Raw genomic sequence first — 55,022 nt, forward strand, 5'->3', positions numbered from 1 at the left:
AGCCGGCCGCTGCGGCCGCTGCGGCCCCGGCGCTCGATCCGCCGGGATTCTGTGTAGTGTCCCAGGGATTGCGGCTGAGAGGATGAAAGCTCGAAAGCCCGGAGGACAGCATGCCGTAATCCGGGCAGGTGGTCTTGGCGAAGATCACTGCGCCATCTTCCCGCAGCCGGGCGGCGGCCGGCGCATCGGCGTCAGCCGGGATCAGTTCCATCGCCTTCGTTCCGAGCGGCACCGGTTGGCCCTTGGTGGCGATCAGCTCTTTCAGCGTCACCGGGATGCCGTCGAGGGCGCCAAGCATTTCGCCCTTCGACCAGCGCTCGGTCGAAGCTTTCGCCTGCGCGCGCGCCGATTCCGGATCGTAGAGGTAGAGTGCCGAAATCGAAGGCTCCCAAGCGGCGATATGGTCTTCCAGGGCGAGCCAATAATCGAGGGGAGAGAGGCTCTTATCGGCGAAGCGCTGCCTGAGTTCGCGGATGGTAAGGTCGGTTTCGGTCATGGCATGGTCTTTCGGGCTTTTCGTCTTGGGAGGACATCAGCGGCTCGCCTCGCGCGGGTCGAGCAAATCACGCAAACCGTCGCCGAGCATGTTGAAGCCGAAGACGGTGAGCGCGATGGCAAGACCGGGCAGGATCGCCAGCCAGGGGGCGAGCGCCAGATAGGTTTGTGCATCGGCAAGCATACGGCCCCAGGTCGGCGCCGGCGGCGCCATGCCGAGACCGAGGAAGCTGAGACCCGCTTCGGTCAGGATCGCCAGCCCCAGCTGGATGGCGCCATGGACGATGATCTGGCTCATGATATTCGGCAGCACATGGCGCAGCGAAATGGTCAGGCGCGTATTGCCGATCGCGCGCGCCGCCGTCACATAGTCGCGGCTCCAGGCCTGTAGCGAGGTCGCAAGCGTCACCCGGGCAAAGACCGGGATCATGAAGACGGCGATCGCGGTGATTGCGGTGAACCGTCCCGGCCCGAGAAAGGCGCCGAGCACCATGGCCGACAGGATCGGCGGCAGGGCAAAGATGACGTCGCAGATCCGCATCAGCAGCGCTTCGAACGGACCGCGGATCGCCGCCGCCGAAACGCCGGCGATCGAACCCAGCGTCCCGCCGATCATAACCGCGGTAATGGCGATCGACAGTGAATTCCAGCAGCCTGCCATCAGCATCGACAGCACGTCGCGGCCGAACTGGTCGGTGCCGAGCAGGCCGAAGGCAAGCGGCGGCTGCAGTTTGTGGATGATCTGCATTTTCGCCGGCGGCAGCGGCGTCCACACAAGCGACAACAGCGCCACGGCAACCAGCAGGCCGATGATGACAGCCCCTGAAATCAGGTTCATTCGCCGGCTAAGTCTAAAGGTCCGGCCGCGGCTGGTGATGGCGGTGGATACGATCGCCATCGTCAGGCCGCCTTTCTCATCCTGGGATCAATCGCCAGATAGGAGAGATCGACGACGAAATTCATCACGATGACGAGGCCTGCGAAGAACAGCACGACATCCTGCATGACGATGATGTCGCGCTGGGAAAGCGCCTGCAGGGCGAGCCGACCGAGGCCGGGCAGGTTGAAGACGTTTTCCACCAGCACCGCGCCGGCAACGAGAAAGGTGAATTGCAGCCCGATCATGGTGAGGATCGGGATCAGCGCGTTCGGCACGATATGACGCCACAGCACCGCATGACGAGAGAGCCCTTTCGCGACGGCGGTGCGGGCAAAATCCTCATGCATGGTGTCGAGCACAGCTGAGCGCGCCACCCGCGTCAGCACGCCCGCCTGTGGCATCGCCAGCGCGACGGCGGGCATAACGAGCGCCTGCAATGCCTGTAGGATACCGGCGCTCCAGCCGGGGAAGCCGCCGGCCGGCATCAGCCCGAGCATCGTCGAAAACAGGATGATCAGGAGCAGCGCCACCCAGAAGGCGGGCACGGCGATGCTGATCTGCGAAAACAATGTTGCGATGATATCGAAGAGACCGCCGCGGCGCGAAGCGGCCAGCACGCCGAGCGGCAAGGCAATCGCCACCGAAAGCGCGATCGCCATCAGCGCCAGCGGCAGCGTCACCGTTAGCCGCTCGAGAATCAAACCCGCGACCGGCACGCCATAGGTTAGGGAATTGCCGAGATTGCCGGAGATCACGCCGGTCAGCCACTGCCCGTAACGCAGCAGCAGCGGTTGGTCGAGCCCGAGATCGTGGCGCAGTGCCGCAAGCGTTTCAGGCGTTGCCGAGGTGCCAAGCATAATCGAGGCGGGATCGCCGGGCAGAAGGTCCATGACGGCGAAGATCAGCAGCGAGACGACGACGAGCGTGACGAGGAGACCGGCGAAGCGGCGGGCGAGGAGGGTGATCATATCGGATCGAGCACCGCGGCAATCGAACGCGGCACGCCCCCTCCGCCCTCACGCGGAGCCCCCGACGCGCCGGCGGCGAGTTTGGCGAGAACGCCAACTCCACTCGTCATCCCAGGCCTTGAGCCTGGGATCCATGCCACTGCTGTTGATGGATGTGGTGTGGATGCTCGGGTCAAGCCCGAGCAAGACGGAGTTTGGAGTTGGCGGGAGGAGCCAATCAGGGCGCAGATCCCCGTGTCAGAAATGCCATCCACCAGCGAAACCAGACAATCCCGGCCCAGATTGACCTCACTTGGCGAGGGAGGGAGAGAGCTGCGCGCCATATCGACCAAATGTATGTCGGATCTCTCCAAGGCCTTCACCTCATCACATCCCGCCCCTAACCTACCGCTCTCACTCGTCCCAGGACACGCCCGAGAGTACGTTGGAGGGGATCGGCTCGTTCTCCCACAGCCCTTTCAGCTTTTTGTCCCAGACGCCGAGTTTCGGCATGACGAAGAGATAGAGCGCCGGCACGTCCTCGGCGAGGATCTTCTGCGCCTCGCCGTAGATCGCATTCTGCGCGGCGGGATCGGTCGTCTCCTGCACCTTCTTCATCAGCGCGTTGAAGGCAGGGTTCTTATAATTGAAATAATAGGGATCGCGGGCATAGATGTCGATGTCGAGCGGTTCGGCATGGGCGACGATCGTCATGTCGAAGTTGCGGTCCTTCATGATGTCCTGGACCCATTTCGCCGGAAATTCCGTCGGTTCGATATTCATCGTCACGCCGATCTCGGCAAACATCGCCTGCATCACCTGGGCGCTGCGCGGCGCATAGACCATCTGCGGCGATTTGATCGTGAAGGTGAAACCGTTGGGATAGCCGGCTTCGGCGAGCAGCGCCTTCGCTTTCTCGACGTCATAGGGCAGCACATTGGTCATGTCCTGATAGCCCGGATCGTTCGGCGTGTAGTGGCTGCCGATCGGCGTGCCGAGGCCGGACCATGCGCCGTCGATCACCGTCTTGCGGTCGATCGCCATCATCAGCGCCTGGCGCACGCGTTTGTCGTCGAACGGCTTCTTGGCATTGTTCATGCCGGCAACGACCTTCAGCTCAGTATTGCCGATCCTGGTAACGAGCCTCGCATCGCCGTCGAAGGAGCTCATCAGCTCGGGCGCGGCAAATTCCGGAAAGGCGTCGAGATCGCCGGATTTCAGCGCAGCCGCCTGCGCCTGCGGATCGGCGATGAAGCGGAAGGTCACCTTGTCGAGCTTGGCGGTCGCATCCTTGTTCCAGTAATCGGTATTCCTGGCGAGTTCGACCTTGTCGCCCTTCGCCCAGCTTGCGAATTTGAAGGGACCGGTGCCGATCGGCGTCGTCTTGTCGTCGGCCGCCGTCTTCGGGGCGACCATTACCGAGGCCGGCCAGCCGAGCCAGTAGATCAGGCTGCCGGTCGGCGCCGAGAGATGCAGCACCAGCGTTTCGGCATCGGGCGTATCGATCGAGGCGATCGAAGCGAAGAAGCGCTTTTGCGGATTGACCGAATCCGCGCCGCGGGCGCGGTCGAGCGAAAACTTGGCGCTCGCGGCATCGAAGGCCTCGCCGTCATGGAATTTGACGCCGGTCTGCAGCTTGAACGTATAGGTCAGGCCATCGGCAGAAATCTCCCAGCTTTTCGCCAGCTGCGGCTGGACCTTGCCGGCTTGGTCGATCGTCACCAGCCCCTCGAATACGTTCTGCCAGGTTACCTGACCGATTGCGACGGGTGCCGCGATCGTCGGATCGAGGCCGGTCGGCTCGACGCTCATGCCGAGATTGAGGGTGGTCTTCGCCGCTTCCGCTGGCGTCATCGCCGTCATCACGAGGCCGGCCGAAAGCGCAGCACCGAGGGAAAGCCGCCTGATGAAACGCGAAGGCGCAAACGAAAGCTTGATCATCATGTCCCCTGTCTGGCCATGCTCGGTGGCGAAGGCCTTTTGCGAATAAAGTGGCATTATGCCAGTGCACACACAATGACGATTTTGTGTGCTCAGTGTAGCCGAAAAAGCTACACCTGAAATTCGCGGGCAATGCAAGCTTGGAGCGTCAGTCTTTCGTCTCGCCTCGGCGGTTCGTGCGCTCCCGCATGAACCTTTCGATGAAGTCGAGCAGTTTCGTCGCGGCAAAGGACAGCTGCCGGTCCGGCGCGACACAGAGATCGACATGGGTGCGGATGCCGGTTTTGCCGGCAAGCGGAATGGCGAGAAGCTGACCCGCTTCGATCTCGCGACGGACGGTGAGCGCCGGCAGCAGCGTCGCCGCAGCCCCGCTGAGCACGAGTTCCTTCAGCATTTCGAGCGAGCTGGTGACGAAGACGGGATCGAGGCTCAACCCCTCCTTCTCGAACAAAGTATCGAAGGCCTGGCGGAAACCAAAAGATTGGTCGGGCAACGCCAGCGCATGATCGGCGAGCTCCCGCACCGCGATCTCGGTATGCGCGGCGGCCGGATGCTGCGGCGTGACGATGAGATCATAGGCGATCTCGGAGCGCAGCCGCACCTTGGCGCCGGACATGGGAGGTGCAAACAACGTCACCGCAATATCCGCCTCGGCGCTGTTGACGGCATCGACGGCCTGCCGCGCACTGGTGATCGTCACGGTAAAACGCAGCTTCGGATATTTCAGGCTGAATTCGGCAAGCGCCGGCGCTAGCAGATTGGCGACGGTGGCGCCATTGGCATAGATGCTGACACGGCCGCGCTGCAGGCCCTTCAGGTCTTCGATCAGCTGCTGCACGTGATCGAGTTCGCGCAGCGTCCGGCCGGCGCGGGCGGCAAGCAGCTCGCCGGCTGCCGTCAGCTTGACGCCGCGGGCGCTGCGCTCGACGAGCGGCGCGCCGAAGTGATATTCGAGGTTCTCGATCTGCCGGCTGATCGCCGTCGGCGCGACATTGAGGTTCTCGGCCGCCTGGCGCATGGAATTGGTCCTGACCAGCTCGTCGAAATACATCAGCGCCCGGATCTGCATTCACGTCTCTCCGCCATTCGGCATATTCGGTCTGCCGGTTCGGACCCTATTCAATCAATGACCATTCGGATAGCGGTCGCACCAAGCCTTTTGCGCGCCTTCGACCGGCAGTGCGGTCGCCGCGTAGACGCCACGGGCGATCGCCCGCGCCATGACGATGGTGGCGAGATGGCAAAGCTCCATCAGGCTCGCCATGTCGTCTCTTCGATGCCTGGCCGTCGATGCGGCAAAGACGGTGTCGCCGTCGAGCGGCAGGTGCACCGGCAGCAGTGCCCGGGCAAACCCGTCATGGCCGGCAAGCGAAAGCCGATGCGCCTCGGCCTTGGTCAGCTGCGCGTCGGTCACGACAGCGCCGATCGTCGTCGCGGTCGTGTTCATGCCCTTGAGCCGCATCCGGTGGTCGGCCACCGCAGGCATGCCGAGTCCGCCGAATTCGCCGTCCTTTTCGAAAGGTGCGGCCCAGAAATGTGGCCCGTCGCCGATCGTTGCCGAGCCGAGCGCGTTGACCGCGACAACAGCTGCAACGCGGTGTCCGGCGCTGCTGACGGCGCTGGCCGAGCCGAGCCCACCTTTGAAGGTGGCGGTCGTCGCCCCTGTGCCGGCCCCTGTCGTGCCGAGCGCGAAGGCGCCTTTGGCCGCTGCCTTCAATGCCGCATAGCCCATGTCGCGATAGGGCGAGTGGAGCCCCCAATCCTTGTCGCCGCCGTTCAGCAGATCCATCAGGATTGCCTGCGGCACGATCGGTATGCGCACCGACCCGACGGCAAATCCGCGGCCGAGTTCGCGCAGGCCCGCCTGCACGCCGCCGGCCGCATCCAGCCCGAAGGCGGAACCGCCGGAGAGCACGAAGGCATCCACGGCATTGACGGTCATCGACGGATCGAGCAGGCCGGTGTCGCGCCCGCCAGGCGCCCCGCCGAGCACGGTACCGGAGGCGACGGCCGGTTCGTCGAAGACGATGACGGTGACGCCGGAACCGAGCGCAAGGTCGGTCGCGTGGCCGACGGAAACGCCTTCGATGTCGGTGATGAGGTTGAGAAGATCGGGCAAGGGCGGATCCTTATGCAGAAAGGCCGCCGATAGGACTGCAATTGCCCTCAAAAAACAAGACCGGCCCCATTTGGCGGGACCGGTCGGACATCGGGAAAAGCCGTGAATGTCAATCGTGGCCTCATGCCCTCAGGCATGAAGCGGCTTCGGATGACGGCGGGTCATCAGGTCATGAATGGCCAGCCGCACCTCGTCGGGCGAGCCGAAACGCTGCTCGTCGAGGTCGTGGACATGAAATTTCACGGCGATGAACTTCAGCCGGTCTTCATCGGGAATGACGATCCCGACGGGAACGCCTGCATATTCGATAACTTGCTTCTTCATAGATAGAACTCCTGCCGCGCGACATGCGCAGCCATGGCGAATTGACTTGTCTGGTACCGTTGAAAGGAGGACGAACGTCACATTCGACAGCTCGGGCGGGAGAGGGCGCCCGGACGGTCATTGCCAAGCACAAATCGCCCAGGCAGATCGGCGAGAATATCGATGTCTATCATGTCTCGTTCCTTGCGTTGGCGTTGCACTTGAGTGGTCCCGGAAGAGCCCGGGGCCGGTGATGGCTGTCTTCAATAATCCACTAACTTGGTAGAGATTAACCGATAGCCTGTCAGAAACATATTCCGAAACGTGTCAAAATATCGACGATCCGAAAAAATTCATTCCGTCGTAACCCGAACTTACAGAAAGAAACATATCAGCTCTTCGTAAAATTCGCATGACAGAATCAGAGTTTGATCGATCACCGCGGCAGACATAGGAAGCCTTGCCGTATCAGGCAATGGCCCATTTCATCAAAAATCGAAACGCCTCGAAATGACCGATTTGGTTAACGCCGGAAGCGCTGTGTCACCAGCCTTCGGCGAGCACCTTCTCCAGCATGTCGGCGAAGAAATCCGCGCTTTCGATGGCGAGGCAGAGCGGCGGTTTGATCTTCAGCACATTCTGGTGATCGCCGGTCGGCTGCATGATGACGCCGAGTTCGAGAAGCCGGTCGCAGATGGCAGCGGTCTCTTCCATCGCCGGCTCCAGCGTCGTTCTGTCGCGGACGAATTCGAGGCCGAGATAGAGCCCCATGCCGTGCACGGCGCCCGCGATCGGATGGCGGTCGATCAGCGCGGCGAGCCGCGCCTTCAGATGATCGCCGACCGTCCTGGCGTTTTCCTGCAGTTTTTCCTCGGCCATGATGTCGAGCACCGTCATGCCGGCGACGCAGCTGACGGGGCTGCCGCCGGTGGAGGAAAAGAACGCGCCTTCTTTCTCCAGCGATTGGGCGATCTCCCGCGTGGTAATGACGGCGCCGAGCGGATGGCCGTTGCCCATGCCCTTGGCGATGGTGATGATGTCGGGCACGACCCCTTGCTGCTCGAAGCCCCAGAAATAATGCCCCAGCCTGGAATAACCGACCTGCACCTCGTCGGCGATGCAGACGCCGCCGCGGGCGCGTACCTGCGCATAGATGTCCCTGAGATAACCGTCCGGCAGCGGAATACCGCCGGCATTGCCGTAGACCGATTCGCAGATGAAGCCCGCAAGCCCGTCGCCGCTGGCGTCGATCGCCTCCAGCACCGGGGTTACGGCGCTGAGATAGTGCGCTGCCGTATCGGCACCGCGGAATGCGCCGCGATAGATATTCGGCGACACCACGGCATGCACCCAGTCCGGCCGAGTGGTGAGAGCCTGCGGGTTGTCGGCGATCGAGGTGGAGACGGCATCGCTCGCTGCCGACCAGCCATGATAGGCTTCGAGCAGGCACAGCATATTGCGCGCGCCGCTATGGGCTTGCGCCAGCCGAAGCGCCAGATCGTTCGCCTCCGAACCGCTGTTGACCAGGAAGACCGCGTCGAGTCCATCCGGCGAAAGGGCGGCGAGGCGTTCGGAAAATTCCGTGATCGCGGCATAGTGAAAGCGGGAATTGGTGTTGAGCCGCAGCCATTGCGCGCTGATCGCCGCCGCGAACTTGGGATGGCCATGGCCGAGAATGGTGACGTTGTTGACCATGTCGAGATAGGCGCGGCCCTCGACATCGAACAGGTGTTCCCGCCAGCCGCGCTCGATCTGCGGCGGTGCCGCGTAATAATTCTTCTGCGGCCTTGCGAGATGCGCCTGCCGCCTGGCGCGCAGTCCTGCAGTATCAGGTTTCGGCGCATCCGCTCCGGGGCTGAGAAGGAGTGACGGCGAAGGGCAGAGCACCGACCAAGCCGTCGCCTCGCGCGGTGTGGCAAAGAGCGGCGGTTCGAGACCGGCGACACTGCAAAACTGGACACGCAGCCCGCCGAGCGACGAAGCCTCTCCGAAAACCGTGCCGAGCGGATCACCGCCGGCAACCTCGGCGCCATCCTCGACCGAGAGGTCAAGCCCATCGAGATGCAAGGTGATGCTGTCGCCGGCGAGCGTCAGATGCTGGTCCTTCCAGCCGATCCGGCCGGCAAAGGGGGCCGCAACCGCGCTGCCTGCAGCAAGGCAGATATCGATATGCAGCGCGCAGGTCGCTTGTTCCTTCGCATTTCCCAGGCTCGCGCGGGAAAGCCGATATTCGCCGTAGCGCGTTGCCGCCGTGCCGTTTTCGGTCGCGGCGCGGGCAAGCAGCCGCCAGTCCATGTCGGCATTCAACCAGTTGCCGGCGGAAAAATGCGGGCTGCGCACCCCAAGATCGACATAGGCGATCTCGGCGGGATCGATGTCGGGCAGCAACGGCAGCCATCCCGATGCTTCCGGGGCGGCGGTGTCGACGCCGGCCGCTTTGAGGATCGCCGCTTCCATGAGTTCGAAGGGAACGGACATCGCCGCATCGAAGATCGCCCACTCGTGCGCGAGATTGCCGCGGACATAGTCATTATCGGGATCGACCGAAATCTGCTGCTCGCCACTGGCGACGAGAATGACGGCGCGTGCGACGACTAATGGCCAGAGCGCCTTCAGCTCCTCCTCGGTCAACGGATAGATCGCCTGATAGGCGGTGACGGCGGGCAGGACATGAAAAGGGTCGCCATCCGTCTGATGCAGCAGCGAAGCGCAGGTGACGGCGAGGTCGCCGACCAGCCAGCCGCGGATGATGTCGCCGAAATCGATCACCCCGTCAGGGACTATGTGACCACGGGCATTGCGGTGACCGACGACATTGTCGCCGGTGACGTCGTGATGCACGGCCTGCAGCCGGAGCGATGGCGCCAACGGCTGGATGCGACGAATGGCCATCACCATGGTCTTGGCGATCCGGTCGCGCGCCGCACTGTCGGTGATCGCGGACAGCAGTTGCACCGCGACCGGTCCGGCGCGCCGGAGATCCCATTGCAGGCTGCGATCAAGACCAGGGTGGTTGAAATCGGCAAGCGCCTGGGCCAGCCTCGCGCAGAGCGCACCAAGTGCTGCGACCGAAGCCGGCGCCAGATAGGTCAGCTCCGTCAGCCCCTGGCCTTCCAGATATTCGAGCAGCCGCACCTGGTAGCCCTGCCCGCGCACGGTCAGGACGACGATCTCCCGCCCGTCATTCGTGGAGATCACGTTCGGAACGCGCGGCGCATCTTGCCTGCTTTTGAGATGATGGATCGCCGCGTTCTGCGCTTCGAGCTCGCGGGTCTCGTAGGCAGCATGGCAGATCTTCAGGACGTAGCGACCGCGATCGCTATCGACGCGGTAATTCCGATCCTGCTGGCTGCCGAGTTCGGTCAGCGTGCCGGACAGGCTGTAATGGGCAAGAAGGATCTCTTCCGCATCCGCAACGGTAACGTCGGGACGCGGCAGCGCCATGCGGTCAACCAGCACCTCGTCGGTCATGACACCCCTCCCGCAGCATGATTCGATTACCTCACGCGATAATCAAATACTTGCTGCTGGCAGGCAACGGGAGATTGTCGTTTGCCAGCAGAAGAGATGTAGCTCTTTGCCTGCGCTCAACCCATGCGTTCGGAGGCGTAGCTGCCGGGGCTTGCCGGGAAGACCACGGTGCGGTTGCCGTTGATGAAGGTGCGGTGATGGATATGGGCGTGGATGGCGCGCGCCAGCACCTGGCTTTCGACGTCGCGGCCGATCGAGACATAGTCGTCGGGCGACTGCGCATGGGTGATGCGCGCCGTGTCCTGCTCGATGATCGGGCCTTCGTCGAGATCGGCGGTGACGTAATGCGCCGTCGCCCCGATCAGCTTGACGCCGCGGCCATAGGCCTGCTTGTAGGGATTGGCGCCCTTGAAGCTCGGCAGGAAGGAATGGTGGATGTTGATGATCCGGCCGGACATTTTCTGGCACATCTCGTCCGACAGGATCTGCATGTAGCGGGCGAGCACGATCAGTTCGGTGCCGGTCTGCTCGGCCACCTCCATGATCCGGGCCTCGGCCTGCACCTTGTTGGCCTTGGTGACCGGAATATGGTGGAAGGGGATGTCGTGGTTGACCACGACCTTCTGGTAGTCGAAATGGTTGGAGACGACGCCGACGATATCGATCGGCAGCGCGCCGATCTTCCAGCGGTAGAGCAGGTCGTTGAGACAATGGCCGAAGCGCGACACCATCAGCAGCACCTTCATGCGCTTCTCGCTGTCGTGAAACTCGTAGTCCATCTCGAAGGGCGCGGCGACGGCTGTAAAACCGGCGCCGATCTCGGCACCCGAAAGCCCTTCTTCCGAAATGAAGCTGACGCGCATGAAGAACTTGCCGGTATCGAGATCGTCGAACTGCGAGCTGTCGATGATGTTGCAGCCCTTCTCCGCCAGATAGCTCGAAATCGCCGCAACGATGCCGCGCGTCGATTTGCAGGATACCGTCAATACATAGTTTCTCATGTCTCTCCCTCTTCCTTCTTCAAGGCCGCAGCCGTGCTTAGATCAAAGCCCGGGCCGCGAATAGGCCGGCGCGCTTTCATTCCTGCGACAAATTGCAAGAGAAACCATCACGCTTCTGCAAGTTCTCTCATTGCCAAGTCTGAAGCTTAGGAGAAGTTGCGCAAAAAACTGTACCGTCAGCGCCGCTTGGATGCGTATTCTCGCCTTCGGTACGGAAACAGCGCTAAAGCGCGGCAAACGAATCTGACAGAATCGATGCGCGTTAGGCCGGCGGGCGGCTCGCCACGGCCGCTTTCCGGCGCGGCGTGGTGATTTCATGGATGATCGCGCCGCCGATCGACGAGAGCACCAATGAGAGGATCACGAAGAGCACCGGCTGCTGCAGGATGCCGATCGGCAGGCGATCTGCTGCCACCCTCAAGAAGGCGAGCGTGAAGGCGTGGGTGATATAGATGCTGTAGGAGCAGTCGCCGAGATAGTTCAGCCATCCCAGGACCGGCAGCCTGGAAAAATCGATGGAGACGGCGCCGTAAATGATGAAGATCGCCGGGATTCCCCAGGCATAGAACCGGCTTTCCGGCTGCATCAGCGCCTCGTTGATGAAGAGAAACGCAAAGCCCATGGCGAGTGCCGCCCAAGCCCAGCGGTTCGGCAGAAGCATCTTCTGCCCATAGAGCCAGGCGAGCACGACACCGGCGAGAAATTCCAGGATGATCGGCTCGCCGTAGAACCGGGTCACCGTCGATTCCGGCAGCAGCCGGCAGGCCACCAGAATGACGGTAAAGACGGCAAACATCGCCGGGATGCGGCGGACTTCCGAAAGCGGCAGCAGCAGCGCGAACACGAAATAGAAGAACATCTCGTAATTCAGCGTCCAGCCCGGAACGACGACTGGAGTGATCGTGCTGGGATCGGCGGGATTGCTCCATGGCAGGAAGAACAGTGAGGCGACGAGGTGCGGCAGGTCGAACACCGTCGATTTCAGCAATGACGGGGCCACCAGCGCCACCGCGGCCGAAAACAATGTCGCCAGCCAGTAGAGCGGCACGATCCTTCTGATGCGCCGGCGGGCGAAATCGATCGGGCTCATTGCGCGACCGCTCGTCGTCAGCCACATCACGAAACCACTTAAAACGAAGAAGATATCGACGCCGGTTTCGCCATAGATGAAGGCGGTGGCGTCGACGGCCGGATTGACCTTGGCGAGCTGCAATATCGCATGGAAATAGACCACCATCAGCGCCGCGATGGCGCGCAGATATTGAAGCTGGACAAGCATCGAGCGTCTTGCTCCCTAGCATGATGCCGAAAAGTGTGGGCGGTTTTCGGACGACATCATGCTCTATTTCTTTGATTTAGAACAGGATTCAGATTTTAGGCCAATCCGGCCTAAAATCATCCTGTTCTAGGGCTCGCGCGGCGCCGGTCTCAGCCGCGCCGCTGCGGTCAACTCAATACATTTGTCGGACGACCCTGCCGGATGCGCGGGTTGTCGTGGAAACGCATATATCCGACGACGAACCACAGGAGACCGGCGATCTTCATCGAAAAGACTGCGGTTCCCCCGATCATCATATTCAGAAAAATGAAAAGAGAAAGTGAATGGGCGCAGCGCCGCTGCGCCGCCGTGCGTCCGGCGGGAAAGAGGCAGACGAACAGCCACAGGGCGATGACGCCGAAGATCGTCGCGGCATAGATCAGGTAGACATAACCGCTATCGGCGAACTCGGCGACCCGGTCGACCGAAAGTCCGAGGATGGCGAGCGGATCGAGTTCCATGATCTTCTTCATCGTCAGGTTGATGCGGCCGGTGAAATTGTCGCCGGTCGCGTTGGGTTTCAGCACGTAGACGAGGAAGCCCGCGGCGACGATCAGCGGCATCAGCGCCAGATTGAAATTCTTCGGGATCTTCGGAAAGACGAAATAGCCGACGATGCAGGCAAAGCAGAAGATCAGCATCGTGCGCGTGTCGTTCGTCACCAGGATCAGGACTGCCGTGCTGATCATCAGCAACCGGTCCCAGCGGCCAAGCCTCTCCCACATCGAAATCAGGTAGACCGCGATCACCCCGCAGAAATTGGCCAGCGACACCTGTTCGAGGAAGATCGAGGAGGAACGATGGTCTATGATGCCGAAGGAGAAGCGTTCGGGAAAGCCGAGCGCATTCTGGAAAAGGCCTGTCGTGTTGTAGCTCAGCGGCAGCAGCCCGCGCGTATTGGCGAAATAGTCGGACGGATGGACGATGCTGACATAGAACGGCACGCTGACGATCTCGAAAATCAGGAAAATCATGACGACGAGGCTTGCCCAGCGAAAGACGAGCTTCATCGTCCTTTCGTTGCTCCAGCCGCCGAGCCCGGTGAAGCAGAAGATGATCAGCACGTTGCGGAAATGATCGATGAACAGCATGCGGTTGAGGACGCTGACATAGATGGTCACCACGAGCGTGAACAGCAGGAACAGGAAGGCTGGCAGGTCGGTTTCGTAGATCCCCTTGTGCAGGATGTAGATGATGGCGCTCGCCATGATCAGGCCTTCGCTGGCAGCGACATGCGTCAACGACAGCGGCATGATGTTGTGGTTGATGAAGGCGAGAATGCCGTTGTAGAGCACCGAGAGCAGGCCGAGCCAGAGCACCAGGTAATCGGTGCGCGACGCCGCCCCGGCAGCATCGAGCCGGTTGCCGGCGGCAGTAAAAGGCGCTGCCTTCTGGTCGACGACCGCCATGGTCAATTCCCCACAGGCTTGACGGCGGAACAAGTGCCGGCATCGGCTTTTGCCGATTGGGCGAGAAGCCGCATCTGCGGCCGCGCGGGCCCCTTTCGCGGCTGGACGTTGAACGGCTCGTTCGCGGGCCACCAATCGCCCGCCGCCCAATAGGACCAGCCGAGCCAGACGTCGCCATTACCTGTCATGGTGGCATAGATTTCGGTCAGCCCGCTCATGCAGTCCTTGTCGGCGGAGGCGCCGAATTCGCCGAGAAAGCCGCGTTTGTGGTTCCGCTTCAGCCAGGCGGTGACCCCGGCGATCGCCTCGACTGCGGCATCGGCACCTTCGCAGGTCGGATGGGTTCCGGAGGAATCGGCGTCGAGATACTGGTGGACCTCATAGGCGTAGAAATCCAGCGGATCGCGCACGCCGAGCATCACAGTGCCGTTGGCGCCGCCGATCACGTCCTTCTCCCAGCTTGCCGCGCCGCTCCATGCAGTGCCGGGCACCAGGATGAGGTTGCGCGCGCCGACCGCGCGGATACTGCGGATCGCGGCATTGGCCGCATCCAGCCAGTCCGTCGCCTTGATGTCGTGCGGTTCGTTCATCAGGCCGAAGACAATGCCCTCCTGATTGGCGAATTCGACGGCGAGCCTTGCCCAGAAGTCACCGAAGGCGGCATCCGTTGCCGGCGCCGTGCCGACCTGGGTCTTGTCGTAATAACCGAAATTATGCGGGTCGAGCAGAACGGCCATGCCGCGCTTGCGGATCAGGCCGATCGTGCCTTTGATCCGCTGGAGCTCGTCCTCGTCGAGCCGCCCGCCGAGTGCGGGCTGCAGCCGTTCCCAGCGGAAGGGCAGCCGGATGATCGTCATGCCCTTTTCGGCGAAATAGCCGATCGTCTCTTCACTGGGATAGGTGTAGTTGGTGCCGTAGGTACCGCCGCGCTCGCCATATTCACCGCCGGAAAGATTGACGCCGCGGTAGCAGGGCGCCCCGGCCGCAAGGGCCGGCGACGGGACGAGAGCCGCCGCAAGCAGCAGCGCTGTCAGATGTCGTGTCGTCCTCATGGCATCCTCGCAATCGCGGAAAATCGCAACATCGGCGTCGCTGAGATTATCTTAACGGTCCGTTAGCTAAGAATTTCTAAAGTCTCGGCACCTCGGCTTCAGTCTTTCACGCTGGGCGGGACACGAGTGCGCGTATGAACCAGTATGACAGGAACAGGGTAAGCCGGCTCCCTGGCTGGCGCAGTTATGAGCCGTCTCAGACTGCGCCGGAAGGCGTACGCATGCGCAGTCCTGTCGTCCGCCCGGATGATTACGCCCGTCCGGCGCCTGAACCGACCCCGCCCCCTTTTGTGCCGCCGGCAAGCATGGCGGAAAGCCGTCAATATGAGCGTCCGGCGCCTCCGCCTCCGCCGGCAAGAGAGCCCGTCGTCGACGCGCCGTCGAACGCAGCCTCCCCACCTGCCGCACCGCTTCTCGACCTCCGCTCCAGCATCGCCGCGATCTGGAGCCGGCGGCTGGTCGTGCTGGGTCTGGCACTGCTCGGCGCCGCTGCCGGCGCTGTGGTGGCACCACGGATCGCTCAGAAATTCACCGCCGTCAGCAGCCTCTATTTCGATCCGCGCCAGATCGGCCTTGCCGATGCCGGCGCGCAATCCTCCGGACCCTCGCCGGAAATGATCTCGACTCTGATCGACAGCCAGGTGCAGATCCTGACCTCGGGCAATGTGCTGCGCCGCGTCGTCGAGACGATGAAGCTCGACCAGGATCCGGAATTCACCGGCGGCCGCACCGATAGCGCCGCCGTGATCGGCGCCCTGCAGAAAGCACTTGTGATCACCCGCCAGGCCAGCACCTATGTCGTCACGCTTGCCGCCACGACGAATGATCCGGAAAAATCCGCAAGGCTTGCCAACCAGGTCGTCACCGCCTTCACCGAGGAGGAGAACAACGCCTCGAACGGCATTTACGAAAACACCTCCTCGACGCTCGACGGACGCCTCGACGATCTGCGCCAGAAGGTGCTGGAAGCCGAGCAGGCCGTCGAAACCTTCCGCGCCGACAACGACATGGCTGCGACCGAGGGCAATCTGATTTCCGATCAGCGGCTCGTCTCGTTGAACACGATGCTGGTGACGGCACAGGAAAAGACCATCCAGGCGAAAGCGCGCGCCGATGCCGTCGCCAATCTCCGCGTCGAGGACATCGTCGCCGGCAACCAGACGGAAGGCGGCGTCACCTCGCCGCTCGTCAGCCTGCGTCAGCAATATGCCACCCAGGCGGCCGCCGTCGGCAGCCTCGAAAGCCAGATGGGCACGCGTCATCCGCGCCTGCAGGCGGCCCGCTCCTCGCTCCAGAGCATATCAGGCGAAATCAAGGGCGAATTGCAGCGGCTCGCCACCTCGGCACGGGGTGAATACGAGCAGGCAAAGGCCGCCGAAGACAGCATCGCCAAGGAACTTGCGGTGCAGAAGGCGCTGCAGGCGAGTACCTCGGACAAGCAGGTGGAATTGAACGAATTGCAGCGCAAGGCGACTGCGGCGCGCGATATCTACGAGACGGTTCTGAAACGCTCCAGCCAGACGAGCGAGGAGCAGAACCTCAGCCAGAGTAACATTCGCGTCATCTCGCCGGCCGAGCCGCCTGTTAAGGCCGATGGTCCGGGGAAGATGATCCTGCTGGTTGCCGGCATCATCGGCGGTTTTCTCGCCGGTTTCGTCGTCGGTGCCGGGTTTGCCATCCTTGCCGGCCTCTTCGGCCATCCCGTCATCAGAAGTTATTTCAGGAAGTCGCCGGCTTCGGCCGCTTGATGACGGTCTTCGGTTTTCCTACATCTGGAGAGCGCCCATAGTCGGCAGGAGAGCTCCGTGCGGCTTTTGATGATTCTGATATCGCTCGTTGCCGTGTCGAGCCTCGCCCCGGCATCCGCCTCTGCCGTCGACTGGACGAAATCCGTCGATTCCGGCGTTCAACCCCTCTATCCCTACAAGGGTCTTCCCGGCGTCAAGGCGCAGCCGGAGAAGAAGGAGGAAGAATCGTATAATTGCCGCACCGAAACCGTTCAGGTCCGCCGCCGTTATGATGAGATCTTCCGTTCGGGCGGCATGCCAACGCTGATGTATGTCTGCGAACGCGACGGCTTCATCTCGATGGACGACAAGGTGCCGCTGCGCGGCCATTATCAGCCAGTGCGCTGAGGGGATCTCCTCGGGCGGCAATGTCGTGCCGTTGTGTCAGATCCGCGTCGACGCAAGATCGATCAGCATCGCCGCCATTCGCTCGATATCGGCCTCGCTCATGTCGTGATAGCTCGACGGGTTGATCGCCCGCTTCGGAATACTCCAGGCGTTGACGTTCTCGGCCAACTCGCGGGTGCTGCCGGGCAGGGCCGAAAGCTCCTTATTAGATGTCCTGGTTGTGAAGCCAAAGGCCGCGAATGCGCGGCCTCTGCCGATGATCCCGGCGACTGGCGCGCAAAACCTCTAAAAACCGCCTCCGCCTCCACTGGCATTCTTCTTGCATTGTTACTAATATTCTAACTCTCAGGGAGAAAATGCCATGCAATGGAACACATCGGCGGATTTTGCGCCTCTTGTTCTCTTTCTCGGCGGCCGGCAAAAGTACAAGATCGTCAGGACGATCCGGGACGCAGCCGAAGTTCTGATGATGGACTGGCCGTTTGAAGATGGAGAGGAATACGTCGTGGCCGTAAAGGCCTGCGCCGATGCCATCACCGGGCAGATCGAGACGGGCGAGCTGAGGGAATTGCTCCTCAGCGCCGCCAGAGAAGCCGGCCTGGGCGTTTTGACCGTTATTCCCGACAGCGGGAAGACGACGCCCCACATGGCCGCCTGAAAAGCCGGAACCACGCCGCCATGCGTTGGTCGAAGCCGCGCTGATGCCTATCCGGATGCCGCTACAGCGAATCGCCCGATAAGGGAAACGGCCCTCGCATCCCTGGTTCGTAGACTGCGCTCTCCGCCGTTCGAGCGTCTCCCGAGTGCCGAAGGTGCATCCTTCCGCTTTACGAAGGGCGCCAAGCAGGCGCAGTTGATCCGAACAGAAGCGACTGATCCCGATAGGACGGTGCTGGATACCGATGGCCGATGGTTGCCGACAGAGGCTGGCGCCTCGCACCAAGAAAAAATCCCACTTCGGATTCCCGAAATTCCCCCGCTTCGGGATTCCGAAATTCGTGGCATTTTCAGCGGTCTCGCCGTGAGAAAATATTCAATAATTTCAATCCGGCAACCAATTTCGGGATTCCGAAGTGCTCTATAGATTATGGTGGGAGTTCCCATGATCGCGGTGCGAATGTCCTGTCGGGCTTGATGATTTCCGACAGATCAAAAGAGGGCGGTTCGCCCTCGGGTCGCGGCTTGAGTTCGCAACCGCGAGGTTTCCAGCGCCGGCGCTTCCGGCATCGGCAACATGGGACTAGGCATCTAAACTAAGCTGGAGCGAAGTGCCGTCCGCTTCGACCTTAGGCTTGCGTTTTGTTGCCGCACGGCGCGGCGGCTTGGGGGTTTTCGGTCGAGTGTCGGAGCCGATCTCGTCTGACTCGGGGCTGGGCGGTAGCAGACCGGCCGCAGGTGCGGTAACCGCTGCATCAATGATCGGCGTGAGGGATCGCATTTCAAGGGCCGGCTTGGCGGCTGACACCACGCGGGCCTGTGGAGGCTCAGGGCGGCTGTCAGCGGATGCGGCGTATCGGATCATCGGCAAGACTCCATTTTGTTCGCTTTATGTTCGCATTTGGGGATGAGGGAGTCAATGGAGGGCAGCTCTCCAGAGCGGCAGGATATGCATTCTGGAATTGAGGATTTCGGCGCGTTCTTGGGAGCTATCTAGCGGCCAAGCCCTAAGCACATCGTGATTCGCCTTTGTTACAAGGCATCAAATGCGCAACCTATCTGAAAAGGCTTAACTCCTTGATCTTGGTAGCGATCAAGAATGGAATGGTGCCCAGAAGAGGACTCGAACCTCCACACCCTTTCGGGTACCAGCACCTGAAGCTGGCGCGTCTACCAATTCCGCCATCTGGGCGACGGAGAGCGATGTAAGGGGGCGGCTCCTGACTGTCAACTGGGTTTTTGAAGTTTTCCTGACAGTTGGCGAAAAAGCAGCCGATCACATGCGGGAGAGAGCCGCAGGATAGGCATAGCGCTCCGGTTGGTGCGCCCTATATAAAGGAAATACCGAAAGGATTGCATCATGGCCGTTTCTCGCACGCTTCTGCTCGCCGGTCTTTTGGCTGTTCTCGCACCCGCCATCGCCGGGGCCGATTCGCTGAAGCTGGGCAAGCCAGGGGTCGGTCCGCTCAACACCGGCTCCACGCTTTGCGATTTTCGCGGCTGCTTCGGTTTCGGGCCGCAGCAATGGCATCGTCCGGCCTATGTCCAGCCGAATTACCGGCCGAGGGGCGCGGGGCCGACCTATTACCTGCCGGGCGCTGCCGGACGGCCGCAACTGACCTATGATCCGCCGCCGGTGCGCCGCGTGCAGCCGAAGGATCCGAACAAGCATATCGCCTGGTGCACCAACGAATACCGCTCCTACAATCCGAGGACGGATCACTTCCTCACCTATGAGGGTGTCTACAGGGTCTGCCGCTCGCCTTTTCGCTGAGGCCGCTCGCGCTGGCGCCGAGCTCTGCTCAGCTTTCGAGCGAGGCTCGGTCGACGTGGCCGAGATCGCGGCCGGGCTCGACGATGTCGCGGACCCGCTGCTTCAGCTCCTTCGGCCCGGGAAAGCCGCCGTCGCGCTTGCGCTCCCAGATGAGATCGCCGTTGACGCGGATCTCGAAATTGCCGCCGGTGCCGGGGATCAGCGCCACTTCGCCGAGGCTGTCGGAAAAAGTATACAGCAGCTCTTGCGCCATCCAGCTGGCGCGCAGCAGCCAGTTGCACTGGGTACAGTAGAGGATCGAGACACGGGCTTTTTCGGTCATGGCGATTTCCTTTCGTTTGACGAGATTTAAGCTCTGTGGTGCGCATGCGCAATCGCCCCTTACACAAGCGTCTTGCGTGCTGCCCGCCGGCATGATCTCTTCCCGTCGTCGGCCATATCAGGGAAAGTCCATGCGCGTCGCAGTCATCGAAAACATGAGGAATACCGGCCTCGGCGCGCTTGCCCAGGCCCTCGACGAGGCGGGCGCTGACATCGAGTGGTTCCGGGTGTGGCAGGATGGCATCCTGCCGCGGGATGTAGTGGGCCATGACGCGCTGGTCGTTCTCGGCGGCGAGCAGAGCGCGCTGGATGATGAGACACACGCCTATCTGCCGGAGCTCGCGCGGCTCACGCGCCGCTTCGGCGATGCCGGCAAGGCGGTGCTCGGCATCTGCCTGGGCAGCCAGATCCTCGCCCGCGCCTATGGCGCCGACAATCATCTGGGAACCGCCCGCTAATTCGGCTGGCATAAGATCGGCGTTACCGCCGAGGGCCGGGCCGATCCGGTGCTGTCTTCGCTGGGCGGCGAGTTCACCATCTTCGAATGGCATGCCGACACGTTTTCCCTGCCCGAGGCGGCGGTCCGTCTTGCCTCGAGCCCCGTCGCCGAAAACCAGGCGTTCCGCATCGGCCGCGCCGTCTATGGCACGCAGTTCCATTTCGAGGCCAATTCAGCGGTCGTCGAACAATGGAAGGCTGAATTCCCCGAGACGATCGCGCGCATCGCCCCCGGCTGGCTGGAGAGCCACGCCGAACTGGCAGCAAGACATGGGCGTGCAGCCGATGCCGCCGGCCTTGCCATTGCGCGGGCCTGGGTCAGCCTGATCGAACGGCAAGAGGTCGAAATTCTGTCGCAGGCTTCGGCGTGAGGGAGTGATGTCATGCCGGCGAGCGAACGCGAGAAAATGGCGGCAGGTGAATGGTATTGCTGCCTCGATGACGAGCTCGATCACTTGCGCCGGCAGGCGCGCTTGGCCGTCCACGCACACAATACAATGCCGCCGGATGAGCGCGGCGCGATGGCGCCGGCCCTGAGGGCGCTGTTTGCGCAGGCAGCATCGGATGTCTTCATCGAAGCGCCGTTTCACTGCTCCTACGGCATCAACATCACCCTCGGCGAGCGCGTCTATTTCAATGCCGGCTGCACTATCCTCGATTCCGGCCGGGTGACGATCGGCGATCGCAGCATGTTCGGCCCCGGCGTGCAGATCTATTGCGCCGAGCACCACAAGGATGCTGCACTTCGCAGCACCGGCATCGAGATCGCCCGGCCGGTCACGATCGGCAACGACGTCTGGATCGGGGGAAGCGCTGTCATCCTCGGCGGCATCACGATCGGCGAGGGCGCGATCGTCGGTGCTGGCGCGGTGGTGACCAGGGATGTGCCGGCCGGCGCCACCGTGGTCGGCAACCCGGCCCGCATCCGGTAGTTCGGACGATGCAACATTAACTATCCCTAACGGTCGACAGAATTCGTTCGCCGGCTACAGACCATCGCTGGCCCGTTCGTCGTAGCGTTGCCGCGCGGCGATAATGCCGGCCTGGTTCTGCTCGGTCCACAGCACCAGCGAACGGATCGTCTCGTGCAGGGTGCAGCCGAGCGGCGTCAACGCATAGTCGACCTTCGGCGGCACGACGGGATAGACGGTGCGCTCGATGATGCCGTCTCGCTCCAGGTGCCTGAGCGTCGTCGTCAGCATGCGCTGGCTGATGCCGTCGATATTCCTCTTCAATTCCGTGAAGCGAAGCGTGCGTTTTTCGAGCAGCGCAATGACGAGCAGCGACCACTTGTCGGCGATCCGGTCGAGGATCTGCCGGACCTCGCACTCCTCGCGCGCATCCCATTGCAGGACGTCGTAGTCCTTGCCGGGCAGGACGCTATCGTCCTTGCCGGGCAGGACGTTGTCGTCCTTGCCGGTGCTGCAAATGTCACTCGGTGAGTTTGAAGTGCCTTCTTCCATGGGGCCGGATCATGTCTTAACTAAGCTTTGGTTACAAGAGGGAACTAAGGCATGAAAAGTAACTTCATGCCTCGCCCCGTTGTTTCAGCGTGTCAACCGAAGGAACGGATTTCATGTCCAACCCATCTTCCCAGACCAAGACAAGTGAAGGCCGCATGAACGCCCGCGTAGCCGGTGCGCTGATCGTGCTCTGCGGCGCGATCTTCCTCGAAGGCATCGATGTCGCCATGCTCAATATCGCGCTGCCGGCGATCCGCGCCGATCTCGGCCTGTCGACAACGACGCTCAGCGCCGTCGTCAGCGCTTATGTGCTGGGTTATGCCGGCTTCATGCTGCTGGGCGGCCGGGCCGCCGATATCTTCGGCAAGAAGCGGGTCTTCCTGACGGCGCTGACGATCTTCCTCGCCTTCTCCGGCCTCGGTGGTTTCGCGAGCGAGGGCTGGATGCTGCTTGTCGCGCGTTTCGTCACCGGCGCCGCCTCCGCCTTCATGACGCCAGCAGGCCTTGCGCTCATTACCGCCAATTTCCCGGAGGGGCCGCAGCGCAACAGGGCGGTGATGATCTATGCATCGACGGCCTCGGCCGGCTTCTCGCTCGGCCTCGTCGCCGGTGGCCTGCTTGCTGCCATCGACTGGCGCTGGGTATTCTTCGCGCCGGTGGTGCTGGCGGCGATCCTGCTTGCCGTCGGCCCTCGGCTGATCACAGACAGGGATGCGGGAACCGCCCGGGGAAAATTCGATATATCAGGCGCGATCGCGCTGACCGGCGCCATGCTGCTGGCCGCCTATGGCGTCATCCGGCTCGAGCATCCGGGCGAGGGTACGGAATGGACGATCGCCGCCTTTGCAGTGAGCGCGCTGCTCTGGCTTGCCTTCATCCTGATCGAGCGCGGCTCGTCCGCTCCGCTGGTGCGCCTTGGGATCCTGCGTTCGGCCGCGCTGATCCGCGCCAATCTCGGCGCCCTGCTGTTTGCCGGCTCTTTTTTCGGCTTCCAGTTCATCGCCTCGCTTTATCTGCAGGAACTGCTCGGCTGGACGCCGATGCAGACGAGCTTGGCGCTGATGGCGATCGGCATCGATGCGGTGGTCGCGCCGATCCTGACGCCGCGGCTTGTCGACCGCTTCGGCAATGTCCGCGTCATCCTCGCCGGTTTCCTGCTGGCGCTTGCCTGCTATGGGCTGTTCTTGCGCATGGGCTTCGATTGGACCTATGCCGCCATGTTCCCGTCGATGCTGCTGCTCGGCCTTGCCTTCGCGCTCGGCTATGGCCCGCTGACCATCGTCGCGACCGACGGCATTGCCGAGGACGAGCACGGGCTTGCCAGCGGGTTGGTCAATACAGCAATCCAGTTCGGAGCCGCACTCGGGCTTTCCGGCGTCAGCGCGATCGGCGCCTATATGCTGGGTGACGAAGTCTCTCCAGAAGCGCGGCTGGAATCCCTGCGTGTCGCCCTTCTGGTGCCGCTCGCCGCCGCCGCGCTTGGCGCGCTGGTGATGGCGACGGGCTTGCGCGGCCGTGACGGCTCCCGCCGCGAAGCCGTCGCTTAAGGCGCTCGACAAGGCCACCCATTTCGCGGCGGCCTTGCCGTCCGCAGTGGCCTTGTCATCTCGACAGCGGCGAAAGCTCCGCTAGATCAAAGGGCAAAACGGGAGGAAAATCATGAGCGAACTGAATCTACCCATGCAAGGCGGCTGCCGTTGCGGCCAGGTGCGGCTGAAGATCAGCGCCCCGCCGCTGCTGACCATGGCCTGCCATTGCACGGGCTGCCAGAGGATGACCGCGAGCGCCTATTCGCTGAGCGCCGCCATTCCCAGCGAAGGCTTCGAGGTCACGAAAGGCGAGCCGGTGATCGGCGGCCTGCACGGCGTTACGAAACATTATTTCTGCCCGCATTGCATGAGCTGGATGTTCACCCGGCCGGAAGGCATGGACTGGTTCGTCAATCTGCGCGCGACCATGCTCGACGACCCCAGCTGGTTCACGCCCTTCATCGAGACATGGACGAGCGAGAAGCTGTCCTTCGCCGAGACCGGCGCGGTGCACAGCTACGCGGCGCTGCCGGAGATGAACGCCTATGAGGGGCTGGTGAAGGAATATATGGGCAGGGGGTGAACGCTCAGAAGCCCTGGAAGAGAAAATCTACGGCGCTGGTGATGGCATCGCTTTTGCCCGATAGATCTGCGACTATTTTTCCTATTTCCGCCGTCGGGATCGATGCCATGCGCTGGGTGGCCATGACATAGGCTTCACCCTCGATGGCAAAGCGTGGGTTCAGTCGCGAGATCGACCAGCTCAGCTCTTGCACCGGATGCAGCGGGACCATGACTCGCGAAGGCAGATCGTCAAGCAGATTGGCTTGAAGATCGATGGCCAGGACATTCCCGCTTTTAAGGCGATAGACGTGAAAGCGTGCCATTAAAACTGACGGTATTTGGCGAATGGCAAGCCGTGCTTTTCAACATATTCGTTTTCCAGCCGGATAGCCTCGGCGTTCTCGATACGCCATAGCCGCTCGCGCTCGGCCTTTATTGCCTGTGCGATGCCATCTTCCGCCGCCCGAGATATGTTAATCTGGAGTTCGCGCGCCTCGGAGAGGAGACCTTCATCGAGGGACAGGTTTGCTGCTTTTCTTGGCCGCTGAGCCACAGCGATCTCCTCAATTTTATGCGCAGATCATATGCGCATAAAATGTCGTTGAGAAGCGTTATTCGTCGCCCATCTTCAGCGCCGCAATAAACGCTTCCTGCGGAATCTCCACCTTGCCGAACTGGCGCATACGCTTTTTGCCGGCCTTCTGCTTGTCGAGCAGCTTGCGCTTGCGGGTGGCGTCGCCGCCGTAGCATTTCGCGGTCACGTCTTTGCGCAGCGCCGAGATTGTCTCACGGGCAATGACGTTGCCGCCGATCGCCGCCTGGATCGGGATCTTGAACATGTGCTTCGGGATCAGCTCCTTGAGCTTCTCGCACATGTCGCGGCCGCGCTTTTCGGCGGCCGTCCGGTGCACCATCATCGACAGCGCGTCGACCGGCTCGCCGTTGACGAGGATCGACATCTTCACGAGGTTGCCCTCGCGGTGGTCGGTCAGCGCGTAATCGAAGGAGGCATAGCCCTTGGAGATCGACTTCAGCCGGTCGTAGAAATCGAAGACGACTTCGTTGAGCGGCAGGTCGTAGGTCAGCATCGCGCGCGTGCCGACATAAGTGAGCTCGATCTGGATGCCGCGCCGGTCCTGGCAAAGCTTCAGGATGCCGCCGAGATAATCGTCCGGCGTCAGGATCGTCGCGCGGATCCACGGCTCATGGATTTCGGAGATCTTGACGACATCGGGCATGTCGGCCGGATTGTGCAGTTCGCGCTCTGTGCCGTCGGTCATGTACATCTTGTAGACGACGGAGGGTGCGGTGGCGATGAGGTCGAGGTCGAACTCGCGCTCGAGCCGTTCCTGGATGATTTCGAGATGCAGCAGGCCGAGGAAGCCGCAGCGGAAACCGAAGCCGAGGGCGGCCGACGATTCCATTTCGAAGGAGAAAGAGGCGTCGTTGAGGCGAAGCTTGCCCATGGCGGCGCGCAGATCCTCGAAATCGGCGGCATCGACCGGGAACAGGCCGCAGAACACCACCGGCTGCGCCGGCTTGAAGCCCGGCAGCGCTGCGGCCGTCGGCCGCTTGTCCTCGGTGATCGTATCGCCGACGCGGGTATCGGCCACTTCCTTGATCGAGGCGGTGATGAAGCCGATCTCGCCGGGGCCGAGGCTGTCGACAGTGACCATCTTCGGTGTCAGCACGCCGACGCGCTCCACCTGGTATTTTGCATCGGTGCCCATCATCCGCACCGTCTGGCCCTTGGTCAGCACGCCGTCGATGATGCGCACGAGAACCATGACGCCGAGATAGGTGTCGTACCAGCTGTCGACGAGCAGCGCCTTCAGCGGCGCCTTGTCGCCGCCTGGGCTCTTCGGCGCCGGCAGCTTGTGGACGATCGCTTCCAGCACATCGGGAATGCCGAGGCCGGTCTTGGCCGAAATCAGCACCGCCTCCGAGGCGTCGATGCCGATCACTTCCTCGATCTGTTCCTTGATGCGGTCGGGTTCGGCGGCCGGCAGGTCGATCTTGTTGAGAACGGTGACGATCTCGTGGTTGTTGTCGATCGCCTGATAGACATTGGCGAGCGTCTGCGCTTCGACGCCCTGGCTGGCGTCGACGACGAGCAGCGAACCCTCGCAGGCCGACAGCGACCGCGAGACTTCATAGGCGAAGTCGACGTGGCCGGGCGTGTCGATCAGGTTGAGAATGTATTTCTCGCCATTGTTTGCCTGGTAGTGCAGGCGCACGGTCTGGGCCTTGATGGTGATGCCGCGCTCGCGCTCGATATCCATATTGTCGAGCACCTGCTCGGACATTTCGCGCTCGGCAAGCCCGCCCGTCGTCTGGATCAGGCGGTCGGCCAGCGTCGATTTGCCGTGGTCGATATGGGCCACGATCGAAAAATTGCGGATATGGGAAAGCGGAGTGGTCGAATTGGTGCTCATGCGCGCCATATAGCAGCGCCGCCCCTTGCCGCAAAGCGGTAATTAGCCCGCTGTTTACGCTATTTTGCAGCTTGTCGGACGCGTGTCAGACCGGCCACGTCTCCAGCCGCCAGGCCGAATCCCAGAACATCCATTCATATTGCGAGGCCCGCACGAAGACATCGGTCATCTGGGCACGCTCCACCGGCGATGCGGCGCGGGCGGCGATGTCGGTCAGCGCGATCACTTCACGGGCGCCGGCGGCAAATTGCGGATCGCCATAGGTGTTGATCCAGGTCTGGAAGGCATTGCCCTCGATAGCAGGCCGGTTCTTGATCGCTTCGCCAACGTGCCAGTAGATCCAGAAGCAGGGGAGGATGGAGGAAAGCGCAACCGCGTAGGAACTGTGATAGGCGGTGGCAAGCAGGAAGTTGGTATAGGCAAAGCCCGCAGGCGAGGGTTCTGCGGCTGAAACATCCGCCGACGTGATGCCGAACTGGGTGAGGAAGCCGGCATGCAGGCCCTGCTCGACGGTGATGGCCTTCTGCGCCGAACCGAGGAAGCGCAGCACCTGCGCATTGTCGGGCGCCTTGGCCGCAACGATGGCGAGGCATCGCGCATAATGCTTCAGGTAGAGCGCATCCTGAAGGATATAGTGCCGGAAGACCTCCGGCGGCAGCGTGCCGTCCGAAAGGCGCAGCAGCAGCGGCAAGGCCTCGATTTCAGCCATAACAGGGGCGATCCTGTCCCAGGCGGCAGCTGTGAAGCTTCCCGTCAGGTCCGTGCTCTGCGTGCTGGCGTCCATCATTGCCTCCTACCTCGATTGCGCCGTCATATATCGACGCTGCCGTGGTGAAAGCAAGGCGGGTTTCGCCGCGCGAGGAGACTTGATTCCATCATCGGATAATGTATTTCTCTTATAGTAGAATCATGGATTGAGAGATGGAACCGGAACTCGAACAGGCGATCGGCATCCGCATCCGCACGCTGCGGGTCAAAAAAGGTCTGACGCTGGATGATCTTGCCGCGGCCTCCGGCGTCAGCCGCGCGATGATCTCGCGCATCGAGCGGGCGGAGGCGAGCCCGACCGCCTCGCTGCTGGCAAGGATCTGTGCGGCGCTCGGCCTGTCGCTGTCGGCCTTCTTCGCGGAGGAGGGACAGCAGGCCTCGCCGCTTGTTCGCCGGCAGGAGCAGCAGGTCTGGCGCGACCCGGAGACCGGTTATATTAGGCGCTCGATCTCCGCACCCGGCACTGCCTCCGATGTCGATATCGTCGAGGTCGAATTCCCCGCTGGCGCGCGTGTCAGCTTCCCCCCGCATGCCGCCTCCCACGGCATGACGCAGCATATCTGGCTGTTCGATGGCGAGCTGGAAATGACGGCGGGTGAAACGGTCTACCGGCTGCGGCCGGGCGATTGCCTCTTCATGCCGGTCGGCGAGGGTCACATCTTCCACAATCCCGGCAACGCGCCGGCGCGTTATTGCGTCGTGCTCGATCGCGGCGGCCGATAACAGCATCTATTCAGGAGAGCAGCATGCCCGACATTCGTACCCTTTCCGCCGACGAGGCCCGAGCCGCCGTGCCGGCGCTGTCGCAGGTGCTGGCCGATTGCGTCGCAGGCGGCGCCTCCGTCGGCTTCATGCAGCCCTATGGGCCTGAAGATGCCGAGCCCTATTGGCGCGATGTCGCCGATGCCGTCGCCTCCGGCGGCAACCTGTTGCTGGTCGCCGAACTCGACGGCAGGATCGTCGGGACCGTGCAGGTGGGGGCCGCGCAGATGCCGAACCAGCCGCATCGCGGTGATCTGAAGAAGCTGCTGGTGCATCGTTCCGCCCGCGGCAAGGGCCTCGCCCGGCTGCTGATGGATGCCGCCGAGCGCGAGGCGGCCAAGCGTGGCAAGACCCTGCTCGTGCTCGATACGGCAACCGGCAGCGATGCCGAGGCGATCTATCCGCGCCTGGGCTGGCAGCGTGTCGGCGTCATTCCCGATTATGCGCTGTGGCCGGAAGGCGGATTCTGCGCCACCACCCTGTTCTACAAGCGGCTTGCCTGATTGCCCCGGCCTCGCTCAGGCCGGCCTGGCGAAGACGGGAAGCGCGCCGCCAAGCGTCGCGCCCGCCGTCCATTGCGCAGCATTCCAGCCGAACTGCCGCGCCGCTTCGATATTTTCGGCCATATCGTCGATGAAGGCGATTTGGCCGGGCGCCACGCCGGCGCGTTCGGTCGCCAGCCGGAAGAAATCGGGCGAAGGCTTGCTGTGCCCGAGTGCTGCGGAATAGATGATGTCGTCGAAATGCGCGTCCAGGCCGGCCTGCTCCATCAGGTAGCGCGCCCGCCTATGCTCCTGGTTGGTCGCCAGGAAAAGGGTGATGCCGCTTTGCCGGAGGATAGCGAGCTCTTCCAGCAGATTGCGGTCGAGGCGGGAATCGTTTTCGAACCAATAGTCGATCAGCGTTTCGGCGCTGAGATGCGGCGCGATCTTTGCGAGCACGCCGGTGAGCCTGGGTTCCAGCGCCGCGCGGCCGACAATGATCTCACGCCAGTGGGTCTGAAAGAATTCCTGCTGCAGCAGGTCGACACGCAGGCCGAGATCGCGTTCCAGATAGGTGAAGTGCGGCAGCCCGTCGGTCGGTCGACCATGAATGAGCACGCCGTCGACATCGACCATCAGCACTTTCATGCGGAAAATTTCCTCGTTCTCAAAACACCGGCGAAGGTGGCGTCATATAGCTTGACGATCAAGAGCGCCGTTCCGCTTTTTTGTCGCGGCCGAGCCGTGTAAGTCTCGATTGTCAATCAAGGGGCAGGATCTGAAATGCGCGTCATCTATTCCGAAGACCACAAGCTGCGCGATGCCAAAACGGAACTGCATGCCGGCCAACTGGTGACGCCCTTCGAGGCGCCGTTCCGTGCCGAATGGATCCTGGCGGCGGTCAAGGAGGCGGGCTTTACCGACGTGGTGGCGCCCGATGCGCACGGGCTGGAAACGGCGCTGAAGGTGCATGATCCCGCCTATCTGGATTTTCTCGCCAGCGTCTGGGATCGCTGGGTGGCCGCCGGCTTCACCGGCGAGGCGATCGCCAATTCCTTTCCCGTTCGCCGCACCAGCCAGCGCGTGCCCGACAATATCGTTGGCGCGATCGGCCATTATGCCAATGCCGCCGACACCTCGATCACCAAGGGGTCCTACGAGGCGGCGATCGCCTCCATGCGCTGTGCCGTCACCGGCGCCGACTGGCTGGCCGAGGGCAATCGTTTCGCCTTTTCGCTCTGCCGCCCACCCGGCCACCATGCCGGCATCGATCTCTTCGGCGGCTACTGCTTCATCAACAATGCGGGCGTCGCCGCACAGCGGCTGCGCGATCATGGTGCGGCGAAGGTTGCGGTGCTGGATGTCGATTTCCATCATGGCAACGGCACCCAGGATCTCTTCTATCACAGAGGCGATGTCTTCACCGCCTCTCTGCATGGCGATCCCATGCACGCCTTTCCCTATTTCCTCGGCCATGCCGACGAGGAAGGCGAGGGGGAGGGCGTTGGTGCCAACCGCAACTATCCAATGCCACCGGGCACGCCCTTTGATGTCTGGTCTTCGGCGCTAAACGATGCGCTGGCGCGGATCAAAGACTTCGGCGCCGAGGCGATCGTCGTGGCGCTTGGGGTCGATACCTTCGAGCGCGATCCGATCTCCTTTTTCAGCCTGACTTCCGATGATTTCACCCGCATGGGCGCGATGATATCAGCCGCCGGCCTGCCGGTGCTGGCCTGCATGGAGGGCGGTTACGGCGTGCCGGAAATCGGCATCAACGTCGCCAACGTCCTCAAGGGTCTGGAAGCCTGATCACTGCCGATGACCGATGAGACAGTTCCCTCCGACATCCCGACACCCCGCATGCTGAGCTGGGCGCGCAATTCCGCCATCTATCGCCTGGAGCGGCGGATGATGACGGAAAAGCAGCTGTTTGACGCCATCACCCGCAAGGCGAAGGAGAAATTCGATGATATCAGCGCGGCGCAAGTGAAAGCCGTTGCCGATTTCGCCGTCAAATTTGCCTATGACAACAAGGTGCTCGACGATAGCGCCTATGCGGAGATCAGCACCCGCTCTGCCGTGCGCGGCGGCAAATCAAAACGCGCGATCGCCCAGAAACTTGCCGTCAAGGGCGTCTCCAGCGACAAGGTCGAGGCAGCACTTGAGCAGGCCGACGATCTCTATGCGGCCGCGATATTTGCCCGCAAACGCGCCTTCGGCCCTTTCCGCCGGGTCGAGCTCGACGACAAGCGAAAGGCTAAAGAGCTTTCAGCCTTCGCCCGCAACGGCTTCAGCTTCGACATCGGCAGGAGGGTCTTCGACATGAGCTTCGAAGACGCCGAAGAAGTCATCCTTGCTGGCCGCCGGTGATATTGCATCACCATCGGCGATCGCCTGGTTAAAGCGTGAACTCGATCTCCCGCATCACCTGTTGTTTCCTGGCATTCCCCAGCATCAGCGCTCTTGATCCCGGCATGAAAAGTTTGAATTTGGTTCTCCCCCGTCTTCGGCTTAGAACCGCGCCAGGATCGGGGGCCACATGGACATCAAGACTATCGAGACCGGGACGGATGGCGCAGCTTTGATGCCGCAGCCGGGTATGGCGTCGTCTTCGGGCGGCCTGGCGGCCGGTGTCGCGATGTGCCTGATGTCGATGTCTTCGATCCAGTTCGGCGCGGCGCTGTCGTCCCCGGCCATTGCGATCTATGGCGTTGCCGGCGCCACCTGGCTGCGGCTTGCTTTCGCGGCGATCATCCTGGCCGTTGTCGTCAGGCCTTCACTCCTGCGTTATAGCGGCGCCCAGTGGCGGGCGACCCTGCTGCTCGGCACGACGACCGCCGCCATGACGCTGTGTTTCTTCGCGGCGATCCAGCGGCTGCCGCTCGGCCTGGCGATCGCCATCGATTTCCTCGGGCCGCTCTCGGTCGCCGTCTTCGGCTACGGCCTGACCTGGCGCCTGCTCTGGCCGTTGATTGCTGCGGCCGGCATCCTCTTCCTCGCCCATGACGGCGAAGGCTGGGTCGGCAATCTCCCCGGCGTCCTCTTCGCTCTCGGCTCGGCTGTGGGATGGGCGGTCTATATCCTGCTGACGAAGAAGGTCGGGGCTGCCTTCAAGGGGCTGGAAGGCCTGTCGATGTCGCTGATCGTTGCCGGCCTCGTCGCAACCCCCTTCGGCCTTGCCGAGACAGGCGGCGCCTTCACGTTGAAGGGGCTGGCGGAGGTTCTCGGCCTCGCCATCCTCGTACCGCTCTTGCCCTATGCGCTGGAGATGGTGGCGCTGCGGCGCATGCCGTCGGCCTCCTTCGGCATCCTGATGAGCCTCGAACCGGCGCTCGGCGCGCTCGCCGGCTTTCTGATCCTGGCCCAGCCGATGACCGCGCTGCAGATGCTGGGTACCGCGCTCGTGGTGGCGGCCAGCGCCGGCGCCACCGCCTCGGCGGCGAAAACTTAGCATAAAGATTTAGAATATAGATCAGGCGGGTGTGCGCTTGGGATCGTCGAGCGCCGGATTGTAGAACAGCGAAAGCGTCAGGCTCTTGGCGATCCGCTCCGCCGTCGCCATGAACCAAGCCTTGGCCTCCGGCGATGGAGCGATGTCGTCCAGCGTTGCGGCAAACAGCGACAGCCATTTCGGAAAGAGCTCAGGCGTCAGGTTTGCAACACCTGTATGCGCCTGCACCGGCTTGCCGCCATAGGCGCCGCTGCGGAAGGCGACGGCCGACCAGAAGCTCTTCATCTTCGCCATATGCTGCGGCCAGCGGCCGGATAGCCTGGCGTCGAACACCGGGCCGAGATCGGGATGCGCCAGCACGCGGGCGTAGAAAGTCTCGACCAGCCTATCGATGAAGGCTTCGTCGACGCCCATTTCCCGCATTTCGGCCTCCGCCCTTTCGCGGATCGCCGCGATATGGGCGGGGCGGCCCTGAATGTCATTGTCCATTCGAAAACCCCGGCGCCGCGTGATGCGGCAGCCCTCATATAGGTGTTTATCGCAACGAGCCAAAGTCGTCCGTGCCCGCTTGCGGCAATCTGTCAGCATTCTTCCCCGCGCCCTTGACCGTCATCGCCTGCTTCTTTAGATTTAGAATAATTCTAAATTTTGGAGAAAGTCATGCTGGCGCGGTTTTTCAGATCCTCGAAACGATCTTTCGAATCACTGTCCGAGCAGGAGATCCTTGCCCTCGGGATTGCCTCCGAGGAAGACGATGCCCGCATCTATCTCGCCTATGCCGACAGGTTGCGTCGCGAATTTCCGGCTTCGGCCAAAGTCTTCGAGGATATGGCCGAGGTCGAGGATACGCATCGCAAGTCGCTCATCGAAATCCATCGCCAGCGCTTCGGCGAGCGCATTCCGCTGATCCGGCGCGAACATGTGCAGGGCTTCTACGAGCGCAAGCCCGACTGGCTGAGGGCAAATCTTTCGCTGGACGCGATGCGGCAGGAATCCGAGGCGATGGAGGAGCAGGCCTATCGTTTCTATGTCGAGGCGGCAAAGCGGACCTCGGACGCCTCGACGCGTGAGCTTCTCGGCGATCTCGCCCTTGCCGAACAGGGGCATGAAGATATCGCCCGCATGCTGGGCGACAAACATACGCCTGAAGACGTCAAGCGCGGCGAGGACGAGACGGTGCATCGGCAATTCGTGCTGACCTATGTGCAGCCGGGTCTTGCCGGGTTGATGGATGGTTCGGTCTCGACGCTGGCGCCGATCTTCGCCGCCGCCTTTGCCACGCAGGATACCTGGCAGACCTTTCTCGTCGGCCTGTCGGCCTCCGTCGGCGCCGGTATCTCGATGGGCTTCACCGAAGCCGCCCATGACGACGGCAAGATTTCCGGCAGAGGCTCGCCGGTCAAACGCGGCCTTGCCTGTGGCATCATGACCGCGCTCGGCGGCCTCGGCCACGCGCTGCCCTATCTGATCCCGCACTTCTGGACGGCAACGATCACCGCCGCCATCATCGTCTTCTTCGAACTCTGGGCCATCGCCTTCATCCAGAACCGCTACATGGAAACCCCCTTCCTGCGCGCCGCCTTCCAGGTGGTGCTCGGCGGCGGTTTAGTGCTCGGCGCGGGGATATTGATTGGCAACGGGTGAGTTGCGATCGGCGAAGCCGAGCAATCGATTCAGTGAATCGATTGCAGCGACGAACGCCCTGAGCCCAAAGCGAAGGGCCGGGAGACGGTGTGGCATCCCAAACCAACAAAACGAAAAAGGCCGGCAAACCGCCGGCCTTTCCATATTCTCTGTTGACCCTTAGCGCAGCGCGCCGACCAGAACGTCGCGGCCGTTCTCGATGGTGACCCAGCGGCCGGAATTGTAGCTCGACTGGCGCTTGACGAAGGAATAGGGCGTGCCGAACCACGGCTTGACGTCGGAGGCGAGGTTGTCGAGCACGAAATCGCCCTCGGCGGTGCGCAGCGTCAGCACGGCATGGCCCTCACCATCCGGCTTGCGCACGACGGTCATCAGCAGGTCGGCGGCCGAAAAGCCGCGCTGGATCAGCATGCGACGCTTCAGCAGCGCGAAATCCTCGCAGTCGCCGGCGGTGGTCGGATAGGCCCAGACTTCGTCCTTGCCGTAGATTTCCTTGTCGGTCATCGGCGTGATCGTGCGGTTGACCGTGGCGTTGACCGAGCGCACCAGCGACCACTTTGCCGGGGTCATTTCAACCGGGCCGGCGTTGCGGTTTGCGCCGCATTCATTGCGGTGGATCTGACAGAAATCATAGTGCCCGATGGGCTGTGAAGTGGCATTGCCCGTTACCATTGAAGCATTTCTGCTTGGGGCCGGTATGGCGGCCGTTGCCATCGCAAATACGGCCATCATGGCCACAAAGACACCCTTGATCCGCACGCCCGCTCTTTCCTTGCATCGCCCCTTATTTATTAACAAAGTGTTAATGGAGAGGGCCGGAAAGAGTCAATCGTTACTTATTGGGAGGACCTTGCGACCCGCCGACATGGTTAAAATGCAACGGGTTGGGAACCTGCATCAGGCGAATTTATACGCCGATGCCATTCAGGCGGGCATCTGCCTATTTGTTGATGAACGGATGATGCCTTTGACGGCGCTCAAGAGAAGCGCGATATCGCCGGGGCGCGACAGGCGGTGGTCGCCGTCGCGGATGAAGGTCAGCACCACGTCGTCGGCGGGAAGGTGTTCGACCAGTTTCATCGCATGTGCATGCGGCACGTCGGGGTCCTTCATGCCCTGGAGGATGTGCACCGGGCAGCCTGTCTCGATGATGCCGTCGAGCACCCGGTTTGCGCGGCCGTCCTCGATCAGCGCCCTGGTATAGATGTTCGGTTCCGGGCTGTATGGCGAACGCTCTTCGAAATAGCCGCGCTCGGCCAGCGACTTGCGCTCCTTGGCCTTGAGGTTCGGCTCGATCAGCTCGGAGGTGAAGTCGGGTGCGGGTGCGATCAGCACCATGCCTGCAAGCTTTGGGCCCTCGAGCTTCGGGCCGCCTTGCCGCGCAAGCTCCTGCGCCAGCCTGAGCGCGATCCAGCCGCCCATCGAGGAGCCGACGAGGATCATCCGATCGGGGGCGATATGGCGGATGACGGCAAGCGCCTCCTCCAGCCAGCGCGAGATCGTGCCGTCGCCGAAGCTGCCGCCGGAAAGTCCGTGGCCGGAATAGTCGAGGCGGATGCAGGCGACGCCCAGTTCCGCCGCCAGCCCGTCGAGTTCCACCGCCTTGGTGCCGCTCATATCGGAGCGGTAGCCGGACAGCCAGACGAGCGTCGGCGCGCCATTGCCGGCCTGCGCCGGGCGGACGATCATGGCGATCTCACGCGCTGCTTCGCCTTCGCCGACCGTCAAGAACTGCGGCTGGGCATCGGGCATCTGATCGGACATCGGCGAAACTCCTATTGTTTTGGCCTATAAAACAGATTCTTGGCAGGCTGACAGCGGGTGATTTTTCCGCTAAAGGATGATATTGACTCCGTTGCAGCGATGACGCGACACGTTTGTGCACCCTGATTGGGAGCGCGATGCTGCAACGTTCCGAAACAACGCGAGGAGAATACGACCATTCGCAGACCTTTTAAAACCGACGCGCCCGTGAAGGACGGACCGCGCTCGAACCGTGAAATCCGCATTCCCAAAGTTCAGCTGATCGCGGCTGACGGACAGAATATGGGCGTCGTGCCTACCGACCAGGCCTTGAAGATGGCGGAAGAAGCCGGCCTCGATCTCGTCGAAATTTCCCCCAATGCCGAACCGCCGGTGTGCAAGATCCTCGATCTGGGCAAGCTGAAATATGCCAACCAGAAGAAGGCTGCCGAGGCGCGCAAGAAGCAGAAGATCGTCGAAGTCAAAGAAATCAAGATGCGCCCGAACATCGACACCCATGATTATGAGGTGAAGATGAAGGCGATGGGTCGCTTCTTCGATGAAGGCGACAAGGTCAAGGTGACGCTGAAGTTCCGCGGCCGTGAAATGGCCCACCAGGAACTCGGCATGAAGCTTCTGCAGCAGGTCAAGGCCGATACGATCGAGTTCGCCAAGGTCGAAGCCGAGCCCAAGCTCGAAGGCCGTCAGATGATGATGGTGCTGGCGCCGAAGTAAGCGCCAGGCACTTTTTCGCCCAAGGCCGTCCGCAAGGGCGGCTTTTGTGCTTTCTGCCCTTATTGCTTCAAGAAGGGTGTTTTCGGAGGTTGCGAAGATTCCTCCGCGGCCCCGTTGCACTTTCAGGACGCTGCGGTTATAAGCGCGCGTCCGAACTGACCGGCAGGGCATGCCGTGGCAGTTTCGAATGCTTGCGGAACGGTTCGTCGCCGATGCCGCGGATCAACAACAAACGCTCCCGCACCTTGTTGCGACGGCCGGAGAACCGGACTTCGCGAGAAGGGCTTTTTTGATAAAGCGCGCAGGGAGGACAGAAGGAGTAGCAAAATGCCCAAGATGAAGACGAAGTCCTCTGCCAAAAAGCGGTTCAAGATCACCGCGACCGGCAAGGTCAAGGCTGCCGCTGCCGGCAAGCGCCATGGCATGATCAAGCGTACCAACAAGTTCATTCGCGATGCACGTGGCACCATGGTTCTCGCAGAACCGGATGGCCGCAAGGTTATCAAGAATTACCTGCCGAACGGTCTCTGAGACTCGTCCGCGAACGCTAGATTTAAGGAGATCATGATATGGCACGTGTAAAAAGAGGCGTCACCTCTCACGCCAAGCACAAGAAGGTTCTGAAGGCCGCAAAGGGCTTTTACGGCCGCCGCAAGAACACCATCCGTACCGCCAAGGCCGCTGTCGACCGTTCGAAGCAGTACGCCTACCGCGACCGCAAGGTCAACAAGCGCAACTTCCGTGCGCTTTGGATCCAGCGCATCAACGCCGCTGTGCGCGAATTCGGCCTGACCTACGGCCGCTTCATCGACGGCCTGAACAAGGCTGGCATCGAAGTCGACCGCAAGGTTCTCTCCGACATGGCGATCCACGAGCCGGAAGCATTCGGCGCGTTGGTCAACGCTGCCAAGAAGGCTCTTGAGTATCTCAAGGAAGCCGGCACGGCGAACGAGTTTGAAGGCGCGGTCAAGTAACCAGCGCTTCCCAAGCTTTGAATTTTTGATTTTGGGAAACCCGCGCTGGTTTGGGCTAGCGCGGGTTTTTCTTTCTTTATATTCCTGGCGCCGGCCGGCGCCGCCTGCCTCCCGATCGCCCGCCTGATACTGGACGGAAAGAAGTGACAATGTCAGATATCGACCAGCTCAACGCATCGCTGCTCGCCGAAATCGCCGCCGCCAATGACGAGATGGCGCTCGAAGCCGTGCGCGTTTCCGCCCTCGGCAAGAAGGGCTCGATCTCCGAACTCCTGAAGACGCTCGGCGCCATGACGCCGGAAGAGCGCCAGACCAAGGGCGCGGCGATCAACGTTCTGAAGAATGCGGTGACCGAGGCGCTCGCCGCCCGCAAGACAACGCTCAAGCAAGCGGCGATCAATGCCCGGCTGAAGGCCGAGACGGTCGACGTCAGCCTGCCGGTGCGCTCTTCGCCGGCCGAACGCGGCCGCATCCATCCGATCAGCCAGATCGTCGACGAGATCACCGCGATTTTCGCCGACATGGGCTTCTCGATCGCCGAAGGTCCCGACATCGAGACCGATTATTACAATTTCACCGCGCTGAATTTTCCCGAAGGCCATCCGGCCCGCGAGATGCACGACACCTTCTTCTTCAACCCGGATGAGAATGGCGAGCGCAAGGTGCTGCGCACCCATACCTCGCCGGTGCAGGTGCGCACCATGGAGACGCAGAAACCGCCGATCCGCATCATCATTCCCGGCAAGACCTATCGCCAGGACAGCGATGCCACGCATTCGCCGATGTTCCATCAGGTCGAAGGCCTGGTCATCGACAAAAAGGCCAATGTCGCCAATATCCGCTGGGTGCTCGAGGAATTCTGCAAGACCTTCTTCGAGGTCGACAGCGTGACGATGCGGTTCCGCCCGTCTTTCTTCCCGTTCACCGAGCCTTCCTTCGAGGTCGATATCCAGTGCGACCGTTCCGGCCCGATCGTCAAGTTCGGCGAAGGCACCGACTGGATGGAGATCCTCGGCTGCGGCATGGTTCACCCGAACGTGCTGCGTTACGGCGGCCTCGATCCGGACGAATATCAGGGTTTTGCCTGGGGCATGGGCCTCGATCGCATCGCCATGCTGAAATACGGCATGCCCGACCTGCGCGACTTCTTCAACGCCGACGTCCGCTGGATGACGCATTACGGCTTCCGCCCGCTCGACATGCCGACGCTGTTCGGCGGCCTCAGCGCTTGAACGGAGAATTGGGACGATGAAATTCACGCTCTCCTGGCTGAAAGAGCATCTGGAAACGGATGCCGGCCTCGATGAAATCTGCACGCGCCTCACCGAAATCGGGCTGGAGGTCGAGGATGTCGACGACAAGGCGGCATTCAAGCCCTTCGTCATCGCCAGAGTTGTCTCGGCGGAAAAACATCCGCAGGCCGATCGTCTGAAGGTGCTTATGGTCGATACCGGTTCCGGCGCGCCGGTGCAGGTCGTCTGCGGCGCGCCGAATGCGCGCGCCGGCCTCCTCGGCGCCTTCGCAGCACCCGGAACCTATGTTCCCGGCATCGATGTGACGCTCGCCGTCGGCAATATCCGCGGCGTCGAAAGCCGTGGCATGATGTGCTCCGAAAAGGAGCTTGAGATTTCCGACAGCCACGATGGCATCATCGATCTGCCCGAGGATGCGCCGGTCGGTCAGAGCTATGCGGCTTATGCCCATCTCGACGATCCGGTCATCGAGATCAACCTGACGCCCAACCGGCCGGATTGCACCTCGATCCACGGCATCGCCCGCGATCTCGCCGCTTCCGGCCTTGGCACGTTGAAGACGCGGCCCGCACCGTCCTTCGCCGTCGAAGGCGAGACGCCGGTGAAGCTGACGCTCGATCTCGACGATCTCAAGCTTTGCCCGGGCTTTGCGCTGCGCCTGGTGCGTGGCGTCAGGAATGGCCCAAGCCCGCGCTGGATGCAGCAGCGGTTGATCGCCATCGGGCTGCGGCCGATCAACGCGCTTGTTGATGTCACCAATTACATGACCTTCGATCAGGGCCGGCCGATCCACGTCTTCGATGCCGCCAAGATCAACGGCAACCTGACCGTCCGCCGCGCCGTCGATGGCGAGACGGTGCTGGCGCTCGACCAGCGCGAATACAAGCTCTCGCCGAACAACGTCGTCATCTCCGATGACGATGGCATCGAATCGATCGGCGGCATCATGGGTGGTGAACATTCCGGCTGCGACGAAAACACCGTCGACGTGCTGATCGAATCCGCTCTCTGGGACCCGATGAACATCGCCAAATCAGGCCGCAGCCTCGGCATCATCACCGATGCCCGCTACCGCTTCGAACGCGGCGTCGATCCGGAATATATGGTCCCCGGTCTCGAACGCACGACGGAATTGGTCCTGGAGCTGTGCGGCGGCACGGCTGCCAAGGCCGAGGTCGTCGGCTACGAGGGTTACCAGCCGAAGATCGTCGATTTCCCCTATTCCGAGGTCAAGCGCCTGACGGGCCTCGACGTTTCGAATGACGAAAGCGACACGATCCTCACCCGTCTTGGTTTCAAGGTTCTTGGGAATAGCGATATCGGCTCTTCGTCTGTCCGAGTCGCCGTTCCGTCCTGGCGTCCCGATGTCGACGGCAAGGCCGATCTCGTCGAGGAGGTCATGCGCATTCACGGCGTCGACAATATCAAGCCGGCGCCGCTCGAAAGCCATGCGGCCGTCAACGGCAAGATCCTGACGACGCTGCAGATCCGCACCCGCCTCGCCAAGCGGGCGCTGGCGGCGCGCGGCATGCTCGAAGCCGTCACCTGGTCCTTCATTCCGGAAGACCAGGCCAAGCTGTTCGCCGGCGGTTCGCCTGCCCTCAAGCTTGCCAACCCGATCGCTGCCGAAATGTCGGATATGCGTCCCTCGCTGCTGCCGGGCCTCTTGACCGCTGCCCAGCGCAATGCCGACAAGGGTTATGCCGACGTCGCCCTGTTCGAGGTCTCCGGCACCTATGAGAACGACAGGCCGGACGGCCAGCGCCGGGTGGCCGGCGGCATCCGCCGCGGCACGGCCTCGCTTGCCGGCGCAGGCCGCGCCTGGTCGAACGCCGCCAAGGGCGGCGGCAAGCCGGTCGATGTCTTCGACGCCAAGGCCGACGCGCTCGCCGTCATCGAAGCCTGCGGCCTGCCGATGGGCAATATCCAGATCGAGCAGGGCGGGCCGGAATGGTATCATCCGGGCCGCTCCGGCACGATCAAGATGGGGCCGAAGGTCGTGCTCGGCTATTTCGGCGAATTCCATCCGCTGACGCTGGAAGCGCTCGATGTCTCCGGCGCGCTCTGCGGCTTCGAAGTCTATGTCGACGCCATGCCGGACGCCAAGCGCAAGGCGACGCGCACCAAGCCGGCGCTCGAACTGTCGCCCTTCCAGGTGGTGCGGCGCGACTTCGCCTTCGTCGTCGACAAGACTGTTGAAGCCGGCGCCATCGTCAAGGCGGCGACCGGCGCCGACCGCAAGCTGGTGACCGGCGTCAATGTCTTCGACATTTTCGAGGGCGCATCGGTCGGCGACGGCAAGAAGTCGGTGGCGATCGAGGTTCAGATCCAGCCGGTCGAGCGCACGCTGACGGATGAGGATTTCGAGGCGCTGACGCAGAAGATCGTCGCCAGCGTCACGAAATTCACCGGCGGCGTCCTCAGAAGCTGAGCTTTACAGCCTTCGACAAAAGACAATGGACCGGTCGCGATAGCGGCCGGTCTTTTCACAGATGCAGATGGAAGAGTTTGCTGACGATCATCCAGCGGCCGTCGATCTTCAGCAGCGAGAGATAGTCGGTAAAGCGCATTCCGGCGAAATCGTCGGTCACCTTGACGCTTGCCGCATCGCCTTCGACATCGACGCTCTGGATATCCATGTAGGGCTGCGTGCCGGGCGGCGCCGGCTCCTCCGCCAGGATCGCAGCGATGAACTCGTCCCGCGTCAGCCATTCGACGGCATTCTCATAATGACCGATGATCGCGCTTTGCGGATGAAAGGCCTTTTTCAAGGCTGCCTCATTGGCGAAGGCCATGCCTTCGACATAGAGATGAACCGTCTGTTCGACTGCCTGCCTGTCCGACATGTTTTCATCCCGTTCTCCGAGATGGCGTTAGATAGTTTCGCCAATCCCGAAGACAAGCCCGGCCGGTTGCATCAGGCCGGGCTTGCCCGCTCACAGGTTTGTCATCGCAAGCGAGGCGTCCGAATAACGTTTGCCGGCAACCTGCCCGGCCGGGATGATCTCTTCAAGCCGCGCAAGTTCCGCCGGGCTGAGCACGATATCGGCGGCCGCGGCGTTCTGTTCGAGATGGTGAAGCTTGCGGGCGCCGGGGATCGGCACGATGTCGTCGCCCCGGCTTAACACCCAGGCCAGCGCCAGTTGCGCCGCCGTCACGCCCTTTTCGCCGGCAAGCCGCTCGAGTGTTGCGACGAGGGCGGCATTGGCGTCGAAATTTTCCGCCTGGAAGCGCGGCACCTGGCGGCGGAAATCGTCCGCGTCGAGATCCTCCGCCTTGCGGATTGCCCCGGTCAGGAAGCCGCGGCCAAGCGGACTGTAGGGCACGAAGCCGATGCCGAGTTCGCGGCATGTCGCAAGCACCTCCTCTTCGGGATCGCGCGTCCAGAGCGAATATTCGCTCTGCAGGGCGGCAATCGGATGGACCGCATGGGCGCGGCGGATCGTGGCGCTGCCGGCTTCCGAAAGCCCGAGGGCGCGGACCTTGCCTTCCCTGACCAGTTCCGCCATGGCGCCGACGGTCTCCTCGATCGGCACGTTGGGGTCGACCCGGTGCTGGTAGAGGAGGTCGATGGTCTCGATGCCGAGGCGTTTCAGCGAGGCCTCGGCGACATCACGCACATGCTCGGGGCGGCTGTCGACGCCGGTGATGGCAGCGGTGCCCGGCTTGCTGGCATCGATCTTGAAGCCGAATTTGGTGGCGATCACCACGCGGTCGCGGAACGGCTTCAGCGCTTTGCCGAGAAGAACCTCGTTGGTAAAGGGGCCGTAGACCTCGGCGGTGTCGAAGAAGGTGACGCCGAGATCGATGGCGCGATGCAACGTCCTGATCGATTCCGCATCGTCGCTGGCGCCATAGGCAAAGCTCATGCCCATGCAGCCAAGGCCGACGGCAGAGACCGTCAGTTCGTTTCCGAGTTTCCGGGTTTTCATGATGCGCTCCTTTTGAGCTGATTGTGAACCGCTTGATCGCTTGCGGTACGGGCAGACCATATTCCTGGCGCATCAATCAGAAAATACATGCAGTTTCTAACAGGCTGTTCTATCATTTCGATCAATGAACAGAACACAGCTCTCGCAACTCGCCGTTCTTGCCGCCGTCTCGGAACATCGCAGCTTCCGAGCTGCGGCGAAGGAACTCCTCGTCGCGCCCTCGGCCGTCAGCCATGCGATCTCCAGCCTCGAGGAAAGTCTGGGTGTCAGGCTTCTGGCGCGCACCACCCGCAGCGTCGCGCCGACCGAGGAGGGTCGCCTGCTGCTCGAAAGACTGCGGCCGGCGCTCGAAGAGATCGGCATTGCCTTGGAGGCCGTCCGCGACACGCGCGGCAAGCCCGCCGGAAATCTGCGCATCACTGCGCCGCGTTTCGCCTCCGATATCCTGCTTGCCCCTCGCCTCGGCGACTTCCTCAACCTCTATCCCGATATCACTTTGGAGATCGCCAACGAGGACGGCTTCACCGATATCGTCAAGGAGGGTTTCGATGCCGGCATCCGGCTGGAGGAGAGCCTGGAGGCCGATATGATCGCGGTCAGGATCTCTCCCCATCTGACGACGGTGATTGCCGCTTCGCCCGATTATTTCGAGCGCTATCCGAAACCGGAGCACCCGCGCGATCTCGTCCGTCACCGCTGCATCAAGCGGCGCTTCACCAATGGCTCGATCTATCGCTGGGAATTCGAGAAGGATGGGCAGGAACTGGTCGTTTCGGTCGACGGGCCGCTGATCGTCAGCGAGGATCGCCTCGCCTTGCTGGCAGCGCTGAACGGCGCCGGTCTTGCCTATCTCTTCGACATGCGGGTGCACGCCGAGCTGGCGGCCGGCAGTCTGGTGCGGGTGCTGGAGGATTGGTGCGCGCCCTATCCCGGCCCGTTTATCTACTATCCCACCCGGCGGCAGATGCGCCCGGCACTGCGCGCCTTCATCGATTTCTTCAAGCTTGCCGAGAAGGATTCGGGCGGCCGATAAATATTGGGACAGCCGCCCGTTGGCATCATGTCATCAGGCAGCTTTCGCCTTCTGGTTTGCTGCTGTCGTGGCGAGCTGGGAGAGGGTCTTGTCGGTGGCCGTTTCTTCCTGCAGCGTCTGGTCGAGCAGGCGGACGGCATCCTTGAGGCCGAGCGTTGCGGCCCAGGTCTTCAGCGTGCCGTAGCGGGCGATTTCATAATGTTCGACGGCCTGGGCAGCCGAGATCAGACCGGCATCGAGGGCCGATGTGCCCTTGAATTCCTCCATGATTTCTTCGCCCTCGGCCAGAATGCCCTGGATCGCCTCGCAGGTTTTGCCCTGTGCGCGTTTGCCGATCAGTTCGAAAACCTGCTGCAGCCGCTCGACCTGAGCTTCGGTTTCCTCACGGTGTTTTTCGAAGCCCGCCTTCAGTTCGGTGGATTGTGCGGCGCGCGCCATCTTTGGCAGGGCGCGCAAAATCTGCCGTTCGGCAAAGTAGATGTCCTTGAGTGTGTCGTGGAATAGATCTTCCAACGTCTTTTCCTTGGCCATTTTCTCGATCCTTGTTTTGGGAAAAACCGCGAATGCGGCGACACATTAAGAAGCGAGGATCGCGCTAATTGTTCCCGATCGATTTCGGGTGGACTGGAAAAGGGCTCCAGGCGATGATTCCGGCCATCGGTATGGGAGGAAGATAACGTCATGCGAAAGCCGGGTTCGATGAAGGGGCTGGAAGATCTTGGCCGCGTAAGGCTGTCGCAAAACTTCTTCCTTCGCGATTTCCTGCACTCCGAAATCGCCGATTTCTACCGCATCCCCAACATCCCCGAGGATCCCGATCTGGCGATCGAGGCAGGCAAGAGGCTCTGCGAGGAATTGCTGGAGCCGCTGCAGGCGACGTTCGGGCGCCTGCATATCCGCTCCGGCTATCGCTCGCCGGGGGTGAACAGGTTTGGCAACGAGAACAATCTGAACTGCTCGACCAATGCCGCCACATCAGCGCATCACATCTGGGATATGAGGGATTTTGACGGCTGCATGGGTGCTGCGGTCTGCATTGTCGTGCCATGGATGCTCGACCGCTACCGCGATGAAAGCGACTGGCAGCGGCTCGCCTGGTGGATTCACGACCACCTGCCTTATGCCTCGCTCTGCTTCTTCCCGAAGCTCTGGGCCTTCAATATCCAGTGGCACGAACGCCCGAAGCGGGTGATCCAGAGTTATGTCAGGCCACGCGGCATCCTCACCAAACCGGGCATGGCCAATTGGGAAGGCGATCACGCCGCTGTCTACGAAGGTTTTCCCCCGCTCAGAAACTGATGCCCCGCTCAGAAACTGATGCGGTAGCGGATGTGGCCGTCGCTTTCGACATAGCTGTCGTAGAGTGCCCGCGCCGTCTTGTTCTGCTCGCTCGTATGCCAGTAGAGCCGCGACCAGCCCTTGGCTTTCGAGGTGGCGATGAGATCGTCGATCAGCGCCCGCCCAAGGCCCTTGCCGCGCGCATCGGCATCGACGAACAGGTCTTCGAGATAGCAGTCTCTGCCGCGGATCCACGTGCCCTCATGCGTGAGATAGAGTGCAAAGCCCATCATCCTGCCATCGACCTCGGCGACGCGCATCGAAATTGCCGACGCCGGATCGAAGACCCGGCGCCATGTCTGATCGGTGATATCGGCATCGACCGTGACGTCGTAAAAGGCGAGATAGGCCGCCCAGAGCTCGCGCCAACGGGCTTCGTCCTCGGGGCGGGCATCGCGTATGGTCGCGGTCATGGGCTCTCCCTTTCTTCAGCCGCCGGCTTCGTCGAGCAGCGCCATCGCATCATCGGAAAGCGCCAGTGTCGCCGATTTCACCAGGCTTTCAAGCTGCGAAAGGCTGGTGGCGCTGGCGATCGGTGCCGTCACGCCCTTCTTGCGCAGCAGCCAGGCGAGCGAAATTTCCGCCGGGCTGGCGGCGGTCTCGGTCGAAACCTTGTCGAGCGCGGCCAGGATGCGCAGGCCCTTGTCGTCGAGATATTTCGAAACCCGGCCCTCGCGTGCGCGGCCTTCCGTATCGGCCTTGCTGCGGTATTTACCGGTGAGAAAGCCGGCGGCGAGGCTGAAATAGGTGATGACGCCGATATCCTGGGCGATGCAGAGCTCGGCGAGTGGCCCTTCGAAGCTTGCGCGCTCATAGAGATTATATTCCGGCTGCAGGACGTCGTAACGCGGCAGGCCGGCCTTTTCGGCCGCGTCGAAGGACGCCTGGAACAACTTTGCATCATAATTCGAGCAGCCGATGGCGCGGATCTTGCCCTGCTGCTTCAGCTTGGCATAGGCGCCGAGCGTTTCCTCATGCGGCGTATCGGCATCCGGCCAATGCGAGAGATAGAGGTCGATATAGTCCGTCTGCAGCCGGCGCAGCGAATCCTCGACCGCCTTCAGGATATAGGTCTCCTTCAGCGTCTTTCCCTGTCCCATGTCGGAGCCGACCTTGGTGACGATGACGGCCTTGTCGCGGGAAACCCTTGCCTGCCTCAGCCAGCGCCCGATGATTTCCTCGGAATCGCCGCCCTTGTTGCCCGGAACCCATGCGGAATAGACATCGGCCGTATCGATCGTGTTCAGGCCCGCATCGAAGAAGGCGTCGAGAATGGCAAAGGATGTTTTCTCGTCGGCCGTCCAGCCGAACACATTGCCGCCGATGACGATCGGCGCGACCGAAAGACCTGTTTTTCCAAGCCGGCGCATTTCCATGACGCTCTCCAGTAAGGTGATGTGATTGAAATCGCGGATACGGCAGAACGCCGCCCTCGCCCAAACTTAGCGCGATCGGCGCGTGAGGAAAGGCAAACTTCCGTGATTTGAGGTCTCACCATTGCGCCGCAGCGAAGGCCTGCATATGGTTCGCCGAAATCAGTTCTGGGAGGCTTGGATCATGCTGCGTTTCGGTATCATTTCAACGGCGAGGATCGGCCGCGACAATGTCATTCCCGCGATCCAGGATGCGGAGAATTGCGTCGTTACGGCGATTGCGAGCCGTGATCTCACGCGCGCAAGGGAGGTGGCCGACCGCTTCTCCGTGCCGCATGCCTTCGGCTCCTACGAGGAGATGCTGGCCTCCGACGTCATCGACGCCGTCTACATCCCGCTGCCGACCTCGCAGCACATCGAATGGTCGATCAAAGCCGCCGATGCCGGCAAGCACGTGCTCTGCGAAAAGCCCATAGCGCTGAAAGCCGACGATATCGACGAAGTGATCGCCGCGCGCGACCGTAATCGGGTGGTGGTCACCGAAGCCTATATGATCACCTATTCCCCGGTCTGGCAGAAGGTCCGCGCGCTGATCGCCGAGGGCGCGATCGGTTCGCTCCGCCATGTGCAGGGCGCCTTCACCTATTTCAACCGCGACCCCGCCAATATGCGCAACGTTCCCGAGCTCGGCGGCGGCGGCCTGCCCGATATCGGCGTCTATCCCGTCATGGGCACGCGTTTTTCCACCGGCAAGGAGCCGCTCAGGATCCAGGCGGTCACCGAGCGCGATGCGGATTTCGGCACGGATATCTATTCGAGCGTCAAGGCCGATTTCGGCGATTTCGATCTGAGCTTCTATATCTCGACGCAGATGGCCAACCGCCAGGTCATGGTCTTCCACGGCACCGACGGCTACATCGAGGTCAAGTCGCCGTTCAACGCCAATCGCTGGGGGCCCGAGGAGATCGAGCTTGCCAACCGCAGCCACACCGAATCGCGCATCTTCCGCTTCCAGGACAGCCGCCAGTACAGGCGGGAGGTCGAGGCCTTCGCCCGGGCGGTGACGAACGGCAAGGAAGAGATCGTCACGCTCGAAAATTCGAAGCTGAACCAGAAGGTGATCGACGCGATCTACCGGGCCAGCGAGAAGGATGGCTGGGAAGCAGTTTAGCGCATAACCCCGAAAATCGAGATCGATTTTCGGAAAGGATTATGCGCCAATTTAAAGTGTTAGAGCGTCCTTTGCGCGTCCTCTTGGACGCGCGGCGCTCTAATCACTCAGCGCGGAAGACGAAGCGCGAATAGCCGAAGAAGCTGAAGACCATCGAGGCGGCGGTGGCGATCACCATCGCCGCAAGCGGCTGCAGGGATGGCAGCGACAGCAGAAGCGCTGAATAGAGCCCGTAATTGACGAGCGCTGCCGTCACCCCGACCGAGCCGTAGCGGAAGCCTTCGGCGGCAAGCGAATGGCCGGAGCGATCGAAGGTGAAGGTCCGGTTGAAAGCCCAGGTCGCCGCCATGGCGAAGGCGATCGCAATGAGCCGCGCCAGAAAAGGCCCGAGCGGCGTCAGATGGAGCAGCGCCGACAGGGTGCCGGCATCGACGACGAAGCCCATGCCGCCGGCAATCGCGAAGCGGATGAGCTTTCTCATGCAGCATCCGCCTTGCCGCGGCCGGCGCGCGATACCGGCGCGGCGTGGCTCAGCGGCGTCTTCATCGCACTCGGCGTCTCCAGGCCGATATAATGGATACGAAGCTGTTCGGCGCGGGCGCGCGCAACGGAATCCAGGATGACGCCGGCGGTGAACAGCATGAAGGAAATCATCATCAGCGCCGTCGACAGCACCCAGGTCGGCATGCGGCTGACGAGACCCGTCTGGAAATATTCCGCCAGCACCGGCGCCATGAAGCCGAGGCTCGCCAGCATGAAGGTGGCGCTGATCGCGCTGAAGAAGGCGAAGGGCCGGGTTTCCTTCATCAGCATCGCGAACATCCAGAGGATCTTGGCGCCGTCGCGGAAGGTCGACAGTTTGGAATGCGAACCTTCCGGCCGGCGGCCATAGTCGAGTTCCAGTTCGCTGACCGGCAGCTTCAGCCGGGAGGCATGCACGGACATTTCGGTTTCGATCTCGAAGCCGCCGGATACCGCCGGGAAGCTCTTGACGAAGCGGCGCGAAAAGGCGCGGTAGCCGGAAAAGATATCGGTGAAGTCGGGTCCGAAGATCGTCCTGTAGAGCAGGTTGAAAAGCCGGTTGCCGAGCGCATGGCCCTGACGGCCGGCATCGTCGTGCACGCCGCGCCGGGTGCCGACCACCATGTCGGCGCGCTCGGTCAGCAGCGTGCGCACCAGTTCTTCGGCATCATCAGGCGTATAGGTCCCGTCGCCGTCGGCGATGATGTAGATGTCGGCCTCGATATCGGCGAACATGCGGCGCACGACATGGCCCTTGCCCTGGCGCCGCTCGCGCACGACATGCGCCCCGGCAAGCATTGCCTGCAGCGCGGTGCCGTCGGTGGAATTGTTGTCGTAGACGTGGATCGCGGCATCCGGCAGCGTTGCCCGGAAGCCCCGGACGACAGGGCCGATCGTCGCGGCTTCATTATAGCAGGGAAGCAGGACGGCAATATTCAGATTGTCGGTACGCGATCGGGCCATGACTCTACTCGTTACACTTAAAAGCCGCGCTCAGCCTAAATCATCCGGCGTTAATAAGACCCTATGACGCAGGCAAAATCGGCGGTCGTCGCAACGGCTTTACACTTTCTTGATCGGCGGCGGCTAAGCTTGCCTCATCCGGAAACGAACCGCTAACCACAATGAACGCTGTGCAGCCGATCACCCATGCATCATCCGCGATCGATACCCCTCGGGGCAGGATACGCGACCTGCTGACGCGTCTCTGGCCAACTGTCATCGCTTATAGCGTCATTTTCGCCGCCGTCATTCTCGTCACCAGGCTTTCCGGCGCCACCGATTATGTCGGCCCGGACAATGACGACGGAATGCGTCTCGTCGAGGTTCGCGATTTTCTCGCCGGGCAGGGCTGGTTCGATCTGATGCAATACCGGCTCGGTCTCACCGGCGGCACGCTGATGCACTGGTCGCGGCTGATCGATCTGCCGATCGCCTCGCTGATCTGGTTCTTCGGTCTGTTTGCACCCCGCGAGACGGCCGAGGCGCTGGCGCTCGCTGTCTGGCCGGTATCGCTCATCCTGCCCGCCATGCTCGCCATGGCCGTGGCCGGTCGGCGCATTGGCGGTGTCGCCGGCATGCACATCAGCCTCGGCTTGACCGGCCTTGTCATCTACGCCGGCAACCGTTTCGCGCCGGGCGCCATCGATCATCACAATGCGCAGCTGGCGCTGGTCGCCACGATGATAGCGATGCTGCTGGATCCCGAGCGTCGCGCCTGGAGCTACGCGGTCGCCGGCGTCGCGGCAGCCATCGCCATTGCCATCGGCGCCGAGACGACCCCCTTTGTCGCCGCCGTCTGCCTGACCGTCGCTCTGCTCTGGGCCTGGGAGGGCGAAGATTTTGCCGCTGCTGCGAAGGCCTTCGGGCTGGCTTTGGCGCTGGCGATCAGCATCCTGTTCTTCGCAACGGTACCGCCCCGGCTTTATTCGATGGTCACCTGCGACAATCTCTCGCTCGGCTATTACAGCCTGGCGGCGATCGGCGGCGGTTTGCTGTTGTTTTCGGCGGTTTTTGCCAGCCGCCTCACCCGTCCCTTGCGTTTTGCAGCGCTCGCCGTCGTCGGCGCCGGTGTTTTCGGTTCGGCGATCGTGATCGCACCGCAATGCCTGAGCGATCCGCTGGCCAGTCTCGATCCGATGCTGGTCGAGCTCTGGCTGAAGAATGTTTCGGAAGCGCAGTCGGTTTTCGTCCTCGGGCGCACCGATCCTTTCTCTCTCGGCGCCTTCTATGCGGCCGGCCTCTTCGGCATCGCCGTCTGCATCTTCCGCATCGTTCAGCGTGACCGCGTGCAAATCCATCTGGTCCTGCTCCTGCTGCTGACGACGAGCTGGGCAATCGCGTTGGTCCAGGTGCGCGGCGCGACCTTCTCGAACCTCATCTCCATCCTGCCGCTTGCGCTGCTGATCATCGATATCAGGCGCATTTCGAACGGCGACAGCGAGAATGTCGCCGCCGCCTTCGTCTACATCGTGACCGTGCTCGCAAGTGTTCCGGCCGCCTGGGCCGTCGGCGGCGGGCTTATCTCGATGCAGACGGAGAATGCCGCGCAGAAGAAGACGGCCGAGCCGGCAAAGAAGATTTCCTGCACATCGCAGGAGGCGCTGGCCCCGCTTGCCGGGCTTCCGGCCGGGCTGGTCTCCGCACCATCGGAAATGGGCGTCCCCATTCTCCGCTTCACCCAGAACCGGGTTCTCTCGGCGCCCTATCATCGCAATCAGGGCGGCATGCTGACGGAGTTGCATATCGGCCTGGCGGAGCCGCAGGAGGCGGAAGCTTTCTTGAAGGGGGCTGGGGTGACCGTGCTAGCCTTCTGCCCCAAAGACCCGCAGACGCGCGAGATCGCCAAGCTGAAGCCGGATGGGCTCTATGCTGCGCTCGGCAAAGGCAATATCCCGCGCTATCTGGAACCGCTGCCGAAACCGGCCGACGCAGGCGTGCAGTTCTTTCGCTATCGGCCGACGACGAATTGACGCGGGCCGTCCTCAGCATGGATGATTGTTAGTTCGAGACGCGCATGGCGCGACGAAGACGCTGGTTGGCATAGAGGCCAAGCACGAAGAGCATGAGGCCGCCATTATAGCCGAGCACGGCATAGACGAATGCCAGAATGGACACCGGACCGGGCGAGGTTATCGCCGCCAGCGCGAATGTCATTCCGATCAGCGCCGCGACCAACGCGATTGCGCTGGCCGAGCGCGTTTGCCCGGCGCTGATGCCCAATGCTGCTGCTGTGAGAATAATCATTTCAGCACCTTCCCAGAGATAACGAGGGGAAGAATAGGAAGCGCCAACTAACAAAGATTTACCGGCGATCTTGCCCGAAAAGCCTTTGTATTGCGGTGGTTAGCAATCCCTTTCGGGTAAAACGCGAATTGTACCTATCCGTTCCGCAACAAAACGGATTTATCGCGTTCGGTGTCGGCCGCCATCGCGGCCGAACTCAGCGGAGCGGCGATGACGTCGGCCCGTTGCCGAGTTCAAAGCCGGGAAAACGGCCTCTGCATCGATGCCGAGCTTCCCGTTTGCTGCTGATCGACATAAAAAGGTGAGATGAGCAACGTCTTCGACGGCGATTCGCCGACCAACCTTGCCGAGTATTCGGTTTCGGAGCTTTCCGGCTCGATCAAGCGCACCGTCGAAACCGCCTTCGACCAGGTTCGTGTGCGCGGCGAAATCTCCGGCTATCGCGGGCCGCATTCTTCGGGTCATGCCTATTTCGCGTTGAAGGACGACCGCGCCCGCATCGACGCCGTCATCTGGAAGGGCACCTTCTCGCGGCTGAAGTTCCGTCCGGAAGAGGGCATGGAGGTCATCGCCACGGGCAAGGTCACCACCTTTCCGGGTTCTTCGAAATATCAGATCGTTATTGAGACGCTGGAGCCGGCCGGTGCCGGCGCGCTGATGGCGCTGATCGAGGAGCGCAAGCGCAAGCTGGGCGCCGAGGGCCTGTTCGATGCCGCCCGCAAGAAGCGGCTGCCCTTCATGCCGAGGGTTATCGGCGTCGTCACGTCGCCGACCGGGGCGGTCATCCGCGATATCCTTCACCGCATCTCCGATCGTTTTCCCGTACATGTCCTCGTCTGGCCGGTGAAGGTACAGGGCGAGGGGTCCGGCGAGGAGGTGGCGAACGCCATCCGCGGGTTCAATGCGCTGGAGCCGGCAGGTACCATTGCGCGCCCCGATGTGCTGATCGTCGCGCGCGGCGGCGGCAGCCTGGAAGATCTTTGGAGTTTCAACGACGAAATCGTCGTGCGTGCTGCGGCCGAAAGCCGGATACCGCTGATCTCGGCCGTCGGCCATGAGACCGACTGGACGCTGATCGACTATGCCGCCGATGTCCGCGCCCCGACGCCGACCGGTGCCGCGGAAATGGCGGTGCCGGTCAAGGCGGAGCTCGAGGCGCAGGCCGCCGCTCTCGCCGCACGCCTGCAAGGCTGCATGAACCGGCAGATGGATCAACGCCGTCAGTCCGTCCGTGCCCTGATGCGGGCATTGCCGTCGCTCGATCAGCTTCTCGCCTTGCCACGCCGGCGTTTCGACGAAGCGGCTGCCGGCCTTGGCCGCGGGCTGGAACTCAACACCATCAACAAGCGCCGCGGCTTCGAGCGCGTCGCCGCGCATCTGCGCCCCGATGTGCTCTCCAATCGCATCGCCGAACGCCGCCAGACGCTGAACGAGCGGATCGTGCGGGCCGAGCGTATGGTCGAACGGCTGATCGACCGTTCGAAATCGCGCGTTGAGCGCGCCGAAGCAATCCTCGCCTCGCTGCCTGCCCGGCTGAAGACCCAGACCGACCGCGGCCGCGAACGGCTCGGCAATCTTTCGCGCCATGCCGATACGGCGATCCGTCACCAGCTGACCCGTGCGCGCGCCGAGCTTTCTTCGCAGGACCGCGTGCTGCAGTCGCTCTCCTATAAGAATGTGCTGAAGCGCGGTTACGCCGTCATTCGCGATGAGGATAACAGGCCGGTCTCGCAGGCTGCTCAAATTTCCGCCGGCATGGGCATCGCCATCGAATTCGCCGACGGTCGTGTCGGCGCGATGACCACGGAAGGCGGCACACCGCCGGCCGGTGCCAAGAAGCGCAGCGCAAAACCCGCAGAACCGCAGAAACAGGGAAGCCTGTTCTGACGATGCGGATCCTGCTGGTGCTTGCCCACCCATTGCCGGACAGTTTTGCCGCCTCCGTGGCGCGCACCGCCCGCCAAGCATTGGAAGCCGCCGGGCATGCCGTCGATTTGCTCGATCTCTACGCCGAGAATTTCGATCCGCGTTTGTCCGAGACCGAGCGCCGCGGCTATTTCGACGTGCCCTACGATAGTTCAGCCGTGGCCGGCATCGTGGACCGACTGAAGGCCGCCGACGGCCTCGTTCTCGTTTTTCCGCAATGGTGGTTCAATTTCCCTGCTGTCCTGAAGGGCTTCTTCGATCGCATCTTTGCGCCGGGGGTCGCCTTCACCCATGATGCCGCCGGAGGCCGTATTGTGCCGCAGCTCACCAATATCAGGCTGCTCTACGCGCTGACGACGACAGGTTCGCCCTGGTGGCTGGTGCGTCTCTATATGGGCGATCCGGTGCGCCGGCTGTTGAAGCGCGGCATCGCCGCCTTCTGCTCGAAGCGGTTGAATTTCCGGATGCTCAGCCTGCACGACATGGACCGTGCCACCAATGCAAAGCGGACGGCGCATCTCGATCGCGTGCGCAAGCTGCTATCGGCGATCCGATGACTCGGCGTCCGAAAGGAACTTGCGCGGCAGGCACCGTCGCGAGCCCTTTCAGTCAGCGTGATGAGCACGGTCCTGCGGTCAGCGCTTCATACTGTCAGCGTAGGATGACGCCGCTCAGGCCCATTCGCCCTGCCGCATCACCGGAACCCGCGAACCATCCGGCTTGATCCCGTCGATATCGACCTTGCCGGAGCCGATCATCCAGTCGATATGGATCAGGCTGGAATTGCCGCCCTGCGCCTTGATCTGCTCCTGGCTGAGCGTCGCACCGTTCAGGAAGCATTTGGAATAGCACTGGCCGAGCGCGATGTGGCACGAGGCGTTTTCGTCGAACAGGGTGTTGTAGAACAGGATGCCGCTGGCCGAGATCGGCGAGGAATGCGGCACCAGCGCCACTTCGCCGAGCCGGCGCGCCCCCTCGTCGGTATCGAGCACCTTGTTCAACACCTCCTCGCCGCGCGATGCCTTGGCCTCGACGATCCGTCCGCCCTCGAAACGCACCTGAATATTGTCGATCAGCGTGCCCTGATGCGAAAGCGGCTTGGTGCTGGAAACATGGCCTTCGACGCGCAACGCATGCGGCGTGGTGAAGACTTCCTCGGTGGGGATGTTCGGATTGCAGGTAATGCCGTTCTTGGCGGTGGAAGCGCCGCCATGCCATTCATGCCCGTCGGCAAGGCCGACCGTCAGGTCCGTCCCCGGTCCTTGGAAATGCAGCGAGGCGAAACGTTCGCCGTTCAGCCAGGCGGAGCGCTTGGCGAGATTGGCATTGTGTTCGGCCCAGGCGGCGACCGGATCGCTGACATCGACGCGCGAGGCGGCAAAGATCGCCTTGGCAAGCTTGGCGATCGCGATCGGTTCCGGATCGTCGGGGAAGACCACCTTGGCCCAGGACGGGTTGGGATAGGAGACGATGTTCCAGTTGATGTCGAAATTCGAGATCTTCTCCAGCGCCGGCTTGTAGGCGGTGGAGTTGGCGCGATTGGCGCGGCCGACCTTGCCGGCATCCTGCTCGGAAAGCAGCATCGGATTGTCGCCGGCGACGGCAAGACGGGCCGCCCCGTTGGCATAGGCCTTGGCCATGCCCTCGTAGAGCCAGCCGGAAGCGCGGTCGAAGCTCTCGTCGCCGCCATATTGATAGCGCGCCAGCGTCGTTTCCTCGTCGGAATAGAAGGCGGTGACCAACCCGGCGCCGGCCTGATAGGCGTGTTTGGTGATCAGGCGCACCAGCGGCAGCGCCACGACAGGCGCGGTGACCACCAGATCCTGACCCTTCTGCAGCTGCAGCCCGACCTTGACGGCGACTTCCGCAAGCTTTTCCAGCTTGTCGGGATCAACGGTGTTCTGGCTCTGGGGCATGAAAGTCATGGTTCAACCTGCCTTCTGTCATTAACGGTGAGAGGCTGGAAGACTTAGACCCGTTTGCGGCGAAAATGAAGCGTATCGCCGCCAAATTGCAAGCGGTCGGATGGACGTCCGGCCGCAGCGCGGGCTTCAGGCGGCCGCCTCCAGCCTGAGCAGGATCGAGTTATGCTTTTCGAGGAATTCGACCAGCCGCTGCGGGTAGTCCGCACTGACGGCGGCCTTGACGCTTGCCCGTTCGGACAGCGCCTTGCGCCAGTGCCTCACCCGCTCCAGCCCTTCGAAGATGCCGCTGTCGCCGAGCGTGTCGAAGAGATCGAAATAACGAAAGACCGGCGCGAACACGGCGTCGACCAGGCTGAAGCCGTTGCCGGCGAAATAAGGCCCGTCCGTCAGCACCGTCTCGATTGTCGCGAATTTGGCGATGAGCGCCTTGCG

The 55,022-nt window shown here is 62.2% G+C and carries 57 protein-coding genes, 1 tRNA gene and 1 pseudogene (2 of these 59 running past the window's edge); 25 read left to right on the forward strand and 34 right to left on the reverse strand.

Annotated elements, in window-relative coordinates:
* The 12 genes from NE851_RS11140 to NE851_RS11195 form a co-directional block, all read right to left on the reverse strand.
* Positions 1–496, reverse strand: partial view of an amidase gene (locus NE851_RS11140; RefSeq protein ID WP_047617489.1) — the 5' end (the start) only. Its footprint begins 896 nt before the window's first position; the window shows 496 of its 1,392 coding nt (coding positions 1–496); it begins with the start codon at positions 494–496; the stop codon falls past the left edge of the window.
* A 36-nt stretch (positions 497–532) separates the two neighbouring features.
* Complete coding sequence (locus tag NE851_RS11145) at positions 533–1,393, reverse strand: ABC transporter permease (protein WP_183906431.1); 861 nt, start codon at positions 1,391–1,393, stop codon at positions 533–535.
* A gap of 2 nt (positions 1,394–1,395) precedes the next feature.
* Positions 1,396–2,343, reverse strand: a complete 948-nt coding sequence (locus NE851_RS11150; protein ID WP_183906432.1) for an ABC transporter permease — start codon at positions 2,341–2,343, stop codon at positions 1,396–1,398.
* A gap of 393 nt (positions 2,344–2,736) precedes the next feature.
* Positions 2,737–4,263, reverse strand: a complete 1,527-nt coding sequence (locus NE851_RS11155) for an ABC transporter substrate-binding protein (protein ID WP_183906434.1) — start codon at positions 4,261–4,263, stop codon at positions 2,737–2,739.
* A gap of 148 nt (positions 4,264–4,411) precedes the next feature.
* The gene (locus tag NE851_RS11160) at positions 4,412–5,332 is read right to left on the reverse strand and encodes a LysR substrate-binding domain-containing protein (RefSeq protein WP_183906435.1); all 921 of its coding nucleotides are present in this window, start codon (positions 5,330–5,332) and stop codon (positions 4,412–4,414) included.
* A gap of 54 nt (positions 5,333–5,386) precedes the next feature.
* On the reverse strand, positions 5,387–6,382 hold the full coding sequence (locus NE851_RS11165; protein ID WP_183906437.1) for a P1 family peptidase: 996 nt from the start codon (positions 6,380–6,382) through the stop codon (positions 5,387–5,389).
* Between the two features lie 129 nt (positions 6,383–6,511).
* Complete coding sequence (locus tag NE851_RS11170) at positions 6,512–6,706, reverse strand: hypothetical protein (RefSeq protein WP_003544544.1); 195 nt, start codon at positions 6,704–6,706, stop codon at positions 6,512–6,514.
* A 522-nt stretch (positions 6,707–7,228) separates the two neighbouring features.
* Positions 7,229–10,156, reverse strand: a complete 2,928-nt coding sequence (locus NE851_RS11175; RefSeq protein WP_183906439.1) for an aminotransferase — start codon at positions 10,154–10,156, stop codon at positions 7,229–7,231.
* Between the two features lie 116 nt (positions 10,157–10,272).
* Positions 10,273–11,157, reverse strand: a complete 885-nt coding sequence (purU, locus tag NE851_RS11180; protein WP_254960405.1) for a formyltetrahydrofolate deformylase — start codon at positions 11,155–11,157, stop codon at positions 10,273–10,275.
* A 262-nt stretch (positions 11,158–11,419) separates the two neighbouring features.
* Positions 11,420–12,436 carry an acyltransferase family protein gene (locus tag NE851_RS11185; protein ID WP_028757900.1) on the reverse strand — a complete coding sequence of 339 codons (1,017 nt, stop codon included), beginning with the start codon at positions 12,434–12,436 and terminating at the stop codon, positions 11,420–11,422.
* A gap of 167 nt (positions 12,437–12,603) precedes the next feature.
* The gene (locus NE851_RS11190; protein WP_063474854.1) at positions 12,604–13,884 is read right to left on the reverse strand and encodes a hypothetical protein; all 1,281 of its coding nucleotides are present in this window, start codon (positions 13,882–13,884) and stop codon (positions 12,604–12,606) included.
* 2 nt (positions 13,885–13,886) lie between these two features.
* The gene (locus NE851_RS11195; protein ID WP_063474853.1) at positions 13,887–14,936 is read right to left on the reverse strand and encodes a glycoside hydrolase family 5 protein; all 1,050 of its coding nucleotides are present in this window, start codon (positions 14,934–14,936) and stop codon (positions 13,887–13,889) included.
* Between the two features lie 134 nt (positions 14,937–15,070).
* Here NE851_RS11195 and NE851_RS11200 point away from each other — a divergent pair, with 134 nt between their 5' ends.
* Both NE851_RS11200 and NE851_RS11205 read left to right on the forward strand, forming a co-directional pair.
* On the forward strand, positions 15,071–16,684 hold the full coding sequence (locus tag NE851_RS11200; RefSeq protein ID WP_183906074.1) for a GumC family protein: 1,614 nt from the start codon (positions 15,071–15,073) through the stop codon (positions 16,682–16,684).
* Positions 16,685–16,741: 57 nt separating this feature from the next.
* Positions 16,742–17,071 (forward strand): hypothetical protein, encoded by a 330-nt coding sequence (locus NE851_RS11205; RefSeq protein ID WP_028757897.1) that lies wholly within the window; start codon positions 16,742–16,744, stop codon positions 17,069–17,071.
* 36 nt (positions 17,072–17,107) lie between these two features.
* Here NE851_RS11205 and NE851_RS11210 read toward each other — a convergent pair whose 3' ends face one another.
* Entirely contained in the window at positions 17,108–17,239 is a 132-nt protein-coding gene (locus NE851_RS11210) for a hypothetical protein (RefSeq protein ID WP_254960412.1), read from the reverse strand.
* Positions 17,240–17,432: 193 nt separating this feature from the next.
* Between NE851_RS11210 and NE851_RS11215 the strand changes: the two genes are divergently transcribed.
* The gene (locus tag NE851_RS11215; RefSeq protein ID WP_028756405.1) at positions 17,433–17,729 is read left to right on the forward strand and encodes a DUF982 domain-containing protein; all 297 of its coding nucleotides are present in this window, start codon (positions 17,433–17,435) and stop codon (positions 17,727–17,729) included.
* Between the two features lie 1,104 nt (positions 17,730–18,833).
* Here the strand turns inward: NE851_RS11215 and NE851_RS11220 are convergent.
* Positions 18,834–18,920: transfer RNA gene (locus NE851_RS11220), tRNA-Leu, on the reverse strand.
* 168 nt (positions 18,921–19,088) lie between these two features.
* Between NE851_RS11220 and NE851_RS11225 the strand changes: the two genes are divergently transcribed.
* Entirely contained in the window at positions 19,089–19,502 is a 414-nt protein-coding gene (locus tag NE851_RS11225; protein ID WP_063474852.1) for a BA14K family protein, read from the forward strand.
* A gap of 28 nt (positions 19,503–19,530) precedes the next feature.
* Here NE851_RS11225 and NE851_RS11230 read toward each other — a convergent pair whose 3' ends face one another.
* On the reverse strand, positions 19,531–19,824 hold the full coding sequence (locus NE851_RS11230; protein WP_028756410.1) for an Rdx family protein: 294 nt from the start codon (positions 19,822–19,824) through the stop codon (positions 19,531–19,533).
* Positions 19,825–19,915: 91 nt separating this feature from the next.
* Between NE851_RS11230 and NE851_RS11235 the strand changes: the two are divergent.
* Both NE851_RS11235 and NE851_RS11240 read left to right on the forward strand, forming a co-directional pair.
* Positions 19,916–20,692, forward strand: a pseudogene (locus NE851_RS11235) (type 1 glutamine amidotransferase).
* 12 nt (positions 20,693–20,704) lie between these two features.
* Positions 20,705–21,253 carry a sugar O-acetyltransferase gene (locus NE851_RS11240; RefSeq protein WP_047617510.1) on the forward strand — a complete coding sequence of 183 codons (549 nt, stop codon included), beginning with the start codon at positions 20,705–20,707 and terminating at the stop codon, positions 21,251–21,253.
* A gap of 54 nt (positions 21,254–21,307) precedes the next feature.
* Here the strand turns inward: NE851_RS11240 and NE851_RS11245 are convergent, their stop codons facing one another.
* Positions 21,308–21,784: a winged helix-turn-helix transcriptional regulator gene (locus NE851_RS11245; RefSeq protein ID WP_080759944.1), complete on the reverse strand. Its 477-nt coding sequence runs from the start codon at positions 21,782–21,784 to the stop codon at positions 21,308–21,310.
* A 113-nt stretch (positions 21,785–21,897) separates the two neighbouring features.
* Between NE851_RS11245 and NE851_RS11250 the strand changes: the two genes are divergently transcribed.
* Positions 21,898–23,331, forward strand: coding sequence for an MFS transporter (locus NE851_RS11250; RefSeq protein ID WP_048338495.1), 1,434 nt, complete (start codon positions 21,898–21,900; stop codon positions 23,329–23,331).
* Positions 23,332–23,443: 112 nt separating this feature from the next.
* Entirely contained in the window at positions 23,444–23,896 is a 453-nt protein-coding gene (locus tag NE851_RS11255; protein ID WP_028757882.1) for a GFA family protein, read from the forward strand.
* A gap of 4 nt (positions 23,897–23,900) precedes the next feature.
* Here NE851_RS11255 and NE851_RS11260 read toward each other — a convergent pair whose 3' ends face one another.
* From NE851_RS11260 to tenA, 4 genes are all read right to left on the reverse strand, one after another.
* Complete coding sequence (locus NE851_RS11260) at positions 23,901–24,200, reverse strand: CcdB family protein (RefSeq protein ID WP_063474850.1); 300 nt, start codon at positions 24,198–24,200, stop codon at positions 23,901–23,903.
* Positions 24,200–24,430, reverse strand: coding sequence for a type II toxin-antitoxin system CcdA family antitoxin (locus NE851_RS11265; RefSeq protein WP_063474849.1), 231 nt, complete (start codon positions 24,428–24,430; stop codon positions 24,200–24,202). Before NE851_RS11265 ends, NE851_RS11260 begins: the two co-directional genes overlap by 1 nt.
* A 58-nt stretch (positions 24,431–24,488) precedes the next feature.
* Entirely contained in the window at positions 24,489–26,321 is a 1,833-nt protein-coding gene (gene lepA, locus NE851_RS11270) for a translation elongation factor 4 (RefSeq protein ID WP_028757881.1), read from the reverse strand.
* Positions 26,322–26,397: 76 nt separating this feature from the next.
* A complete protein-coding gene (gene tenA, locus NE851_RS11275; protein ID WP_063474848.1) occupies positions 26,398–27,096 on the reverse strand; it encodes a thiaminase II in 699 nt (232 codons plus the stop codon).
* 137 nt (positions 27,097–27,233) lie between these two features.
* Between tenA and NE851_RS11280 the strand changes: the two genes are divergently transcribed.
* Positions 27,234–27,803: a helix-turn-helix domain-containing protein gene (locus tag NE851_RS11280; protein WP_047617517.1), complete on the forward strand. Its 570-nt coding sequence runs from the start codon at positions 27,234–27,236 to the stop codon at positions 27,801–27,803.
* 23 nt (positions 27,804–27,826) lie between these two features.
* Positions 27,827–28,345 carry a GNAT family N-acetyltransferase gene (locus NE851_RS11285; RefSeq protein WP_028757878.1) on the forward strand — a complete coding sequence of 173 codons (519 nt, stop codon included), beginning with the start codon at positions 27,827–27,829 and terminating at the stop codon, positions 28,343–28,345.
* Between the two features lie 15 nt (positions 28,346–28,360).
* On the opposite strand, the gene NE851_RS11290 is transcribed toward NE851_RS11285, so the two are convergent.
* Entirely contained in the window at positions 28,361–28,972 is a 612-nt protein-coding gene (locus tag NE851_RS11290; RefSeq protein WP_047617519.1) for an HAD family hydrolase, read from the reverse strand.
* Between the two features lie 135 nt (positions 28,973–29,107).
* Between NE851_RS11290 and NE851_RS11295 the strand changes: the two genes are divergently transcribed.
* The 3 genes from NE851_RS11295 (at position 29,108) to NE851_RS11305 (ending at position 31,775) form a co-directional block, all read left to right on the forward strand.
* Positions 29,108–30,133: a histone deacetylase family protein gene (locus NE851_RS11295; protein WP_097594986.1), complete on the forward strand. Its 1,026-nt coding sequence runs from the start codon at positions 29,108–29,110 to the stop codon at positions 30,131–30,133.
* Positions 30,134–30,142: 9 nt separating this feature from the next.
* Positions 30,143–30,694 (forward strand): recombination regulator RecX, encoded by a 552-nt coding sequence (gene recX / locus NE851_RS11300; RefSeq protein ID WP_254960420.1) that lies wholly within the window; start codon positions 30,143–30,145, stop codon positions 30,692–30,694.
* 169 nt (positions 30,695–30,863) lie between these two features.
* Positions 30,864–31,775 (forward strand): EamA family transporter, encoded by a 912-nt coding sequence (locus NE851_RS11305; RefSeq protein ID WP_097543158.1) that lies wholly within the window; start codon positions 30,864–30,866, stop codon positions 31,773–31,775.
* Between the two features lie 21 nt (positions 31,776–31,796).
* Here NE851_RS11305 and NE851_RS11310 read toward each other — a convergent pair whose 3' ends face one another.
* Positions 31,797–32,264: a group III truncated hemoglobin gene (locus NE851_RS11310; protein ID WP_028757873.1), complete on the reverse strand. Its 468-nt coding sequence runs from the start codon at positions 32,262–32,264 to the stop codon at positions 31,797–31,799.
* A 171-nt stretch (positions 32,265–32,435) separates the two neighbouring features.
* Between NE851_RS11310 and mbfA the strand changes: the two genes are divergently transcribed.
* The gene (gene mbfA / locus NE851_RS11315) at positions 32,436–33,419 is read left to right on the forward strand and encodes an iron exporter MbfA (protein ID WP_028757872.1); all 984 of its coding nucleotides are present in this window, start codon (positions 32,436–32,438) and stop codon (positions 33,417–33,419) included.
* Between the two features lie 159 nt (positions 33,420–33,578).
* Here the strand turns inward: mbfA and NE851_RS11320 are convergent, their stop codons facing one another.
* Together NE851_RS11320 and NE851_RS11325 are read right to left on the reverse strand one after the other, a co-directional pair.
* Positions 33,579–34,178: a transglutaminase-like cysteine peptidase gene (locus NE851_RS11320; protein ID WP_097543159.1), complete on the reverse strand. Its 600-nt coding sequence runs from the start codon at positions 34,176–34,178 to the stop codon at positions 33,579–33,581.
* Positions 34,179–34,343: 165 nt separating this feature from the next.
* Positions 34,344–35,183, reverse strand: coding sequence for an alpha/beta hydrolase (locus tag NE851_RS11325; RefSeq protein ID WP_097543160.1), 840 nt, complete (start codon positions 35,181–35,183; stop codon positions 34,344–34,346).
* Positions 35,184–35,360: 177 nt separating this feature from the next.
* Here NE851_RS11325 and infC point away from each other — a divergent pair, with 177 nt between their 5' ends.
* From infC to pheT, 5 genes are all read left to right on the forward strand, one after another.
* A complete protein-coding gene (infC, locus tag NE851_RS11330) occupies positions 35,361–35,897 on the forward strand; it encodes a translation initiation factor IF-3 (RefSeq protein WP_080759946.1) in 537 nt (178 codons plus the stop codon).
* 327 nt (positions 35,898–36,224) lie between these two features.
* Complete coding sequence (gene rpmI / locus NE851_RS11335) at positions 36,225–36,428, forward strand: 50S ribosomal protein L35 (protein ID WP_003570998.1); 204 nt, start codon at positions 36,225–36,227, stop codon at positions 36,426–36,428.
* 38 nt (positions 36,429–36,466) lie between these two features.
* A complete protein-coding gene (gene rplT / locus NE851_RS11340; RefSeq protein WP_027682113.1) occupies positions 36,467–36,871 on the forward strand; it encodes a 50S ribosomal protein L20 in 405 nt (134 codons plus the stop codon).
* A gap of 149 nt (positions 36,872–37,020) precedes the next feature.
* The gene (gene pheS, locus NE851_RS11345) at positions 37,021–38,103 is read left to right on the forward strand and encodes a phenylalanine--tRNA ligase subunit alpha (protein WP_063474843.1); all 1,083 of its coding nucleotides are present in this window, start codon (positions 37,021–37,023) and stop codon (positions 38,101–38,103) included.
* A 16-nt stretch (positions 38,104–38,119) separates the two neighbouring features.
* A complete protein-coding gene (gene pheT / locus NE851_RS11350) occupies positions 38,120–40,555 on the forward strand; it encodes a phenylalanine--tRNA ligase subunit beta (RefSeq protein WP_254960453.1) in 2,436 nt (811 codons plus the stop codon).
* Positions 40,556–40,610: 55 nt separating this feature from the next.
* Here pheT and NE851_RS11355 read toward each other — a convergent pair whose 3' ends face one another.
* Together NE851_RS11355 and NE851_RS11360 are read right to left on the reverse strand one after the other, a co-directional pair.
* Positions 40,611–40,970, reverse strand: coding sequence for a nuclear transport factor 2 family protein (locus tag NE851_RS11355; protein ID WP_028757866.1), 360 nt, complete (start codon positions 40,968–40,970; stop codon positions 40,611–40,613).
* Between the two features lie 90 nt (positions 40,971–41,060).
* On the reverse strand, positions 41,061–42,056 hold the full coding sequence (locus NE851_RS11360) for an aldo/keto reductase (RefSeq protein WP_063474841.1): 996 nt from the start codon (positions 42,054–42,056) through the stop codon (positions 41,061–41,063).
* A gap of 124 nt (positions 42,057–42,180) precedes the next feature.
* Between NE851_RS11360 and NE851_RS11365 the strand changes: the two genes are divergently transcribed.
* Positions 42,181–43,089, forward strand: coding sequence for a LysR family transcriptional regulator (locus NE851_RS11365; protein WP_047617531.1), 909 nt, complete (start codon positions 42,181–42,183; stop codon positions 43,087–43,089).
* 33 nt (positions 43,090–43,122) lie between these two features.
* Here NE851_RS11365 and NE851_RS11370 read toward each other — a convergent pair whose 3' ends face one another.
* On the reverse strand, positions 43,123–43,620 hold the full coding sequence (locus NE851_RS11370; protein ID WP_028757863.1) for a YciE/YciF ferroxidase family protein: 498 nt from the start codon (positions 43,618–43,620) through the stop codon (positions 43,123–43,125).
* A gap of 150 nt (positions 43,621–43,770) precedes the next feature.
* Between NE851_RS11370 and NE851_RS11375 the strand changes: the two genes are divergently transcribed.
* Complete coding sequence (locus tag NE851_RS11375) at positions 43,771–44,388, forward strand: hypothetical protein (RefSeq protein ID WP_048338480.1); 618 nt, start codon at positions 43,771–43,773, stop codon at positions 44,386–44,388.
* Between the two features lie 8 nt (positions 44,389–44,396).
* On the opposite strand, the gene NE851_RS11380 is transcribed toward NE851_RS11375, so the two are convergent.
* Positions 44,397–44,840: a GNAT family N-acetyltransferase gene (locus NE851_RS11380; RefSeq protein WP_048338481.1), complete on the reverse strand. Its 444-nt coding sequence runs from the start codon at positions 44,838–44,840 to the stop codon at positions 44,397–44,399.
* Positions 44,841–44,855: 15 nt separating this feature from the next.
* Complete coding sequence (locus tag NE851_RS11385; RefSeq protein ID WP_048338482.1) at positions 44,856–45,803, reverse strand: aldo/keto reductase; 948 nt, start codon at positions 45,801–45,803, stop codon at positions 44,856–44,858.
* Positions 45,804–45,984: 181 nt separating this feature from the next.
* On the opposite strand from NE851_RS11385, the gene NE851_RS11390 reads away from it, so the two are divergent.
* On the forward strand, positions 45,985–46,971 hold the full coding sequence (locus tag NE851_RS11390; protein ID WP_097543258.1) for a Gfo/Idh/MocA family protein: 987 nt from the start codon (positions 45,985–45,987) through the stop codon (positions 46,969–46,971).
* A 103-nt stretch (positions 46,972–47,074) separates the two neighbouring features.
* Here NE851_RS11390 and NE851_RS11395 read toward each other — a convergent pair whose 3' ends face one another.
* Entirely contained in the window at positions 47,075–47,452 is a 378-nt protein-coding gene (locus NE851_RS11395; protein WP_097594984.1) for a GtrA family protein, read from the reverse strand.
* The gene (locus NE851_RS11400; RefSeq protein WP_097594983.1) at positions 47,449–48,456 is read right to left on the reverse strand and encodes a glycosyltransferase; all 1,008 of its coding nucleotides are present in this window, start codon (positions 48,454–48,456) and stop codon (positions 47,449–47,451) included. The genes NE851_RS11395 and NE851_RS11400 overlap by 4 nt, the downstream gene beginning before the upstream one ends.
* A gap of 161 nt (positions 48,457–48,617) precedes the next feature.
* Between NE851_RS11400 and NE851_RS11405 the strand changes: the two genes are divergently transcribed.
* Positions 48,618–50,465: a hypothetical protein gene (locus NE851_RS11405; protein WP_097594982.1), complete on the forward strand. Its 1,848-nt coding sequence runs from the start codon at positions 48,618–48,620 to the stop codon at positions 50,463–50,465.
* Between the two features lie 28 nt (positions 50,466–50,493).
* On the opposite strand, the gene NE851_RS11410 is transcribed toward NE851_RS11405, so the two are convergent.
* Complete coding sequence (locus NE851_RS11410) at positions 50,494–50,739, reverse strand: hypothetical protein (protein WP_063474837.1); 246 nt, start codon at positions 50,737–50,739, stop codon at positions 50,494–50,496.
* Between the two features lie 306 nt (positions 50,740–51,045).
* On the opposite strand from NE851_RS11410, the gene xseA reads away from it, so the two are divergent.
* Complete coding sequence (gene xseA / locus NE851_RS11415) at positions 51,046–52,626, forward strand: exodeoxyribonuclease VII large subunit (protein ID WP_063474836.1); 1,581 nt, start codon at positions 51,046–51,048, stop codon at positions 52,624–52,626.
* 2 nt (positions 52,627–52,628) lie between these two features.
* A complete protein-coding gene (locus NE851_RS11420; RefSeq protein ID WP_063474835.1) occupies positions 52,629–53,222 on the forward strand; it encodes an NAD(P)H-dependent oxidoreductase in 594 nt (197 codons plus the stop codon).
* A 114-nt stretch (positions 53,223–53,336) separates the two neighbouring features.
* Here NE851_RS11420 and NE851_RS11425 read toward each other — a convergent pair whose 3' ends face one another.
* Both NE851_RS11425 and NE851_RS11430 read right to left on the reverse strand, forming a co-directional pair.
* On the reverse strand, positions 53,337–54,590 hold the full coding sequence (locus NE851_RS11425; RefSeq protein ID WP_063474834.1) for an aminopeptidase: 1,254 nt from the start codon (positions 54,588–54,590) through the stop codon (positions 53,337–53,339).
* A gap of 126 nt (positions 54,591–54,716) precedes the next feature.
* On the reverse strand, positions 54,717–55,022 hold the 3' portion of the coding sequence (locus NE851_RS11430; protein WP_063474833.1) for a glutathione S-transferase family protein. 378 nt of this gene lie beyond the right edge of the window; the window shows 306 of its 684 coding nt (coding positions 379–684); its start codon lies beyond the right edge, outside the window; its stop codon occupies positions 54,717–54,719.

The organism is Rhizobium anhuiense bv. trifolii, assembly GCF_024346605.1.
GTDB lineage: Bacteria > Pseudomonadota > Alphaproteobacteria > Rhizobiales > Rhizobiaceae > Rhizobium > Rhizobium anhuiense.

Bases quoted from the DNA above. Each gene is read 5' to 3' on its own strand.
- NE851_RS11145 (WP_183906431.1), bottom strand. From the start codon at position 1,393: ATGGCGATCGTATCCACCGCCATCACCAGCCGCGGCCGGACCTTTAGA.
- NE851_RS11150 (WP_183906432.1), bottom strand. From the start codon at position 2,343: ATGATCACCCTCCTCGCCCGCCGCTTCGCCGGTCTCCTCGTCACGCTC.
- NE851_RS11155 (WP_183906434.1), bottom strand. From the start codon at position 4,263: ATGATCAAGCTTTCGTTTGCGCCTTCGCGTTTCATCAGGCGGCTTTCC.
- NE851_RS11160 (WP_183906435.1), bottom strand. From the start codon at position 5,332: ATGCAGATCCGGGCGCTGATGTATTTCGACGAGCTGGTCAGGACCAAT.
- NE851_RS11170 (WP_003544544.1), bottom strand. From the start codon at position 6,706: ATGAAGAAGCAAGTTATCGAATATGCAGGCGTTCCCGTCGGGATCGTC.
- NE851_RS11175 (WP_183906439.1), bottom strand. From the start codon at position 10,156: ATGACCGACGAGGTGCTGGTTGACCGCATGGCGCTGCCGCGTCCCGAC.
- purU (WP_254960405.1), bottom strand. From the start codon at position 11,157: ATGAGAAACTATGTATTGACGGTATCCTGCAAATCGACGCGCGGCATC.
- NE851_RS11185 (WP_028757900.1), bottom strand. From the start codon at position 12,436: ATGCTTGTCCAGCTTCAATATCTGCGCGCCATCGCGGCGCTGATGGTG.
- NE851_RS11190 (WP_063474854.1), bottom strand. From the start codon at position 13,884: ATGGCGGTCGTCGACCAGAAGGCAGCGCCTTTTACTGCCGCCGGCAAC.
- NE851_RS11195 (WP_063474853.1), bottom strand. From the start codon at position 14,936: ATGAGGACGACACGACATCTGACAGCGCTGCTGCTTGCGGCGGCTCTC.
- NE851_RS11200 (WP_183906074.1), top strand. From the start codon at position 15,071: ATGAACCAGTATGACAGGAACAGGGTAAGCCGGCTCCCTGGCTGGCGC.
- NE851_RS11215 (WP_028756405.1), top strand. From the start codon at position 17,433: ATGCAATGGAACACATCGGCGGATTTTGCGCCTCTTGTTCTCTTTCTC.
- NE851_RS11225 (WP_063474852.1), top strand. From the start codon at position 19,089: ATGGCCGTTTCTCGCACGCTTCTGCTCGCCGGTCTTTTGGCTGTTCTC.
- NE851_RS11230 (WP_028756410.1), bottom strand. From the start codon at position 19,824: ATGACCGAAAAAGCCCGTGTCTCGATCCTCTACTGTACCCAGTGCAAC.
- NE851_RS11240 (WP_047617510.1), top strand. From the start codon at position 20,705: ATGCCGGCGAGCGAACGCGAGAAAATGGCGGCAGGTGAATGGTATTGC.
- NE851_RS11245 (WP_080759944.1), bottom strand. From the start codon at position 21,784: ATGGAAGAAGGCACTTCAAACTCACCGAGTGACATTTGCAGCACCGGC.
- NE851_RS11250 (WP_048338495.1), top strand. From the start codon at position 21,898: ATGTCCAACCCATCTTCCCAGACCAAGACAAGTGAAGGCCGCATGAAC.
- NE851_RS11255 (WP_028757882.1), top strand. From the start codon at position 23,444: ATGAGCGAACTGAATCTACCCATGCAAGGCGGCTGCCGTTGCGGCCAG.
- NE851_RS11260 (WP_063474850.1), bottom strand. From the start codon at position 24,200: ATGGCACGCTTTCACGTCTATCGCCTTAAAAGCGGGAATGTCCTGGCC.
- lepA (WP_028757881.1), bottom strand. From the start codon at position 26,321: ATGGCGCGCATGAGCACCAATTCGACCACTCCGCTTTCCCATATCCGC.
- tenA (WP_063474848.1), bottom strand. From the start codon at position 27,096: ATGGACGCCAGCACGCAGAGCACGGACCTGACGGGAAGCTTCACAGCT.
- NE851_RS11280 (WP_047617517.1), top strand. From the start codon at position 27,234: ATGGAACCGGAACTCGAACAGGCGATCGGCATCCGCATCCGCACGCTG.
- NE851_RS11285 (WP_028757878.1), top strand. From the start codon at position 27,827: ATGCCCGACATTCGTACCCTTTCCGCCGACGAGGCCCGAGCCGCCGTG.
- NE851_RS11290 (WP_047617519.1), bottom strand. From the start codon at position 28,972: ATGAAAGTGCTGATGGTCGATGTCGACGGCGTGCTCATTCATGGTCGA.
- NE851_RS11295 (WP_097594986.1), top strand. From the start codon at position 29,108: ATGCGCGTCATCTATTCCGAAGACCACAAGCTGCGCGATGCCAAAACG.
- recX (WP_254960420.1), top strand. From the start codon at position 30,143: ATGACCGATGAGACAGTTCCCTCCGACATCCCGACACCCCGCATGCTG.
- NE851_RS11305 (WP_097543158.1), top strand. From the start codon at position 30,864: ATGGACATCAAGACTATCGAGACCGGGACGGATGGCGCAGCTTTGATG.
- NE851_RS11310 (WP_028757873.1), bottom strand. From the start codon at position 32,264: ATGGACAATGACATTCAGGGCCGCCCCGCCCATATCGCGGCGATCCGC.
- mbfA (WP_028757872.1), top strand. From the start codon at position 32,436: ATGCTGGCGCGGTTTTTCAGATCCTCGAAACGATCTTTCGAATCACTG.
- NE851_RS11325 (WP_097543160.1), bottom strand. From the start codon at position 35,183: ATGTCCGATCAGATGCCCGATGCCCAGCCGCAGTTCTTGACGGTCGGC.
- rpmI (WP_003570998.1), top strand. From the start codon at position 36,225: ATGCCCAAGATGAAGACGAAGTCCTCTGCCAAAAAGCGGTTCAAGATC.
- rplT (WP_027682113.1), top strand. From the start codon at position 36,467: ATGGCACGTGTAAAAAGAGGCGTCACCTCTCACGCCAAGCACAAGAAG.
- pheS (WP_063474843.1), top strand. From the start codon at position 37,021: ATGTCAGATATCGACCAGCTCAACGCATCGCTGCTCGCCGAAATCGCC.
- pheT (WP_254960453.1), top strand. From the start codon at position 38,120: ATGAAATTCACGCTCTCCTGGCTGAAAGAGCATCTGGAAACGGATGCC.
- NE851_RS11355 (WP_028757866.1), bottom strand. From the start codon at position 40,970: ATGTCGGACAGGCAGGCAGTCGAACAGACGGTTCATCTCTATGTCGAA.
- NE851_RS11360 (WP_063474841.1), bottom strand. From the start codon at position 42,056: ATGAAAACCCGGAAACTCGGAAACGAACTGACGGTCTCTGCCGTCGGC.
- NE851_RS11365 (WP_047617531.1), top strand. From the start codon at position 42,181: ATGAACAGAACACAGCTCTCGCAACTCGCCGTTCTTGCCGCCGTCTCG.
- NE851_RS11370 (WP_028757863.1), bottom strand. From the start codon at position 43,620: ATGGCCAAGGAAAAGACGTTGGAAGATCTATTCCACGACACACTCAAG.
- NE851_RS11375 (WP_048338480.1), top strand. From the start codon at position 43,771: ATGCGAAAGCCGGGTTCGATGAAGGGGCTGGAAGATCTTGGCCGCGTA.
- NE851_RS11380 (WP_048338481.1), bottom strand. From the start codon at position 44,840: ATGACCGCGACCATACGCGATGCCCGCCCCGAGGACGAAGCCCGTTGG.
- NE851_RS11385 (WP_048338482.1), bottom strand. From the start codon at position 45,803: ATGGAAATGCGCCGGCTTGGAAAAACAGGTCTTTCGGTCGCGCCGATC.
- NE851_RS11390 (WP_097543258.1), top strand. From the start codon at position 45,985: ATGCTGCGTTTCGGTATCATTTCAACGGCGAGGATCGGCCGCGACAAT.
- NE851_RS11395 (WP_097594984.1), bottom strand. From the start codon at position 47,452: ATGAGAAAGCTCATCCGCTTCGCGATTGCCGGCGGCATGGGCTTCGTC.
- NE851_RS11400 (WP_097594983.1), bottom strand. From the start codon at position 48,456: ATGGCCCGATCGCGTACCGACAATCTGAATATTGCCGTCCTGCTTCCC.
- NE851_RS11405 (WP_097594982.1), top strand. From the start codon at position 48,618: ATGAACGCTGTGCAGCCGATCACCCATGCATCATCCGCGATCGATACC.
- NE851_RS11410 (WP_063474837.1), bottom strand. From the start codon at position 50,739: ATGATTATTCTCACAGCAGCAGCATTGGGCATCAGCGCCGGGCAAACG.
- xseA (WP_063474836.1), top strand. From the start codon at position 51,046: ATGAGCAACGTCTTCGACGGCGATTCGCCGACCAACCTTGCCGAGTAT.
- NE851_RS11420 (WP_063474835.1), top strand. From the start codon at position 52,629: ATGCGGATCCTGCTGGTGCTTGCCCACCCATTGCCGGACAGTTTTGCC.
- NE851_RS11425 (WP_063474834.1), bottom strand. From the start codon at position 54,590: ATGACTTTCATGCCCCAGAGCCAGAACACCGTTGATCCCGACAAGCTG.